Origin of the sequence: Paenibacillus daejeonensis DSM 15491, from assembly GCF_000378385.1 — a bacterium.
GTDB classification, from domain to species: Bacteria; Bacillota; Bacilli; order Paenibacillales; family Paenibacillaceae; genus Paenibacillus_D; species Paenibacillus_D daejeonensis.
Genome location: NZ_KB899669.1, coordinates 108,016 through 165,686, shown reverse-complemented (window position 1 = coordinate 165,686; position 57,671 = coordinate 108,016). Strand labels below are relative to the sequence as shown.

51 protein-coding genes (1 of these 51 running past the window's edge) are annotated in these 57,671 nt (G+C 54.6%); 15 read left to right on the top strand and 36 right to left on the bottom strand.

Annotation, left to right across the window (positions count from 1 at the left end):
• On the top strand, nt 1-86 hold the 3' end of the coding sequence (gene acnA, locus F556_RS0124815; protein WP_020619709.1) for an aconitate hydratase AcnA. It extends 2,626 nt beyond the left edge of the window; only the last 86 of its 2,712 coding nucleotides appear in the window; the start codon falls outside the window, past its left edge; its stop codon occupies nt 84-86.
• Between the two features lie 525 nt (nt 87-611).
• Here the strand turns inward: acnA and F556_RS0124805 are convergent.
• From F556_RS0124805 to proV, 3 genes are read right to left on the bottom strand one after another with little or no spacing between them, the layout of a single operon-like run.
• Nucleotides 612-1,490: a glycine betaine ABC transporter substrate-binding protein gene (locus F556_RS0124805; RefSeq protein WP_020619707.1), complete on the bottom strand. Its 879-nt coding sequence runs from the start codon at nt 1,488-1,490 to the stop codon at nt 612-614.
• 15 nt (nt 1,491-1,505) lie between these two features.
• Nucleotides 1,506-2,342 carry an ABC transporter permease gene (locus tag F556_RS0124800; protein WP_020619706.1) on the bottom strand — a complete coding sequence of 279 codons (837 nt, stop codon included), beginning with the start codon at nt 2,340-2,342 and terminating at the stop codon, nt 1,506-1,508.
• Nucleotides 2,343-2,345: 3 nt separating this feature from the next.
• The gene (gene proV, locus F556_RS0124795) at nt 2,346-3,539 is read right to left on the bottom strand and encodes a glycine betaine/L-proline ABC transporter ATP-binding protein ProV (protein ID WP_020619705.1); all 1,194 of its coding nucleotides are present in this window, start codon (nt 3,537-3,539) and stop codon (nt 2,346-2,348) included.
• Nucleotides 3,540-3,786: 247 nt separating this feature from the next.
• On the opposite strand from proV, the gene F556_RS0124790 reads away from it, so the two are divergent.
• Nucleotides 3,787-4,350, top strand: a complete 564-nt coding sequence (locus F556_RS0124790; protein ID WP_020619704.1) for a GbsR/MarR family transcriptional regulator — start codon at nt 3,787-3,789, stop codon at nt 4,348-4,350.
• A gap of 106 nt (nt 4,351-4,456) precedes the next feature.
• On the opposite strand, the gene F556_RS0124785 is transcribed toward F556_RS0124790, so the two are convergent.
• Nucleotides 4,457-5,206, bottom strand: coding sequence for an IclR family transcriptional regulator (locus F556_RS0124785; RefSeq protein ID WP_020619703.1), 750 nt, complete (start codon nt 5,204-5,206; stop codon nt 4,457-4,459).
• A 211-nt stretch (nt 5,207-5,417) separates the two neighbouring features.
• Here F556_RS0124785 and F556_RS0124780 point away from each other — a divergent pair, with 211 nt between their 5' ends.
• Complete coding sequence (locus F556_RS0124780; RefSeq protein WP_020619702.1) at nt 5,418-6,434, top strand: alpha/beta hydrolase; 1,017 nt, start codon at nt 5,418-5,420, stop codon at nt 6,432-6,434.
• Between the two features lie 24 nt (nt 6,435-6,458).
• On the opposite strand, the gene F556_RS0124775 is transcribed toward F556_RS0124780, so the two are convergent.
• From F556_RS0124775 to F556_RS0124740, 8 genes are all read right to left on the bottom strand, one after another.
• Nucleotides 6,459-7,967: a response regulator transcription factor gene (locus tag F556_RS0124775; protein WP_020619701.1), complete on the bottom strand. Its 1,509-nt coding sequence runs from the start codon at nt 7,965-7,967 to the stop codon at nt 6,459-6,461.
• Nucleotides 7,968-7,979: 12 nt separating this feature from the next.
• Entirely contained in the window at nt 7,980-9,797 is a 1,818-nt protein-coding gene (locus tag F556_RS0124770) for a sensor histidine kinase (RefSeq protein WP_020619700.1), read from the bottom strand.
• Between the two features lie 536 nt (nt 9,798-10,333).
• On the bottom strand, nt 10,334-13,531 hold the full coding sequence (locus tag F556_RS0124765) for an alpha-mannosidase (protein WP_020619699.1): 3,198 nt from the start codon (nt 13,529-13,531) through the stop codon (nt 10,334-10,336).
• Nucleotides 13,524-16,649, bottom strand: coding sequence for an alpha-amylase family protein (locus F556_RS0124760; protein ID WP_020619698.1), 3,126 nt, complete (start codon nt 16,647-16,649; stop codon nt 13,524-13,526). The genes F556_RS0124765 and F556_RS0124760 overlap by 8 nt, the downstream gene beginning before the upstream one ends.
• Complete coding sequence (locus F556_RS0124755; protein ID WP_020619697.1) at nt 16,649-17,968, bottom strand: glycoside hydrolase family 125 protein; 1,320 nt, start codon at nt 17,966-17,968, stop codon at nt 16,649-16,651. The genes F556_RS0124760 and F556_RS0124755 overlap by 1 nt, the downstream gene beginning before the upstream one ends.
• 19 nt (nt 17,969-17,987) lie before the next feature.
• Nucleotides 17,988-18,905 carry a carbohydrate ABC transporter permease gene (locus F556_RS0124750; RefSeq protein ID WP_020619696.1) on the bottom strand — a complete coding sequence of 306 codons (918 nt, stop codon included), beginning with the start codon at nt 18,903-18,905 and terminating at the stop codon, nt 17,988-17,990.
• A 222-nt stretch (nt 18,906-19,127) separates the two neighbouring features.
• Nucleotides 19,128-20,063, bottom strand: a complete 936-nt coding sequence (locus tag F556_RS0124745) for an ABC transporter permease (RefSeq protein WP_020619695.1) — start codon at nt 20,061-20,063, stop codon at nt 19,128-19,130.
• Nucleotides 20,064-20,168: 105 nt separating this feature from the next.
• Nucleotides 20,169-21,668, bottom strand: coding sequence for an ABC transporter substrate-binding protein (locus F556_RS0124740; protein WP_020619694.1), 1,500 nt, complete (start codon nt 21,666-21,668; stop codon nt 20,169-20,171).
• A 247-nt stretch (nt 21,669-21,915) separates the two neighbouring features.
• Here F556_RS0124740 and F556_RS0124735 point away from each other — a divergent pair, with 247 nt between their 5' ends.
• Nucleotides 21,916-23,160, top strand: coding sequence for a superoxide dismutase (locus tag F556_RS0124735; protein ID WP_020619693.1), 1,245 nt, complete (start codon nt 21,916-21,918; stop codon nt 23,158-23,160).
• Nucleotides 23,161-23,227: 67 nt separating this feature from the next.
• Here F556_RS0124735 and F556_RS0124730 read toward each other — a convergent pair whose 3' ends face one another.
• The 4 genes from F556_RS0124730 to F556_RS0124715 all read right to left on the bottom strand — a co-directional run bounded on the left by F556_RS0124730 (nt 23,228) and on the right by F556_RS0124715 (nt 30,732).
• Nucleotides 23,228-25,945, bottom strand: a complete 2,718-nt coding sequence (locus F556_RS0124730) for an S-layer homology domain-containing protein (RefSeq protein ID WP_020619692.1) — start codon at nt 25,943-25,945, stop codon at nt 23,228-23,230.
• A 103-nt stretch (nt 25,946-26,048) separates the two neighbouring features.
• The gene (locus F556_RS0124725) at nt 26,049-29,789 is read right to left on the bottom strand and encodes a helix-turn-helix transcriptional regulator (protein ID WP_020619691.1); all 3,741 of its coding nucleotides are present in this window, start codon (nt 29,787-29,789) and stop codon (nt 26,049-26,051) included.
• Between the two features lie 79 nt (nt 29,790-29,868).
• Complete coding sequence (gene folE, locus F556_RS0124720; RefSeq protein WP_020619690.1) at nt 29,869-30,462, bottom strand: GTP cyclohydrolase I FolE; 594 nt, start codon at nt 30,460-30,462, stop codon at nt 29,869-29,871.
• Nucleotides 30,463-30,501: 39 nt separating this feature from the next.
• The gene (locus F556_RS0124715) at nt 30,502-30,732 is read right to left on the bottom strand and encodes a YneF family protein (RefSeq protein ID WP_020619689.1); all 231 of its coding nucleotides are present in this window, start codon (nt 30,730-30,732) and stop codon (nt 30,502-30,504) included.
• 175 nt (nt 30,733-30,907) lie between these two features.
• On the opposite strand from F556_RS0124715, the gene F556_RS0124710 reads away from it, so the two are divergent.
• The 4 genes from F556_RS0124710 to F556_RS0124695 are packed head-to-tail and all read left to right on the top strand — an operon-like array spanning nt 30,908 to nt 35,021.
• On the top strand, nt 30,908-32,431 hold the full coding sequence (locus F556_RS0124710) for a spore germination protein (RefSeq protein ID WP_020619688.1): 1,524 nt from the start codon (nt 30,908-30,910) through the stop codon (nt 32,429-32,431).
• Between the two features lie 15 nt (nt 32,432-32,446).
• The gene (locus F556_RS0124705) at nt 32,447-33,664 is read left to right on the top strand and encodes a Ger(x)C family spore germination protein (RefSeq protein ID WP_020619687.1); all 1,218 of its coding nucleotides are present in this window, start codon (nt 32,447-32,449) and stop codon (nt 33,662-33,664) included.
• A complete protein-coding gene (locus F556_RS0124700; protein WP_020619686.1) occupies nt 33,661-33,894 on the top strand; it encodes a hypothetical protein in 234 nt (77 codons plus the stop codon). The genes F556_RS0124705 and F556_RS0124700 overlap by 4 nt, the downstream gene beginning before the upstream one ends.
• Nucleotides 33,895-33,914: 20 nt before the next feature.
• Nucleotides 33,915-35,021: a GerAB/ArcD/ProY family transporter gene (locus tag F556_RS0124695; protein WP_020619685.1), complete on the top strand. Its 1,107-nt coding sequence runs from the start codon at nt 33,915-33,917 to the stop codon at nt 35,019-35,021.
• Nucleotides 35,022-35,040: 19 nt separating this feature from the next.
• On the opposite strand, the gene queG is transcribed toward F556_RS0124695, so the two are convergent.
• The 6 genes from queG to F556_RS0124665 all read right to left on the bottom strand — a co-directional run bounded on the left by queG (nt 35,041) and on the right by F556_RS0124665 (nt 40,205).
• Nucleotides 35,041-36,198: a tRNA epoxyqueuosine(34) reductase QueG gene (gene queG / locus F556_RS35115; protein ID WP_020619684.1), complete on the bottom strand. Its 1,158-nt coding sequence runs from the start codon at nt 36,196-36,198 to the stop codon at nt 35,041-35,043.
• 51 nt (nt 36,199-36,249) lie between these two features.
• Complete coding sequence (gene lepB / locus F556_RS0124685; RefSeq protein ID WP_026297480.1) at nt 36,250-36,858, bottom strand: signal peptidase I; 609 nt, start codon at nt 36,856-36,858, stop codon at nt 36,250-36,252.
• Nucleotide 36,859: 1 nt separating this feature from the next.
• Nucleotides 36,860-37,420: a DUF402 domain-containing protein gene (locus tag F556_RS0124680; RefSeq protein ID WP_020619682.1), complete on the bottom strand. Its 561-nt coding sequence runs from the start codon at nt 37,418-37,420 to the stop codon at nt 36,860-36,862.
• 103 nt (nt 37,421-37,523) lie between these two features.
• On the bottom strand, nt 37,524-37,946 hold the full coding sequence (locus tag F556_RS0124675) for a GNAT family N-acetyltransferase (RefSeq protein ID WP_020619681.1): 423 nt from the start codon (nt 37,944-37,946) through the stop codon (nt 37,524-37,526).
• A gap of 160 nt (nt 37,947-38,106) precedes the next feature.
• Complete coding sequence (locus F556_RS0124670) at nt 38,107-38,826, bottom strand: hypothetical protein (RefSeq protein WP_020619680.1); 720 nt, start codon at nt 38,824-38,826, stop codon at nt 38,107-38,109.
• Between the two features lie 29 nt (nt 38,827-38,855).
• On the bottom strand, nt 38,856-40,205 hold the full coding sequence (locus tag F556_RS0124665; protein ID WP_020619679.1) for a TrkH family potassium uptake protein: 1,350 nt from the start codon (nt 40,203-40,205) through the stop codon (nt 38,856-38,858).
• A gap of 348 nt (nt 40,206-40,553) precedes the next feature.
• Here F556_RS0124665 and F556_RS0124660 point away from each other — a divergent pair, with 348 nt between their 5' ends.
• Nucleotides 40,554-41,162 (top strand): superoxide dismutase, encoded by a 609-nt coding sequence (locus F556_RS0124660; RefSeq protein WP_020619678.1) that lies wholly within the window; start codon nt 40,554-40,556, stop codon nt 41,160-41,162.
• 56 nt (nt 41,163-41,218) lie between these two features.
• Here F556_RS0124660 and mutY read toward each other — a convergent pair whose 3' ends face one another.
• Both mutY and F556_RS36620 read right to left on the bottom strand, forming a co-directional pair.
• On the bottom strand, nt 41,219-42,607 hold the full coding sequence (gene mutY / locus F556_RS38895; protein WP_020619677.1) for an A/G-specific adenine glycosylase: 1,389 nt from the start codon (nt 42,605-42,607) through the stop codon (nt 41,219-41,221).
• Nucleotides 42,604-43,413, bottom strand: a complete 810-nt coding sequence (locus F556_RS36620; RefSeq protein ID WP_169447639.1) for a helix-turn-helix domain-containing protein — start codon at nt 43,411-43,413, stop codon at nt 42,604-42,606. The genes mutY and F556_RS36620 overlap by 4 nt, the downstream gene beginning before the upstream one ends.
• A 180-nt stretch (nt 43,414-43,593) precedes the next feature.
• Here F556_RS36620 and F556_RS0124645 point away from each other — a divergent pair, with 180 nt between their 5' ends.
• On the top strand, nt 43,594-43,902 hold the full coding sequence (locus F556_RS0124645; RefSeq protein WP_020619675.1) for a c-type cytochrome: 309 nt from the start codon (nt 43,594-43,596) through the stop codon (nt 43,900-43,902).
• Nucleotides 43,903-43,917: 15 nt separating this feature from the next.
• Here F556_RS0124645 and acpS read toward each other — a convergent pair whose 3' ends face one another.
• From acpS to F556_RS0124600, 9 genes are all read right to left on the bottom strand, one after another.
• A complete protein-coding gene (gene acpS, locus F556_RS0124640) occupies nt 43,918-44,319 on the bottom strand; it encodes a holo-ACP synthase (protein WP_020619674.1) in 402 nt (133 codons plus the stop codon).
• 69 nt (nt 44,320-44,388) lie between these two features.
• A complete protein-coding gene (gene nadE / locus F556_RS0124635) occupies nt 44,389-45,198 on the bottom strand; it encodes an ammonia-dependent NAD(+) synthetase (protein ID WP_020619673.1) in 810 nt (269 codons plus the stop codon).
• Nucleotides 45,199-45,207: 9 nt separating this feature from the next.
• Nucleotides 45,208-45,642 (bottom strand): BrxA/BrxB family bacilliredoxin, encoded by a 435-nt coding sequence (locus tag F556_RS0124630; protein ID WP_020619672.1) that lies wholly within the window; start codon nt 45,640-45,642, stop codon nt 45,208-45,210.
• 143 nt (nt 45,643-45,785) lie between these two features.
• Complete coding sequence (locus F556_RS38040) at nt 45,786-45,944, bottom strand: hypothetical protein (protein ID WP_020619671.1); 159 nt, start codon at nt 45,942-45,944, stop codon at nt 45,786-45,788.
• Nucleotides 45,944-47,659, bottom strand: coding sequence for an ATP-binding protein (locus F556_RS0124620; RefSeq protein ID WP_020619670.1), 1,716 nt, complete (start codon nt 47,657-47,659; stop codon nt 45,944-45,946). The genes F556_RS38040 and F556_RS0124620 overlap by 1 nt, the downstream gene beginning before the upstream one ends.
• A gap of 202 nt (nt 47,660-47,861) precedes the next feature.
• Nucleotides 47,862-48,245: a LytTR family transcriptional regulator DNA-binding domain-containing protein gene (locus F556_RS35105; protein WP_020619669.1), complete on the bottom strand. Its 384-nt coding sequence runs from the start codon at nt 48,243-48,245 to the stop codon at nt 47,862-47,864.
• Between the two features lie 76 nt (nt 48,246-48,321).
• Entirely contained in the window at nt 48,322-48,450 is a 129-nt protein-coding gene (locus F556_RS37315; RefSeq protein WP_020619668.1) for a cyclic lactone autoinducer peptide, read from the bottom strand.
• On the bottom strand, nt 48,450-48,974 hold the full coding sequence (locus F556_RS0124605; RefSeq protein WP_020619667.1) for an accessory gene regulator ArgB-like protein: 525 nt from the start codon (nt 48,972-48,974) through the stop codon (nt 48,450-48,452). Before F556_RS0124605 ends, F556_RS37315 begins: the two co-directional genes overlap by 1 nt.
• Entirely contained in the window at nt 48,971-49,624 is a 654-nt protein-coding gene (locus F556_RS0124600) for a hypothetical protein (RefSeq protein WP_020619666.1), read from the bottom strand. The genes F556_RS0124605 and F556_RS0124600 overlap by 4 nt, the downstream gene beginning before the upstream one ends.
• Before the next feature lie 272 nt (nt 49,625-49,896).
• Here F556_RS0124600 and F556_RS0124595 point away from each other — a divergent pair, with 272 nt between their 5' ends.
• Nucleotides 49,897-50,694, top strand: a complete 798-nt coding sequence (locus tag F556_RS0124595) for an alpha/beta hydrolase (protein WP_020619665.1) — start codon at nt 49,897-49,899, stop codon at nt 50,692-50,694.
• Here the strand turns inward: F556_RS0124595 and F556_RS0124590 are convergent.
• Nucleotides 50,691-51,632 carry an alpha/beta hydrolase gene (locus tag F556_RS0124590; protein ID WP_020619664.1) on the bottom strand — a complete coding sequence of 314 codons (942 nt, stop codon included), beginning with the start codon at nt 51,630-51,632 and terminating at the stop codon, nt 50,691-50,693. The two genes, F556_RS0124595 and F556_RS0124590, sit on opposite strands and share 4 nt — an antisense overlap.
• 166 nt (nt 51,633-51,798) lie before the next feature.
• On the opposite strand from F556_RS0124590, the gene F556_RS0124585 reads away from it, so the two are divergent.
• The gene (locus F556_RS0124585) at nt 51,799-53,076 is read left to right on the top strand and encodes a BaiN/RdsA family NAD(P)/FAD-dependent oxidoreductase (protein WP_020619663.1); all 1,278 of its coding nucleotides are present in this window, start codon (nt 51,799-51,801) and stop codon (nt 53,074-53,076) included.
• A gap of 117 nt (nt 53,077-53,193) precedes the next feature.
• Nucleotides 53,194-53,919 carry a YqaA family protein gene (locus F556_RS0124580; protein ID WP_020619662.1) on the top strand — a complete coding sequence of 242 codons (726 nt, stop codon included), beginning with the start codon at nt 53,194-53,196 and terminating at the stop codon, nt 53,917-53,919.
• Nucleotides 53,920-54,070: 151 nt separating this feature from the next.
• Here F556_RS0124580 and F556_RS0124575 read toward each other — a convergent pair whose 3' ends face one another.
• Both F556_RS0124575 and F556_RS0124570 read right to left on the bottom strand, forming a co-directional pair.
• A complete protein-coding gene (locus F556_RS0124575) occupies nt 54,071-55,285 on the bottom strand; it encodes an ABC transporter permease (protein WP_020619661.1) in 1,215 nt (404 codons plus the stop codon).
• Between the two features lie 14 nt (nt 55,286-55,299).
• Nucleotides 55,300-56,052, bottom strand: a complete 753-nt coding sequence (locus tag F556_RS0124570; protein WP_020619660.1) for an ABC transporter ATP-binding protein — start codon at nt 56,050-56,052, stop codon at nt 55,300-55,302.
• A gap of 205 nt (nt 56,053-56,257) precedes the next feature.
• On the opposite strand from F556_RS0124570, the gene F556_RS0124565 reads away from it, so the two are divergent.
• Together F556_RS0124565 and F556_RS0124560 are read left to right on the top strand one after the other, a co-directional pair.
• The gene (locus F556_RS0124565) at nt 56,258-57,133 is read left to right on the top strand and encodes an SPFH domain-containing protein (RefSeq protein ID WP_020619659.1); all 876 of its coding nucleotides are present in this window, start codon (nt 56,258-56,260) and stop codon (nt 57,131-57,133) included.
• Between the two features lie 9 nt (nt 57,134-57,142).
• Nucleotides 57,143-57,340: a type II toxin-antitoxin system antitoxin gene (locus F556_RS0124560; RefSeq protein ID WP_020619658.1), complete on the top strand. Its 198-nt coding sequence runs from the start codon at nt 57,143-57,145 to the stop codon at nt 57,338-57,340.
• The last annotated feature ends 331 nt before the right edge of the window (nt 57,341-57,671 follow it).

Sequence of the window (57,671 nt, the reverse complement as noted above, 5' to 3'; positions counted from 1 at the left end):
GTCTGGACTCTGCAGTCGACGTCGACTACTATCGCAACAGCGGCATTCTGCAGACGGTTCTCCGTCAAATGATTGCCAATATGTAAATTGTAGGACATTAGCAAAGCAACGAACTAGGACCCCGCACCCCTGCCATTCACATGGCGGGGGTGTTTTGTTTCCTGGGTTCAGCACACTTGGGTAGGCATGCTACGCCTTTATTATAATGAAAGTGATAATCAATATCAATTAAAATATTTACATCTTTCCTTCGGTCGTCTCTTAGACGAAACTTAACCTGTTCCACCACGTACTAACAAGTAACATTTATCCCAGGAATGCACATCCCTAAGGAGGTGAATTATGCGCTATCTAATCCGAATTTCCCTTGCCCTTTTCTTAATCATAATGCCTTCCCTTTATCTGTTCTATAGATACTGGATCTACAACAACCCCCCGACGGGACCTGTAGGCAACGGAATAATGCCTATTTCAGGCAGCAAATTAGTATTTTGTATCGGCCTTATTGTACTTGGTTTGTCTCATCTCATCTTTGCCATCTATCAATACAGACGCAGCGAAGACTAAACAAGCCAACCTCCGAGGAGATTGGCTTGTTCTTTAATGTGCTTCTATTCCAACCAAGCGTTGACTTTATCTTCGTTAGCTGCAACCCAGTCCTTGGCTGCATCTTCTGGCGATTTGCCTTCCATGATCTCGACCATGACCTCAGCCATATCATCTGGCGTCCAGTTGAACTTATCCAGCATGGCATAGGCTTCTGGCTGATCATCCTGGAGACCTTGACGGGCAAATGTATGAATCTGCTCATCACCGCCGTAGATATTCAACGGATCTTCCAGGTACTTCAGCTCCATGCTTGCGAATTTCCAGTGAGGCGTCCAGCCAGTCACGATGATGGGCTCTTCATTCGCATAGGCATTTTGCAGTTCCTGAGCCATAGCTGCAGAGGAGCTAGGCAGCAGGTTCCAGTTGCTCAACTCGTAGTCTTCAAGAGCCTGCTCAGTCGACATCATGATGCCTGCGCCAGGCTCGATGCCTGTAATCGTATAGTTGATTTCTGCACCGAATCCGCCTTCTTTCAGATCCTCAATGCTGTTGACGTCCTCCATATAGGCCGGGACAACGAGACCGATCTTGGTACCCTCGAGGTTAACGCCCAGATCTTCAATACGATCGCCATACGTATCGAGATAGCTCTGATGCGTCGTTGGCAACCAGCCGGCTACCATGGCGTCCGCACTACCGTCCGCTACACCTGCCCACATTGGACCCGCATCGACCTGCAGCATCTCTACGGAGTAGCCCAGCTTCTCTTCCAGTACTTCTTTGACCACATACGTACTGGCAATCTCAGAGTCCCATGCCACGTAGGCCAGTGTCACTTGGCCTCCACCACCATTGCCATTGCCGTTGCCCGAGTTGGAACAAGCCGCCAGCAGTGATGTAGCCATAACCATCGTCAGTCCAAGTTTCCAATGTTTCTTCATAATAATAAAGTCCCCCTATTGTTTTTTCTTTTTCCGTAATGCATTCTGCGTCAGTCGGTCGAGGATAATGGCCAGAACGACGATCGCGATCCCCGCTTCAAATCCTACCCCGGTCTTCGCTTGCGTTACCGCTCGGTAGACGTCTGCGCCTACACCCTGAGCACCAATCATGGAGGCAATAACAACCATAGATAACGAAAGCATGATGGTCTGGTTAATCCCCGCCATGATGGTCGGCAGTGCGATCGGCAGCTGCAGCTTGATCAGCTTCTGTGAAGGTGTAGAGCCGAACGCATCAGCAGCCTCCACCAGTTCAGCTGGTACCTGGCGAATACCCAGATTGGTCAGACGGATCGTTGGCGGAATCGCGAAGATAATCGACGCGATAACCCCGGGTACGACGCCAAGTCGGAAGAACGTGATGGCCGGCAGCAGGTAGACGAAGGCTGGCATCGTCTGCATGAAGTCCAGCACCGGTGTCACGATATTCTGTACCGCACTTTTGCGGGCGCACAGGATACCGATCGGTACCCCGATCACAACGGATAGGATTGCTGCTGTCAGTACCAGCGCCAAGGTCTGCATCGTACCGGACCAGTAGCCCAGATTATAGATCAGATATAAGCCTAACAGAGCAAATATACCCATCCGCCACTTGGCGACATACCAGGTCAGGGCAGCAATCAGTACGATTAGTAGGAGCGGCGGGAACCATTGCAGGACCGATTCCAGTCCATTTACTGTTGAGCCCACGATTAATCGGATAAAATTGAAAAGAGGAGACAAATACTCTTGCAGCAATTTCTCCAGTTTATCAACCCACTGGGCTATCGGAATTTTTGGGATATCCACGCCTTACGCACCTGCTTCCGGGATGGTGTTGCCTGCCAAGGCGGCAAGCACGGCACCTTTGATGATAATGCCCTGCAATCGCTGATCTTCGTCGATGACGGCAACCGGCAGCCGGGTCGTACTGATAATCTCGAACAGCTCGTGAAGCAGCGTTTCCGGTGATACGGATGGCAGCTCACGTTGGATGATGCTCTCGAGTGTCTGATTGTCCTTGATGGCTTGAGAAGCATCCTCGGCGCTGATTACTCCGATCAGCTTCTTCCCTTTGTCCACGACATAGAGATTGGATACCCCGCGGTCCCGCATCAGCTGCAACGCCACACGAGGTCCACGCTCCAGCGTAATCGTCTCCGGCTTGCGCATAATATGGCTCGCCGTCAGCACTTTGGATAAATCCACATCTTCAACGAAACGCTCGACGTACTTGTTGGCTGGCTGCATCAGAATCTCTTCCGGCGAGCCTATCTGTACAATGCTGCCGTCCTTCATCAGGGCGATTTGATCGCCAATCCGCAGCGCCTCATCAAGGTCATGCGTAATAAATACAATCGTCTTCTTCATCTTCGACTGCAGTTCGAGCAGCTCATCCTGCATATCCTTGCGGATCAGCGGGTCGAGCGCGCTGAATGCTTCGTCCATCAGCAGAATGTCCGGATCGTTGGCTAGGCCGCGCGCCAGGCCGACACGCTGCTGCATCCCGCCGCTCAGCTGGTCCGGATAGCTGTCTTCCCAGCCCTTCAGCCCTACGAGCTCCAGCGACGTCATGGCCTTCTGGTGACGCTCTGCCTTCGACATCCCCTGAACTTCCATTCCGTATTCCACGTTCTGGACAACGGTTCGGTGCGGGAATAAGGCAAACTTCTGGAAGACCATGCCGATGTTTTTGCGCCGGAAGCGTCTCAGCTTCTCGGTGCTCATCTTCAGCACATTGTCCCCATTAAACAATACTTCGCCCCCTGTGGGCTCAATCAGCCGGTTCAGCAAACGCACAAGCGTTGACTTACCACTGCCTGATAGACCCATGATCACGAAGATTTGGCCCTCTTCTATAGAGAAGCTGGCTTGGTTGACGCCTACAGTTAACTTCGTTTCTTTTAGAATTTTCTCTTTGGACCAGCCATCATTCAGTAACGGAATGGCTCGTTTCGCGTCAGGTCCGAAGATTTTGGTCAACTTCTTTACCTCGATAATCGGCATGTTATCCCCCTTAAGACTCCTCTAACACTGTCGCTTGACTGGTTACAGTTTAGTTCGAATAGCCTAGTACCGTCAAAAGCGGTATTTCTCCGTAATTTACGTACAGTTTAAACTTTACAAACTTTTTGTACTGTATGCTCTTTATTTCATTGTTTTTCATAAACTTGTCCGACTTTACTTTTCCACAAAACTTTGATTACAATACTTACTATAGTCGAGCAGAGGTCTAAGCCAGCAGGAGGGTATTATGAATAGCATTGATGCGTTACTGGAAGAGGATAAGCAACGTATTCAACATATAAGACAGCGCGTCATCGAATCGATCGGCAAGAACATGGATCTCTATGGCATCACGCTCTCGATCGGCCATCTGTATGGCAACATGTATTTCAACGGCAAGCCCGTCACACTCGACGAGATGAGCGAGACCATGGGCATGAGCAAGACATCTATGAGCACAGGCATGCGGACATTGACCGATCTGAAGATGATCAACAAAGTCTGGGAAAAAGGCTCGCGGAAGGATTTGTATGAGGTCGTCCCGGATTGGCATCAGAACTTTACAGATTATTTCTCGATTAAATGGCGTAAAGCTGTAGAAATGAACATGAATGTGCTGCTTCGTTCGTTGAAGGAAATCAAGCTGATGCGGGAGCAGAAGCCCGACCACGAGGCGTTGCAGGCCCTGCTTCAGGAGGACGCCGAGAAGATCGAGTGCGCAGTCGATTATTACCGTTGGCTGCTTCGTTTGATTGATTCATTGGAGGACGGCAGCATTTACGATTTCATTCCCAAGGAAGAAAACCGTTAGTCGGATAGATCGCAGAGTATAGATTACGCAGCAAAGAGCCGCCGGATGCTAGCATCCTGGCGGCTCTTTGCTGTTATAGCGTATGACGGGCTCTATCTACCCTTATTCAACCGGAACGAAGCATAGTCCCCATTAAGCGAGAAGCCTCCATGACCACAGGTGCGATCTCACGCATCCGCTCCATGGTCAATCGGCTGGCTGGCCCGGATATGGACAGCACAGCTGCCAGTCGGCCACTCCGATCGAAGATTGGCGCTGCAACTGCCGCAGCCCCCGCCTCCCGCTCTTCGATACTCGTCGCATATCCCGCCTGCACAATCTCATCAAGCTGTCTCCGATAAGCCTCTGCGTCTACACCTGCAGGCCATGAAGCGTCTGCGAGTATTAAATTGCGCTCCTCTGCTTCCGCAAATGCTACCAGCACCTTACTCGATGCGCCGACATAGAGTGGCAGCCGAACGCCGACAGGCGCTACCCGCCGAACCGCTTGATTGCTCTGTACCGCCTGAATTCGAATCCGTTCCTGGCCATCCCTAACGTAGAGACTTACGGTCTCGCCCAACTGGTCACGAAGCCGCTCCATTTCAGGAAGCCAGATCACCGCAGGATCATCCGTATCCGACAAATGGGCTGACAGCTCCCATACCCGCATACCTAGCCGGTAGCGATCCGTTGCCCGATCACGCATGACGAAGCCCTTCTCCTCCAGTGTTGCCAGCATGCGATGTACCGTGCTCTTGTGCAGACCCACCCGTTCGGCGATCTCGCTCATCGCCAGATCTGTACCGGAAGTGAAGCACAGGAGGATATCCAGCGCACGCTCGACAGCCCGAATCGTCGACTTTCCTTCTTCCATTGCGGCCGCCCCCTTGTTCCATAGAATGAAACTTATGTTCATCTAGTATAACCTATCGCCAGGGAACCCGTCTAGCATAGGGCATATATTTCAACGGCATTACAAGCGCCTTACAATCCCCCTTCTTTCATTGACACTGCGGTTTAATCATCATACGATTAACTTATAAAGCGCTTTCTTAAACTGACATGCTAAGGGAGGAATCGCTGTCATGCACACCTCTGCCACTGCAACCAAGACCCAGGACAGCCTGCGCTTCATTCCTTCACCATCCATCAAAACTAAGCCACTATCACGAAGACGCCGAATTTGGGTTGCCTTGCTTTCATCGCTGCTCCTCTTCGGGCTCCTTCTCGTCCTGGCCTTTCACGGCTTCATCGCCTGGTTCATTGCTTACCCTTATGTAGCGCCGCTTATCTCCAATCCGATGGAAGCCAAGAACCTGGCCTACAGTGACGTGAGCTTCCCCAGTGCGAGCGGCAGGACCGCAGTCCATGGCTGGTATATTCCTGCGCCCCAGGACTCAGTCCGTACCATCGTTTTCAGTCACGGCTATGGTGCCAACCGCGAAGAAACCTGGGTGCCCATGTACGAATTGACTGAACGAGTCCATACCCTTAATTATAACGTCCTTCTCTTCGACTACGGCTATGCCTCCAAGATCGACCGCGCACCGGTCACAGGCGGACAGGAAGAAGCGCAGCAGTTGCTCGCCGCTATTGACTACGTCCGGGTGCAAGGCTCGGAGGAGATTATTGTGTGGGGCTTCTCCATGGGTGCCGGTACGGCGCTGCAGGCAGCGCTCCACACCGATGCCATAGATGCCTTGATTCTGGACAGTACCTTTTTGGCCGATCCCGATACGCTATTCGATAATGTCCGTGCGTTTGTTCAACTGCCCAGGTTCCCATCGAAACCGCTCATTCAGGCCCTGTTGCCGTTGTGGACGGGGACCAGCTTTAGCCAGCTGCAGGCGGAGGAAGCTCGTCAGACCGCTTTTGACCTGCCGATCTATATGATGCATGGAACAGCGGACGACAAAGCACCAGTACACATTGCAGAGGCGGTGTCTGCTCTTCAGACGCACCCGCTCTCTGGAGGATGGATCGTACCCGGCGGCAAGCACGAGCTCCTCTTCCAGGTGCATCCGGAAGAATATATCCAGCGGACTGCTCATTTTTTAAGTCAGGTCCATGCTGATGATGTTACGGTCGTAACTGCCCAATAGTCAGCCCGGAGACGACCATTCTCGCTAGGTTAACTCCCGGTAGTCCATAGGTGAGACACCCACATACTTCTTGAATTGCTTGTAAAAATAGCCCGTCTCCCAGTACCCTACCTCCTGAGCGATTTCCTGCACCTTGCTGTTGCTGCTGCGCAACAGCATTTTTGCTGTGTCGATCCGGTATTTGTTGAGATACTCGGTAAACGATTCTTTCATTTCCTTATGAAATAACTGCCCCAGATAAACCGGATGAATCTTGTATTCCTTGCCCAACGACTTCAGCGATAGCGGTTCGCGATAATCGGCGGCCACGCGGGCTAGCACCTGATCAATGACCGGGCTGCGAACTGCCTTCACCAGCGCATCTACGGTCTGGGCGGCGACCTCCTGTACCGCCCTAATCAACGTTGCAACCGAGGTGCTGCTTGCCGCTAGCAGCAGTTCTTCCTGATACAGCTCCGGCTCCTCCATGCTGCGTAGCGCCTGCAGCTCGGTTTTGAACCGGACGATGAGCTCAACGGCTACATTGCGCATCGTGGCCGGCGTTATCCCTGGCTGCTCCAGCATACGCGTGAAATCATCCGAAATATGGGAAGCCAACTGCTCCTTATCCCGCAGCGGAATCAGCCGGGCATAGCTGTCCCAGTCCAGTGCTTCCTGATGCTCGCCGGAGGATTCCTTCCGCTTCAGCGCTTCATAATCCAGTACGCCGCCCAGTGGCTTCACCATCGCATAGTCTACTGCTGCAACCGCATGCGTGTAGCTGACATGGACGGCTCTGGCTCCCTCCGCAATTGTGCCCAGCGCGAGATGAGCGGGACTCCCGAGCTCAGTCAACAGCGGCTTCAACTGTGCTAACGCCATCGCCTTCAAGTCCTCTGCTGTTTCCGAGACATAGAGAATAACGATCTCACCTGTCAGATTTGGAAGGACCAGCGCTGCAGAGCCGGAGACCTCCCGCTTCACCTGCTCATAATCCGTCTCTCCGGCCTGCTCCCGGCGGATCATCGCAGCCAAATAGTAAGGTGACGCAATGGGCAAATCAAGCGTAGCCGCTCGCTCCCTCAGCTCGCCCGGAGCAATCGCTCCGGTAAGCCATCGATACACGATCGTATTGCGGAGAATATCCATATCTTCGTCCGACCAGCGCTCCGTTGTTCCGGCACGCAGCTTCTCCACCGTGCCCGCCATCGTCGCCCGGAGCTCCTCCACATTGACAGGCTTCAGCAGATAATTCTCAATGCCGGCACGCATCGCTTGCTTCAGATAATCGAATTCATTGTAGCCGCTCAGTACAACGATCTTCAGCTCGGGATAGAGCTGCCTGGCCTTGTCGATCAGCTCCAGACCGCCCATCACCGGCATGGAGATGTCCGTTACCAGAATATCGGCGCCCCGTTCGCTTAGCAGCTCCAGTGCCGCCTGACCGTTGGGCGCATGACCGACGATTTCCAGACCCAAGGCCGACCAGTCGATAATATAATACAATCCCTCGATAATAAAAGGTTCATCATCCACAATGATAACGCGGTACATTCGCTTCTCCTCCTAACCAGCGGGAAATTGAATCCAGACGGTCGTGCCTTCGCCTGGCGAGCTTTCCATACGGATGCCGTAGGCATTGCCGTACAACAGCCGAATGCGTTCGTGAACGCTCCGCAGCCCGAACGACTGCCCTTTGTCCTCGGACTGTTCGAGCCGGTCCTGGATCTGCTCCAACCGTTCTTTTTCGATGCCTACGCCATTGTCCCAAACCTGGATGGTGAGCAGGCCTTCCCGCTCCGTCGCTTTGATGTTGAGCTTGTTATCGCGCTGACCGATCCGAATGCCATGAACAATATAATTCTCAATGACTGGCTGGATGAGCATGCGAGCGACCGGCAGCTCACCCAAGCGGGGTTCATAATCGATCTCATAGGTGAAATGGTCCTGATAGCGAATGCGGAACAGCTCCAGATACAGACGGCAGTTCTCCAGCTCATCCGTGAGCGTCAATTGGGGATCGGGGCGGACGAAGCTGCGGAACAGCATGGCCAGGGCGTAGATCATCTCGCCAACGTCGTGGACACCCCGCGAAATCGCCCGCATCCGAATGACCTCCAATGTATTGTGCAGGAAATGCGGATTGATGCGCGCCTGCAGCGCTGCCAGCTCGGCATGCTTTTGCCGGATCTCTGCCTTGTATTCCCGTTCAATATGCCGGCTCAGCTCCTCCAGCATCCGGTTGAAGCTATTGGCGATCTGGCCGAGCTCATCCTTGTGCTTATCCTGCAGACGTGCACCCAGATTGCCCTGCTCGACCTTGCGCATGAAGCGGATAATCTTGTACGTCCGCTTGGCGACATTCAGAACGAATACCGACGGCACGAGCACAACGACAAGCATACTCAGCAGGCTAACTATAATAATGGTGCGGCGAATGCCCTCATAGGACTCCGCGACTTCTCTGATCGGGGCGACGCCAGCTACAATGAAGCCTGCCTGATGCTGCGGCTGCCGGGTCACATAGGCGGATTCCTCCAACTCCTCGATCTCGTTGAGCGATTGGATCGCCTGCAGATAAGGATAGCGTCCATCGTAATAACGCTCGGAAGAGTCGTAGATGACGTCCCCTTCCGGCGACAGCACCAGGATGCTGCCCTTGACCCCTTCGGAAGACGTATCGACGACCGAGCCAATTGTCTCTGCATCATAGTAGAACATCAGCTGGCCGATCTGCTTCATCGCCACCGGGTCATTAATTGGCACGCGGAAGGAATACAGATTACCCTCCAGATGCGGCACCGCCCGGCGAATCCAGACATTGGGTACCGAAGCAGCGGCGGCCTCGCTCGCCATGACATCGGGGATAAAGGACCGGGCGGCATTCGTCGGAATAATGACAGGCTCGCGGTCCTGGCTGTATACATGCAGCGTCTGTCGGTCGGCGCTGTAGAGCAAAATATGCCGGAGCTCCGGCATATCCTCCAGCGCCTGCTTCAGCGTAACCGTAATCTGTCTGGGGTTGGTAAGCAGATTCTCATAGGACTGGTCCAATCGAAAGCGGATATAATCTTCGAAGGAATGCTGCAGATAGTAGACCAGATCCTGAGCCAACCGGTTGTCCCGGTAGACCGAGTTCATGAAGGACTGCGTCGTTTCATATCGCTGCTCCAGGTACTGGCTGACACTGGCAATTGCTTTCTTCTGCGTGTCCAGCTCCGTGCCGATGATTGAACGGGACAGATAGAGATATAGCATATAAGAAACAACAGCGATGGTCAGCACCGAGATCAGGGCAAATACGATCATCAGCTTGACGAACATATTATCGCGCAGCGGTGTGTAACCGCTTAATTGCTCTCGCCACCTGTGGATGGTTCGCATCCTGATCCCCCTTTCTCTCGGATGAGCGCTAGATGCATGGGACAGACAGCAAGGAAGGGCTCCGGCAGCTTCGGCAGCCTGAGCGGAGCACCTCCTTGATATCCATCCGTGCAGGTATAGGGAAGAAGCGGCCGCTAAGTCGGCCGCACCCTCGAACTCGAACACTTAAGTCTATCACGCCAGCTTAAGGATTGACTATGGATCAACCTGTATGCTGCTCCATAAGACAGCCAAACCAGGAAAAACAAGGCGAGCAAGGTGAACCGGCTACCCCAAGACGTTTTGCGGCGTAGCGCGTTTCATTCCTTCATCCCTAGCCCCCCTCTAAAGACAAAAATACAGTTCATAACCGATGATCCGAGTGACATGACGGGGGTAAAGTCAAAAGTACAACTAATCCGCTTGTTTATGGAAAATTCAAGGAGATTCCGGCGATATTAACTGCACTTTTGTCCTTACGAGCCGCATTATCCTCTCTAAGGCTAGATCTAATTGTATTTTTGTCGTTAGTATTACAGCAAGCCACTCAGCCAGCGCTAGCAAACGACATGAACCGTCTTAACCTCATACGGCTTCATCGGGAGCTCTACGCTGCCGGCGTCGCACACAAGCGGTGTGAGCGGACGCTCCAGCAGGTTGGTAACCTGGGCCTCACCTGCAGCAGGCAGCTGCAGTCGGATCTGCTCGCGGCCGCCGCCCGATTCGTACATCCGCAGCACATACCCCTTGCCAGATTCCGCAGGCTTCAGCGTATCCAGGATTACCTGCTTGCCCTCCAGCTTGGCGAAGCTGTGGCTCGCCGGCAGCTCTCCTTCGTGAGGCGTAGCCAACAAGCTCTGCACTGGGTGGTTCAGCTCATAGCCACGCTTCACGACTGCTGCCTCTTGCCAGCTGCCGGCATGCGGCAGCAAGGAATACTTGAACTCGTGCTCGCCCCGGTCCGCGCCCGGATCAGGCCAGCCTGGTGCACGCAGCAGCGACAGACGGAGTGTGTGTCCTTTAATATCATAGCCATACTTGCTGTCATTGAGCAGCGCAACGCCATAGCCCTGCTCGGACAGGTCTGCCCAGCGGTGGCCGCATACCTCGTACTGCGCTTCCTCCCAGCTCGTGTTGCGGTGCGTCTTGCGCGGAATGGCACCGAACGGAATTTCATAGGTGGCCTGCTCACTCAGCACCTCTACGGGGAAGGCGACCTTGAGCAGCCTGTGCGACTCCTGCCAGTCGACGCGGGTCACGAAGTCAATTCGGCCGTCATGATGGCGGAAGACGATATCCTGTTCGATTGTTGATTCGGACAGCTGCCATGACATTCGAAGAATATCTGCAGCTTCGCCCTGCTGTACCACGTCAACCGACTGCAGCTGGGCTTCGCCAGCCGGATGCTGTTCGTAAGCTGGATCGATATCCCAGGCATCCCATACGAGCGGCCGGTCATGGAACAGCTGGAACTGATTCGCGGTCTCGCTCGCAGCCAGCACCTCGCGGCCTACCGCCTTGTCGTGGAGCCGGCTCCATTGCCCGCGTTCATTCCACTCAACGATGTAGCGCGCCGTCTCCCAACGTCCATTTGCCGAGACCGGTGCTGCGCCAGACACCGTCTCATCCTGGCTGTTCACCGTCTTCCAGCGCCCGTCTGGCGCAGCTGGTGTAGGAGTGGTGGTAGCAGCCGCCTCATCCTGGTCGCCATTCGCCGGCTCGCGAAGCCAGATGACGAAGGTGCCCAGCGCTGGCATCCGCTCTACCCGGATCGACCATTCGATGCGGCCGTCTTCGAGCAGATGCTTGTCACCCACTAACCGCTGTCCTTCACCGTCGTAAGCCTCCAGCTTCAGCCATTCCTTACCGCCCAGCAGCGTCACGATATCCGTACGCTCCCACGAGAGGCTGTTGAAGAGCACGACCGGCTGGCCTTCACCCTCTGTATCCAACCGGCTCGCCAGCAGCGACAAGGCTGCTTCTTTTGCCTGCTCACCACAAGCGAGAATCTTCTTGTAATCCTGCGTCGAGCGCTCGTACACTTGCGGGATCGACGTCCCCGGAATAATGTCGTGGAACTGGTTGAAGAGCAGCAGCTTCCAGCCCTCCTCCATTGACGGCACGTCCTGGCCAGTCACCAGCTTCGCCAGTGTGCCCCACAGCTCGGCATCCCGGTAGAGCACCTCGGCCTGACGGTTCCACAGCTTGTTGCGGGCATGGGTCGTATACGTCCCCCGGTGCAGCTCCAGATACATGTCACCTTGCCATTCCGGGAGCGCCGCGCCCGAGTCCCGAATGCCGTCGAAGAACGCATGCGCGTTGCTGAACTTCGCCGCCGGCAAGCCTGGCAGAGCCTCCGATCGCTTAGCGTATTCCAGCATCTCGCGGGTCACGCCACCGCCACCGTCGCCGTGGCCATAGAGCAGCATCTGCTCGGGATGTGCGGACTTCTGCTTGAAGCTGTCCCAGTGGGTACGCAGCTCCTGGGGATGCGTGTATTCATTGATGCCATGGCACAGGTAGGAGAGCACCGACGTACCATCGATTCCCGTCCATTGAAAAAGATCATAAGGGAACGGATTCGTATCGTTCCAGTTCATCTTGGTCGTCATGAAGTATTCCATATCCGCCAGACGAAGCAGCTGCGGCAGCGAAGCGCAGTAGCCAAAGGTATCCGGCAGCCATTCAATACGCGGACGCACGCCGAACTCCTCTTCATAGAAGCGCATGCCGTGAATCAGCTGACGCACCAGTGACTCGCCGGACGGAATATTAAGATCCGGCTCAATCCACATGCCGCCCACCACTTCCCAACGGCCGGAAGCGATATGCGCCTTCACCCGCTCATACAGGGCCGGGTAATGCTCCTTCACGTACGCATAGGTTTGCGGCTGGCTCTGCGCATACGTGAACGCAGGATACTCATCCAGCAGGGTGCTCATCGTCGAGAACGTTCGGCTGCACTTGCGGATGGTCTCCTTGGCCGGCCACAACCAGGCCAGGTCGATATGCGACTGGCCCACCATATGCATAATGCCACGGCTGTGGGCACCTGTATGACGGACCGCATCGAGCAAGCGCTGCTCCAGCTCGGCCAAGCCCTCGCCCTGCCGGATAGCAGCCGGGGCGAGACGTCGGAACTCTGTCTCCGTGCCATGAAGCGCACGGATAATGTCCGAGCGGTTCAGATCGCCTTCCGGCAGCAAGGCTGCCGCCTCATAATATACCTTCACCGTATACAGCAGCCGCTGCAGCGGCTCATTGACCAGCACCAGCTCATTTTCCAGCAGCTGCAGCGGCGCCGGGTCATACTCGGCAGGCTCGTTCTGATGATTCAGCGCATCGACCGATTGGGCAATTGGATTGTAGAGCTCGATGGATACCTGCCACGAGGACTTGCCTGGGGGCAGCGAGGCATAGCTGCGGTTGCGGTCGAGCCCGTGATGCGGCACGCCGTCCAGCGTTACCAGTCCTTCGTGCATGGTGAATTGTCCGGGAGCTCCGACTCGCACCAGCAGCCCGGCTGCAGCGCCCTGCCAAGACGCCGGCAGTTCAACCGTCTGCTCCAGGCAAATCGTCATCCCCGTATCAATCAGCCAGTCTCCGGTACCGACAGCGACTTCCTCACTGTCCGTATACCGATAGTCGCCCGGCCCCTCATAAACTGAACGACGGGCTTGCCACGCGCCAAGCGGCAGCCGGTCGGCATATTGCTGTCCCGCCAATTCATCAATAAATCGTTTGATTCTAAGCATGACGACCTTCCTTCCTGTCTTGCGCTACCGTAATCTCGACCTCATCCGGCCGGTACACCGCCAGCAGCTCGCCGCCCGCATCGGTGGCGAACAACACCGACCGCTCGCGCGTCAACTCGAAGCTGTAGGCACAACCAGTGACTTCGTCACGGACTTCAATCGCTGCATCGGCCGCATATTCCGAGATGAACACGTAGAGCGACCCGTGGGCAAAAGTAAGCCTGCGGCCATACACACCCGGCAGCCCGCCGCCCTTGAGCCATGTCATCTCCGGCTGCACGCCAGCCGCCGCCAATGCATGACGATACACGCGGAGAAGCGGCTCGCTGCGGTCGTTCAGCTCCAGCGGGAGCGCACACCAGAGCAGGCGGCCCGCCCCCAGCGGAATCTCCATCAGCTCTGACGTGCCGCCTTTCCCTTCTCCGGAGACCGATTTGACGGTTTCCGCAATCCGCCGTTTGCTATAAGACACCGGCAGCAGCTCGCCGCCAAGCGCCAGCACTTCTTCGCGCACCACATTGGTCGTCCGCTGCGCCCCCGCCTCTTCCGCCAACCGGCTCGTCTCCCGCCAGTAGGCGTCCAGATGAAGCGGACCCGTCCATAGCAGCACAGCTCCGCTGCGGCGGACATAAGCCATCAGACGGTCGAAGGCTTCGGAATCAAAATTATGCGGACTCGGCACGATAATCAGCCGCGGCTGCGCCTCCTCCAGATCGTCCAGGCCGTATTCGCTCACCGCAAGAAACGGTACCTTCAGCTCATAGCCGAGCACCCGCGTCAGCCGTGTCGTCGCCTCAAAGGCCAGAGGCCGGTTGGAGAAGTCGTTGGAGTACGGATACACGACCGCCACCTGCTCCAGCTCCCTGTCCACCAGCAGATCGCGGATCTCCCGCATGAACGAGCCGAACCGATACGAGACATCGGCTTCCGGCTTCTCTGTACCGTCTGCACGCAGAGCGCCGATATGGGACTCATTCGCATTGTCCATATAGTAGTTGGTATTCCAGATCCACTGTACGGCCCCTGCACCACCTGCGGCAAAAGCATAGGCGTACTTGCGCTCCAGCATCGCCCGCAGCTCCGCCTCGGTCCGCTTGGCGCGGCCGTCTGGCGTTTCGACGTACATGATGCCCGTCTCCTGTACCAGATTCGGCCGCTGCAGCGTCTTGGCGAAGATACCGTCCCACAGCAGCTGGTCATTCAGCCACCAGGAATGGACCGTCGTATAGTCGACCTCCTGACCATAGAAGAGCGGTGACGGCCGCTGCGCGCCAAGCGCCTCGTCCTGGCCCACGGTCACCAGTCGGTCAGGACAGATTTCCTTGATCGTCGCCGTCAGCTCGCGTGCCCAGCGGTTGTGCATCGCCATGGAGAACAGCGTGTAGTCGAGAATGCGTGTGCCCCGTTTGCCCTGGTGCATGTCCTGGACGTCCATGTTGATCTCTTGAGGCTCGGGCGGTCTGGCGGCTGAGAAATCCGGCAGCTCCGCTGCGGTCATGTTCCAGCGTTCTTGCAGCAGCCGGATGTCGCCGTGCCGCTCCTGCAGCCAAGCACTATAGGCCGCTTGCTCGAAACGGTCGCCGCAGGTCCGCGGGCCATCCGAGAATATCCGTGCCGGATCGAACATCGACGGTTCGTTGATCAGATCCCAATCAACATGCGTGGAGGCCTGGTGACGGGAAACAATCGCCCGGATGAACCGTTTCTGCGCCTCGACGCTGCGTGGATCGAGATACGGATTCACCCCTTCCCAGGTCTCCGGCGTAAAGGAGAAGAACGTAAAAGTCAGCTGCAGTCCGTGCCGCTTGGCAGTCAGAATGAACGCATCAAGGGCGCGCAGCACCTCCTCGGAGGCGTGACCATCGACTTGCATCATATTGCGGTAGGCCGTCCAGACACCGGTCCGAATCCAATTAATACCTGCCTGGGCCATCTGCGCCATGTCTTTATCCCACACGGCTGCATTGGGCAGGAACAGGAACTTGCGTGCCACATCCGAGGTCATATACGTCATGCCGACGACTGGCATCGGACGCCCGTCCTGGATGAAATAATCGCGGCCGCAGGCAACAGGCTCTCCCGCCTGCAGTAGCTCGCGGTCCATGCCCCAGATGCCCTGCCGCAGCACCCGGCGTTCGCCGCGCTCGCTGCGGAGCTGGCATTCCAGGCGGTAATAGCCAGCCTCTAACTCCACCAGCGGATACAGCCGCTCGCTCCGGTATTCCCGATCCGCTGTCCATTCAGAGGTATGGCGCCAGCAAGGCTCGGCTACCCCGTCCTTGTACATCGCCAGCTCAGCAGTCCAAGCTACCTGCTCAGTACGTGGCCCCAGCTGCTGATATTGCAGCGTCAGCATCGGCCGCTCGCCTGGCTCGTAGCTGGCATAACCTGGCTTGAGCCACACCTCGGTCACGCCCCAGCCGCAATAATCCGCCCACCGCAGGAGCTGGGCGATCCCGCCTTCTTGCCAGAACCGATCGCCTGGCTGCTGATTGACGAACAGCCAGCGGCTGCCCGCGAAGCTGCCGCCCGTGTTCTCCCAGAGCACGACAGGCGCCGCGACCTCACGGCCCTCGGCGGACACGCCCTTAACTAGCGCATGCAGCCGGGCATCCATCGGTCCTGCGGAGCCCATCTGATGTGGCAGGTCACTGCTCTTGGTCACATGGGGCACCATATTCCAGGTCGGCGCATTGTCCAGCAAGGGCACAGCCTCTGCCAGCAACGGGATGTCCTCGGATGCAGCCAAGCTCTTCACTGGGGAGCTGTCGACCGGCAGCATCTCGTGGATACGCAGCGCACGGTGGTAAGCCGTCTGCTCCGCTTCTACCGTCCATTCTGCCCCTACACGGCTAACCGGCCGGCGAAACGGCTCCGCGCCAACGCTGACCAATCCGCCGCCTGCCTCCAGATAGCGGATAATGGCGGACCAGGCGGCCTTGGGGAAATACGGTGCATGCAGATTGATGAAGCTGCCGCCGTCCTGTGCATCTAGGGCTGCAGCGAGATCGTCTGCTGTCGTCACACGACCAAGCGAAGCCAGCGCCTCTCCAAGTCCTTCAGCCTGTGGAGCGCCAGGAAAGTTCGGGTCGTACAGGATGATATGGGAGGATGACATTAGAGCAAGTCCTCCTTCATCGCCTGATAGACGAGCTGGGCGAACAAGCTGTTCGACCAGGCAAACCAGTCGCGCGTGTACGTAGTCGGATCATTGGCATCGAACCCTTCATGCATATAACCCGTGCCGCCGTCGGTCGCTTCCAGCATGTTGATCATGGCCAGCTTCTCCTCTGCCGCCTGGGCAGTCAGTCCCTGCATCGACAACGCCATATGCCAGATATAGCCAGGCGGCGTGTGCGGACTGCCAATTCCCCGGGCAGCTGAGCCCTCGTAGTAGAAAGGATTGCTGTGACTGAGTGCAAAAGCCCGCGTATTGCGGCAACGCTCATCATCCAGTCCGGCATAGCCAATGTAAGGAATGGACATCAAGCCCGGCGTTCCCGCATCATCCATCAGACAGTGGTTGCCATAGCCGTCCGTCTCATAAGCATAGATTTCACCAAACTCGGGATGCCGGTAGATGCCGTACAGTTCAATGCCGCGGCGAACCTCCTGCTCCAGCTGCGCCAGCTCCTGACGGAACGACTCGTCGCGGTACACCCACTGGGCGATCTCCTGCATCTGGCTGAGCGTCACAGCCGCCAGCATATTAGCCGGAATATTGTAGTGAAAATCACACGCATCATCACTCGGACGGAAGCCCGACCAGATCATTCCGGTATAGTTGACGGGCATCCCCAAGCCCCCGCGCTGCAGCGTATCCTCGGGAATCCCGTTGTCACGGACAAAACGGTACGGAGAACGCTCCGTGTGATATTGCTCCGTTCTCCACAGGGCGTAAGCGGCTCGCATCGCTTCCTTGAAGGAAGCATCGAAGATGTCCGCTGCGCCTGTCTCCTGCCAATAGCGGTAGGCCAGCTTCATCGAGAAGCAGATCGAGTCCAGCTCGAACTTGCGCTCCCACACCCAGGGCGACATCTCGGTCTGATCCTGAGTGTTCCAGTGCCAATCACTGGCCGTTTCATTAAAGGCATTCGCATAAGGGTCCATCACGATACAAGCCGCATGACGACGAATCAGACCGCCAAGCAGCTCACGCAGCTCGCGGTCCTCCTTAGCTAGTGGAACATAGTGCATCACCTGCTCCACCGAATCTCTCAGCCACATCGCTGGAATATCGCCGGTAATGATGAAGGTTGTGCCGTCTGCCATCCGTTTAGTTGTCGTCTCCAGCGTATTGGGGAAGCAGTTGCGGAACTGCGCCAGCAGCCGCGGCCGTCCGGCCAGTTTTTCCTCCGCCTCGGCGAGCACCGCCTGCACCGACTCCGGCAGAGTCAGGGCAGGCATCTCGATGGCGGGCAATCTGAATTGTTTCATCTGGGGTGGGCCTCCATTTCTATTCTTTGACCGCGCCGATCGTCAGACCTTGGACAAAATAGCGCTGGAAGAACGGATAAGCCAGCACGATGGGTCCGGTGGCCAGCACGACCATCGCCATCCGCGACGTATCCTGTGGCAGCGACGAGAGCAAGCCGACGTTCACCGACGGATTGTTGGAATTCTGCAAAATGAACTGCATGCTGTTCTCGATCCGCATCAGCATCGCCTGCAGTGGCACCAGATTGGCGCTATCAATGTAGAGCAAGGCATTGAACCAGTCATTCCAATAGCCAAGCGTACTGAACAATCCAATCGTCGCCAGACCCGGCAGGGACAATGGTAGCACGAGACGAGTGAAAATCCCCAACTCACTCGCGCCATCGATCTTGCCCGCTTCAATGATCGATTCCGGTACCGAGATCGAGAAGAACGTCCGCATGATCATGATATAGAACGCGTTGACCGTCAGCGGTAGAATTAGCGCCCAGATACTGTCCTTGAGCCCCAGCAGCTGCGTCACTACGATGTACGTCGGCACCAGGCCGCCGTTGAACAGCATCGTGAAGAAGGCAAAGAATGCGAAGAAATTACGATACTTGAAGCTCCGTCTGGAGATCGCATAGCTGAACAGCGCAATCAGCACCAGCGACAGCACCGTACCGATCAGCGTCACCAGAATCGTAACCCCGTAGGATTGCAGCAGCTGATCGCCGCTCCGGAATACATATTTATAAGCCTCCAGGCTCCATTGCTCAGGCCAGATGCGATACCCGTTTCTGCTAAGCGTCATCTCATCCGTCAACGAAATGATGACCACGAACAAAAAGGGAAACACGCACAAAAAGGCAAACAATCCGGCGGCGAGCACCGCACCTGCGTTGGCCACCGGATTCAGTTGGGAAAAATTACGGCTCTTGCGTTTCAGTCCGGCCATTGCCCTTACCCCTTTCCTTGTTACGTCTGTTTAATCTGTTGTGTTTTACATAGTCCAGTGGGTGTATTGAAAAAGTACCGGAGGGTGCGGTATCAGTTCTGGAGAAGCGAAGCGCTCGCCTTTGTTCCCAGATTTCCCCCTTTAAGGGGGTTACCTCATCCAAGAAATCTGGGAACAACAGCGATCGTAAGAACGATACCGCGACCCGCAGGCCTACTTTGTCTAGAACAACGCGTTGTCCTTGTTAAACTTACGCACCACATAATTCGACGTAATCACCAACACAAAACCAACCACCGACTGATACAAGCCCGCAGCCGTACTCATGCCGATCTCACCCGTCAGCTTCAAGCCGCGGTAGACATACGTATCAATTACATTCGTGACCGAGTAGAGCGTGCCCGAATCGCGCGGCACCTGGTAGAACAGTCCGAAGTCTGCGTAGAAAATCTTGCCGATCGCAAGCAAGGTCAGAATCGTCATCAGCGGTACCAGCATCGGAATCGTAATGCGCCGGATCTGCTGCCACTTGTTGGCGCCATCGATCATCGCCGCTTCATAGAGCGACTTGTCGATCCCCATAATTGCCGCCAGATAGACGACACTGCTATAGCCGACCGTTTTCCACACATTGACCAGCACAAGAATGAGCGGCCAGTAAGTCGGGTCGTTGTACCATTGCCGCAGATCCCAGCCCATATAGCCGAAGAACTGATTGACGACCCCTTTGTCATAGCTCAGGAAGCTGAATACAAAGTAACCGACGATAACCCAGGACAGGAAATGCGGCAGAAACATCCCGGTTTGAAAAAATTTCGCAAGCCGCTTGTTGACGATCTCGGACAGAATAATCGCCATCGCCACCGACATGATCAGGCCCAGAATAATGAACACCGCATTGTACAAGACTGTATTTCTCGTAATGATGTAGGCATCCTGCGTGCTGAACAAAAACTTGAAGTTATCCCAGCCAACCCACGCGCTGTGGATAATACTTGCCAGGAAACCATCCGTATGATAGCGGTACTGCTTGAATGCAATAATGACGCCGGCCATCGGCAGATAAGAAAAGCAGATGAACCAGATGGTGGCGGGCATAACGAAGAGCAGCATCGCCTTATTGCGATAGATATCTCTGAAGAAGCGTCCGATTTTCATATCTTCTCTCCTCACCTTCCTACGCAGCCTGCCGCAGCAGACCGGAATAGAGAGCAGGCGAATACGGAGCTCCCCCGCATTCGCCTACCCTTCCTTTGCAATTGATTACTGATTGGCTGCCCACTCGTCCAGCTGACGCTGAGCTTCCTCCATGACGCGGTCGAGACCAGCGGCTTTGAATTTCTCGATGGCTTTGGCCGTATACTCTTCCGGATCGACCGTGCCTGTCATAATGGCAGACCAGAACTCTTCCTTGACGTTCTGCAGCGATGCGATCTCCGTGGTCACCGAGGACGTGTCGAAGTTGAAGCCAAGAATAGGTGATGGGACGCCTGCTTCGTTGAACGTACGGAACTCATCCCACTTGTTCTCCGGATCTTCAGGGTTCAGGTACGTCAGCAGGACGTTACCCAGCGAGAAGGTCGGCATGTCGTAGTTTTTGGACTCCGGCAGGTTCTCGGCCACATTGTCGCCGACCTTGTTGAAGTGAACGCCTTCGATACCGGAGTCTACCATGTTACGCAGCACCGGATCGGTGTTCAGCAGGTTCAGGAATTCCATCGCTTTCTCTGGATGCTTGGAGTTCGCCGAGATCGCCTGCATCGAGCCCATAACGGACCAGTTGTAGATCGTCGGCTCGCTAGCCGGTGTCGATACAACCGGGTAACCCAGGCTTGCAGACCAGAGGTTGTCGGCAAACGGCTGCGTGGCTGCACGATCTGTGAACCAAGTGCCTGCATTGAGCGCATCCTGCATCGTATCCAATGTTGCTACCTCTGTCGGGATGTAACCGGCTTGGTAGAACTTGCGCATCGTTTGCAGCTCTTTCTTCATTTCTGGCGTCTCCAGAATGTTCACGACCTTGTAATCCTCGGAGTCCAGTTTGACCGCCATCGGCATTTTCTCGATCAGGTAGTCATAGCCAGCCAGTGGCATGAAATCCTTCGCGATCGCCAGCGGCGTGATGTTCGGCTCATTCTCCTTGATCGTTTTCAGCAGCGGCTCCAGGCTCTCCAGGGTGGAAACCTGGCTGATGTCCAGGTCGTACTTGTCAACCAGCTGCTGGTTGAAGCGCCATACCTCTTGCGCTGGCAGCTCTTTGTTGGCCGGTACGCCGTAATTGACGCCGTCTACCTTGGAGCCTTCCAGGAAGGCCGGGTCCAGAACATCCAGGATGCCTTGGCCATGGCTTTCGAGCAGATCGTTGATCGGCATGAATGCCCCTTTGCGCGCGCTTTGGACATAATCGAACGCCCAGGAAGCCGTGAACATAATGTCCATCGCTTCGCCGGAAGCCGTCATCACTTGCAGCTTTTGCGAATATTCGCCCCAATCGAGCATGTTCATTTTGACAGTGGCATTAATTTTCTCAAGCGTGTATTTATTGATCTCTTCATTGACCTTGGCCAGGTCCTTCTGCGGCGTACCGATCGTGTACCAGACCAGCTCTACCGGAGCCTCGCCTCCGTTATCGCCGGTTTGGGCTTGACCGTCTGTTCCCGTCTGATTGCTTGGCGCATTGTTACCTCCCGAGCAAGCAGTCAGCACCAGCGAGCCCGCCAGCAGCATCGACATTGCCATCGACCATTTCTTTTTGTAGACCATTGTGATTCATTACCTCCCTTTTATGAGTCAACGCTTTCCTTCTGCTCCCTAAAGATACCGCATGAAAACATTTGCAAAAAGAAGTGAAACTAAAGATATAGTGTACAAAGTAAAGAAACGTCATGTGAAGCGTGCTAAATGGTCCTAGCCCGTCATGAACTCATGCAAGGGGCAGGCGACATAAGCCAGGCATGGCTGAGAATATACATAGATGAAGCAGCTTATAACCGTGAGGAGGTCTATCCAATTGACCCAAGTACAGGAGCAAAGCGAGTCTCAGCGGAGATTGGAGCAAATTGAACGTTGGAAAAGGCGTGAGGAGGAGCAAACGGCGCAGCTGCTGCAGGTACTCCCTCAGCTGGAGCCGCCGCTGATCAGCGTACTGCAGGAATGGCGGCCGATTCTCCGCCTGACAAGCCGCTACGCGGCAGACTGGCAGCAGACCAGGCCCTTTCAGTCTGCACGGCCAGAACCGCACACTGAGATTCAGGTGGAGTGGTTGACCAGCGAAGCTGTCCGTCAGACCGAGGAATGGTCGCGTCAGTTAGGCGTTCTGCTGCAACACAGCAGAGCCTTGGCAGCCGATCCGGAGGCGTCTGAGCTTGTAAGGCAGTTTATCCGTGAATCCCAGGAAACGATTGGTGTCCAGTTCACGGCCGACCCGGCAGCACCGCCGACGTTTGCTGCTATAGAGCAATATGAGGAAGAGAATCGGACAATTGATGGGGATACTCCTTCCCCCGATAAGCCTGTTAATTCAGCCGAAGCGGACGGCGAGCATAGCCGCGCAGAAGAGGAGCCTCCGAATGCACCAGACATGAACGGTGGTGCAGTCGGCACAGACAACCATATGTCAGACGACAAGCCCGTGCCGATCGGCGGCCACACCCTTCCGCCCCTTCCCTATGCCTACAACGCCCTGGAGCCTCATATTGACGAGAAGACGATGCGCATCCACCATGATATCCATCACAAGAGCTATGTAGACGGTCTGAACAAAGCTGAGAAAGCATTGGAGAAATCCAGAAAGACGGGCGACTTTGACCTCGTCAAGCATTGGGAGCGCGAGCTTGCCTTTAACGGTGCGGGCCATTACCTGCATACGTTGTTCTGGATGACCATGTCGCCCGTTGGCGGCGGGACACCGCCGGAGCCTCTGGCCGGGCAGCTGGCCTGGGATTTCGGCAGCTTCAAAGCCTTCCAAGAGCAATTCAGCCAGGCAGCCGAAAAGGTAGAAGGCGGCGGCTGGACCATTCTCGTCTGGAGCCCCCGTAGCGGGCGGTTGGAGATCCTCCAGGCCGAGAAGCATCAGAACCTGTCGCAGTGGGACGTGATCCCGCTCCTGCCTCTCGACGTGTGGGAGCATGCGTATTACCTGAAGCATCAGAACAAGCGCGCTGACTACATCAAGGACTGGTGGAAGGTTGTCAACTGGCCCTTCGTCAATGAGCGCTTCGAGCAGGCCAGTAAGCTGCGCTGGAAGCCTTATTAAGCGAGCTTAGGTATGTTACAACAAAAAGCGCCCCTTACGTCAGGCGAACTGACGTAAGGGGCGCTTTTTAATCGCTTGGGCTGATGTCCAGAAGCCGGATTAGCGTTACTGTGGACTCGGCCCGGGTGGCAGCAGCCTGAGGCGCGAACAGAAGTCCTTCCCGTCCGGTTATCAGCCCCAGCTGCCGGACAGCCTCGACCGGACCGGCAGCCCAGCCGGGGATATCCTCTACATCGGCAAATGTAACAGGGACGCGAGGTGGGGATTCGAGCGTGTGACCTGCCAGCCGATACAGGATAACCGCCAGCTCGGCCCGGGTAATCGGTGCTCCCGGACGGAAGCTTCCATCCTCATACCCTACGAAAATACCCGAATGTACAGCTTCACTCACAGCGTCTGCCGCCCATCCCGGAATGTCTCGTCCATCGGTGAAGCGTTCCCTCGCTGAATAGGGATCGGGATCGGCAGCAGTGGACCAGTCGGGCCCCTCATTATGCAAGCCTGCTCCAGAGAGCATAACGGCTAGCTCAGCTCGTGTCACCTGACGCTCGGGCCAGAATGTTCCGTCCGGGTACCCCCGGACAATTCCCAGTCCGGCTGCCTGGCGAATTTGCCCTTCTGCCCAATGTCCGGCCAAGTCGACAAATGAAGGCAGTGTCGGCTCCGCTTCCCCTTCCGGGGGCTCTGGAGACGGCTCAGGCTCAGGAGACTCTTGCCCGCCTTCAGGTTCCTCTGCCCCCGGATCTGGCGGGATCACGACGGGTGGCACCCATGGCGGCGGCGTTTGCGGACGAACGATCTCCAGCGTCAGTATGCTTTGAATGCCATGCACCGTCTTGGCAGTCACTGTGATCGGTCCGGCTTCGGCTGGCGCTGTGTAATCCGCCATAATCCTGCCATCCTTGTCGGTTACGGCTGCACGGGGACGGAGCTCACCTGCAGTGGCAGCCCATTCTATACTGGCGCCAGGAACCGGCGAGTCCTCGCCATCTGTCGCCGTTAGCACCAATGTCGTCTGTGTGCCTGTATGAACTGTCGGCTGTTCAGCTGACAGCTTCAGCTCCGCTGGCAGCGGCACGACGCCAAATACGAGACCGGCTGGCGGACTTCCTGGTGCCACATCGACACTGGTCTCGACACGGAATTGCCCAGCTGGATAATAACCCGCTGCTGGTGCGCGAATCACGGGGGCAACCAGTTCCACTTGCTCATTGTCCCCAATCCTCAGCGGTACCGTGACCCTTACGCGGTGGCCGGCAGTGACATCGACAGTGGATACCGGCACACCGTTCACCCGGTAAGCACCGGCCTCTTCAGCGAATCGGCTTCCCTCCGGCAGTGTGAGCGTAATTGTATCTACTGAGCGGCGCAGTGCGCCTGCCGGTCCCGTATGAAAATGAACGACCCACTGGCTGGCTGCTTCAGCATCGGTCGTCTCCGGGAGCATGCGTACGGAGGCCACCGCCGAGACCGGCTCGTTGCGAAATACCGGTCCGCTCTCCGCCATCGCTTGTAGCGGGTCCCGGGTGGTCTGCAGCCGCAGTGCCTCACCGCCGTAGTCTCCAGCGGATGGGTTAGTCACACCTTCAATGCTCAGATTCACCCTAGATCCTGGCTCGGCGGGCGACCCGCCCTCCGCTGAGGCGGGAACGGTCAGAACGACCTGGCGCCCTCCCGCATACACGTTTACTCCCGCTACCGGCCGTCCATCCAGCTCGTACGCAGCCGCATGATCCGGAAATTGCGTCCCGGCTGGAGCTTCCAGCGTGATGCTGTCCCCTGCCGCCAGACCACTAGTAGCGACAAAGTCTGCCTCCCAGCGGCCGGGCATCCGGGCATGCGGCGGTTCGACCTGTAACGCCAGCTCCTCAACCATGGATAACCAGGCGATCGGCACCTCCGGATGAGCAGGCATTACGTCCAGACTGGTCGATACGGCATAAGCTACACTCGGGCTCGCCTCCGCTGGATTTCCCGTCCCGCTGGCAAGCACGACATACTCCCGGCCCCCAAGCGACAGCGCATTCGCCGGTACCCTCAGCGTCACCTGATGGGGCTCAAGAGCTTCCAACCTGTCCACGACAACGCCGTTAACCGTATAGTGCGCGGGATCGTCAGAGAAACGGGTGCCTGATGGTCCGAGAAGCGTAATTGTCTCCAGGCCTGTCGTGAGCAGCCCGTCCGGGCTCGTCCGAAATCGGACGACCCATTGCGACACCGCACCCAGCTGCGGTGGCATAGCCTGGAACGAGACATCTTGAACCATAGACGGCTGGAGCTTGGCAACAACAACCGGACCTTGAGGCGAGACCGGCGCAGGATCGGCCTGGGTGGCTACGGCAAACACACTTCCCGGGTACGTGCCGGGCTGTGGCCTGGTGGACATGAGAACCTCAATCTCCACGTAGGTGGATGGCCCGATCTCCAGATGCGGGCTGGAGAACGACAACGTATTTCCCGAATATCGGACAGATGAAGCTGACACCGTAAGTCGGCTGCCTCCGACGTTTACATAGATGTCTCGGCCTGTCAGCAGTCCCTGAGGTGCCGTAAGATGAACGCTGTCGAACACCCGTACCACTCCCGAAGAACTGGTGACAAAAGAAATCGTCCAGGCACCTCCGGTATCCAGCGCCCGCCAGTCAAAGCTTACGGCTTCGATACGCCCTTCGGCAGCGTGCGCGCTTCCAGACGCCAGCATTCCGGCCCACGGGGCGGCAGGCCACCAGGCCATGACGGCTAGCATCAGGTATAAGGTGACCTTGCGCAATTGATAGTGGCTCATGAGATTCTCCTTTAACCATTAAGAATAGGTCGGACTAAAGAATACCATAGCAGAGCCACTGCCTTTCTTTCGTATATCAAAAGTTATATTCAACAGACCTCTCTTACAAGAGCCCTAGCTGTCTTGCCCGCTCGATCGCCTGGGTGCGGCGTCTGACCCCGAGCTTCTCATAGATCCGATGCAAATGAATCTTCACCGTTCCTTCCGCTAGCTGCAATTGCTCAGCCAGCTCTTTGTTGGACCAGCCTTTGGCTGCCAGACCCAATACCTCCCGTTCGCGGACCGTCAACCCCTCAGTCACCTGGTCCGCTTCATGTCGGTGCGCCCGCTCCGCTGAACGCTCCCGGAGGGCCTTGGCCATCTGTAGGCCCCACTCATCCGGCAGGATGAGCGCAGGCGACAACTGCTTATCCCCATACTCCAGATAGAGGTAGCCGATAGGACGACCCAGATCATGGATGGGCAATACTGCTAATCCCTGTAAGCTGTGCTGTCTGAGATAAGAATCCGTGCCAAAAACACCAAAGGCTGCCTCATCCATCAGCAGAATCGGCTCGCCTGTGCGTTCCACCATTCTAAAGAGGGAGCCTGGCCCGCTTCCCTCTCCAAATGCATTCTCCCAGCAGGCCGTGCACTTGCCCGGAAGCCAGCGGGCGGCTATCCGCAGGGTATCCTCCTGCCGAAGCAGTAGCGCCGCTGCGGAAGCTGCCGCACCTTCAGCAACAGCAGTCAGGAGCTGGCGCCAGGACAAGGATGTCGCTGAAGAAGATACGTCTACAGTTCCTGTGAAGAGGTTGTAGTTGTCCGTCCGGTTCATGATGCTAACGCCTGCTGCTGCGACGCCAGCCCCCTCATCCCCCATGCTCTTCAGCACAGGTGTATCTCTGCTCCACCGGGCCCTTGGGAGCTCGATACCCGATTCCTGCCAGAGGCTTGACCATTCGCGCTCCAACCGGTCAGCAAGCATGAGGGCTCCCGTACGCTGAGCGGATTGCCAAGCCGCTGCAGAGAGCAGTGCCGCCCCCATACACCGGTCGGCCTGGCGATGAAGTGCAGCTGCACGCTCCCCTGCAAGAGCGGATAGCAGACCATTGCGCTGCAAACGACTCGCACGCATTGCCTTTTCATAGAGAATGACCGCAAGCTCCCGGTCCCCCTTCATGCACGCTTCATCACCAAGCAGCAGGTTATATTTGTACCCGTAATTATCCGGAGCCAGCTCCGCCCAGACAGAGAGCTGAGCGAGCGCTTCCTCCAGCCACGCCACGTCAGCTATGGAGGTCGCCGCAAGTCCGGTATACAGCCAATATTCGGGATGATGTGGAAGTACGGTCACTTCAGCGACAGCCTCCCGGCAGGCGGCTGCCCATTGTAGCGCTCGTTCAGGATGTCCCTGCAGCACTAAGAGCTGAACCTGCATGGCTGCGAATTGACCGTACAGCAGCGCATGCTCCGTAAGATTGCAATTCCCGGGCGGCAGTCCTCTCTGACCCGGGGGCGGCCCTTCGAGGGTATAGTATCTACCAGAGGCAGACGCCCCGTACCGGAGCCGCTCCACAAATTCCACATACAGGTCAAGGGCAGCAGTCAGATAGGGATCCTCCCTTCCCCCTTGACGATCTGCTTCCTGGACCTTGCGCCAGCGGAGATAGCGCTCCAGCCTACGCAGATTGCCTGCCAGATAATAAGAGCAGGCCTGCATTCCCGAGAGAACCGTATGGGCATGCAGCAGCCCTGTCGCTGTGGTGGACTGCGCCGCTTGCCGCAGAAAACGCCCCCGCTCACGAGGAGAGAGGAGACGGGCATAGAGCGGGAATACAGCTCCGTACACATTGGCCCGGATGTGCATATCCTCCTGGGCATCTGCCATCTCCACAGCTTGTTTGGCAAACACGATGGCTTGCTTGCCATCCCCGGCAGTCCATAACATCATCCCTGCCAGCCCGGCATAAGCCTCCACCGTTCCGTAATTCCTGCCTCCCCGGCGGATGGCCTCCGACAGCAAGAATCCCAACAAGCGGTAATCCGCAAATCCGGCTGCTGCTGCCGTAGCCATCAGCAGGTCGATAATGGTTTCGTTCGTTACGTCCCCCCGCTCCGGCAAGCCTGGCTCATCCATAAATCCGGCAGCAGTGCGCAATTCGGCCAGCAGCCTATCCGCGCTCGGGGTACGGGGAATCTCGACACCCAGCTGCCCTAACAGCATGATCCCCTTGTCCACCGCCTCTTTACGACGATTGGCGTAAGCGTGCTGCTTAGATTGAACGATGAAAATCCGTGCCCGCTCGCCAGCATCCCGGGCTGCTGACTCCAGCTCGGCTGCATACGTCTCCGCCCGCCCAGGCGCACCAGCAAGGTATTCCAGCCCCAAACGCATCAGCGATATCTTAAAATGAGCTTCACGCTTCCCTTCCGACTGCAGCAGTTGCTCAGCAATGCTGGTATAGAACAGACTGGTCTCGTAGTCACAGCTCGCAATTGCCTCTTGGGCCGCCCGATGGTTGAGCTCGGCCAGTTCCGTGCGATTATGCTCCATCTGGGTGCCGATGCAGCGATTGAAATGTCGCAGGAGCTCGGGGAGATTCTCCCCTCTCCTATGATCGGGTGCATGCCGGAGCAACCAGTTCCCTGCACGGCTATGCATGCAAAGCCGGATCTCCTTGTCCAGTTTGGCTTGAGCGGCAGCTCGTACCGCTTCGTCAGGGATCCGCCATCGCTCTACGCCTGCACCGGGGCACCTCACCAACAAGCCTTGGTCCGCTGCTAGCTGAAGCTCCTGCCTCAAGGTATGTTCCGGCAAGCCGGTCACGGCAGCCGCCAAGGACAGCTCAGGCTCCTCCCCTAGCAGCGACAGCACACCTAATCGTTCCTGCAACGCTTTTGGCAGCCGCTCCAGACGGTCCGTTGGATGAACAAGACGGGGCGCTAATGGCTTGAGCGAGTCCAACATCGTCTCTACGCTTTCCCATAGCGCTCCGGTTTCTGTGTAACGAAGCAAACCCGTCTCCATATGAGAAAACAGCCAGCTGGCGATCGTCCCCGGGTGTCCACCACTCCACCGATAGAGCAGAGAAGCCATGCGCTCTGCTTCGTCCCCAGCCAGTCCCCCAAGCTCTGTAATCCAGCTTCTTACAGCCTCATGCGATAACGCTTCCACACGCAGCTGCATGGCCTTGCCCCTGGCAGGTATCTCGGCACCTCCTCTTACAGGAGACTCACTCTCCTCCTTACCGCTCGTGCAGACCATAATCAGCAACAGGCTGGGTGGGCGTGTGGCTACCTCTAGCCTCTCAATCAGCTGGCGCAGAGCCGGATCTACCAGATGCCAGTCGTCAAAGCACAGAACGACAGGAGCAGGACCGTCGCATAGCACTCGCAGCAGGCGGAGCAGCATGGTCTCTAACTCCCGCCGCGCATCGGCACCCGGCGGCAGAGAGGATCGGGGGACTTGATCATGTCCTCCCAGCGCCTGCCCAAGCTCAGGGAGCAGGACCGCAAGGGGACGGGCGTAGGCTCCGACAGAACGCCTCAGCCGCCTCCGGTACAGACGCAGTACACGCTCCTCCGTAGTGAGTAGCTGACGCAACAGCATACGCAGTGCAGTCAGGAGCGGCGCGTAGGGTCCATTGGCCCCATCTGCGAGACCGCAGCTTACACTGACTAATCTTGCTTGACCTCGCAGCAGCTGACGATACCTGTGTAGGAGAGCCGTTTTTCCAACCCCTGTCTCTCCTGAGACTACGATGCAAGGCGATGCACCTTCTCGGCATTGTTGCCATGCCTCCAGCATCTCCTCCAGCTCGTACTGCCTGCCGGCCAGGACACGGAACGAATCATACACCACTGCCTCGCCCCTCCTTCATAGCCTTAGATTTTCAAAAAAAACCGCCTCTTCCCGAAACATATCGGATGAGGCGGTCCCTTTATTGCTTCAGCAGCGACAAGAACTCGCTGCGCAAAGCGGCGCTGGTCCGAAACTCGCCGCGAACGGCGGAGGTGACGGTTTTGCTGCCGTATTTTTTGACGCCACGGGCGCACATGCACAGATGCTCACCCTCCACGACGACCATCACGCCGTGCGGCTGCAGCACTTCATCCATAATATCTGCAATCTGGGAGGTGATGCGCTCCTGCACCTGCAGGCGCCTGGTAATCGCATCAACCAGCCGGGCCAGCTTGCTGAGACCGGCAATCTTGCCGCTCGGGATGTAACCAATATGGGCTCGTCCGAAGAATGGCGCCATATGATGCTCGCACTGGCTATAGTAGACGATATCCCGGACGATGACCAGCTCTTCATGCTGCTCGTCAAAGGTGACACCCAATACTTCTCTGGGGTCTACTCCGTATCCGGCAAAGATTTCCTCGTACATTCGGGTGACGCGGGCCGGGGTTTCGAGCAAGCCTTCACGTTCCACGTCCTCGCCGACAAGCTTGAGGATTTCCTTGACATGATGCTCGATTTTCTCGCGATTGGTGTCGACCATCTCGTTCACATACTCTTTTTTGCCTGCCAAGTGATCCCCCCGTTCCTCAATTTCAATTTTTGCGATGTATTATCTGCGCCTTCCGCCTGGCCGCTGTTGATTTTTCATCATGGACTGCGCCTTTTGCAGTTGCTGCTTATTCATATTATAGCCCATTTGCTTGGCCATCTTCTGAAGCATCTCCGGATCGCTTTGCATTTTTTCCATTTGTTTGCGGAGATAGAAGACACCGATGAAAAATCCGCCTGCTAATCCAACGATCAGCGTAATGACAGGAATCACAATATCCCAAGCCGACATGATGTGTTCTCACCTTTCCTTGTTGAAAGTTAATCAACGCTTATCATACCATGTTAGGCCGTGCCAGTGCCACCGTAAATCGCCACTTTTCAAACCACGGAATTGTAAGGTCAACATAAATTTTCCTTCGCCGAGTCATACTACAGAATATTGATTCCAGGGGGAACGGGAAACCATGAACAACGCGCCGATTGCTCAGACGCATCACCAAGAGCCGATTCCTGCAAACATGACAGACACACTGCATCTCGTGAAGACCCGGCTCGGTCACAGTACCGACCTGGTTACCAGACAAATGCAGGTCATGCATGCCTGGCCTGCAGCGTTGCTCTACATTGAAGGCATGGTAGACACGCAAATGCTGCATCAATCTATATTGGAATCTCTGATGCAGGAAGTACGGCCGCTGCCAGAATGGGAGGGGGACAAGTCAGCATGCCTCACCTATCTGAGGAACGAAGTGCTCGTAGCCGGAGATATGGAAACCGTCGACAAGCTTTCGGATCTGCTCGACTTCCTGCTAGCTGGCAGCGTTATTCTGCAGTTGGATGGCCTCAGTACAGCGATTGCTATCAGCGCTTGCGGCTGGGAGGATCGTAATGTGACTGAGCCGCAGTCCCAGACGGTTGTCAGGGGACCCATGGAGGGATTCACCGAGAATCTCAGGACCAATACGACGCTAGTTCGGCGCAAAATCCGTAGTCCCGAGCTGTGGCTGGAGACGATGCCGATTGGTCGGGTCACCAAAACCAATGTCGCCCTTATGTTTATTCATGGCGTGGCCGAGGACGGTATTGTGGAAGAAGTGCGCCGGCGGCTTCGCGCCATTGAGATCGATAGCGTGCTGGAGAGCGGTTATCTGGAGGAATTCATTCAAGACACGGCCAAAAGCCCGTTTCCTACGCTTTACAACAGCGAAAGACCGGATACGATTGCCGCAGGACTATTGGAGGGAAGAGTAGCCATTCTGGTGGATGGGACGCCATTTGTTCTTCTGGTACCTGCACTGTTCAATCATTTCTTCCAATCTCCAGAGGATTACTACCAACGGGCGGATATCAGTACACTGATCCGCATGATTCGCTACCTCTGTTTTTTCATTGCCATGCTTGCGCCTTCGTTTTATATCGCGATTACAACCTATCATCAGGAAATGCTACCCACCGGACTCTTAATTAATCTCGCTGCCCAGCGCGAAGGGGTCCCCTTTCCTGCCTTCATCGAGGCTGTATTGATGGAGTTGACCTATGAAATTCTGCGTGAAGCCGGCGTTCGCATACCCAAAACGGTCGGACAGGCTGTATCTATTGTGGGTACTCTTGTCGTCGGGCAAGCGGCTGTTGAAGCCGGGGTCGTCTCGGCGGCGATGGTCATTATCGTGTCCATTACGGCCATCTCTAGTTATGTTATTCCCGAAAACGGCATGTCTATCGCTGTACGGATGCTTCGTTTTGTGTTGATGGGACTGGCTGCTGCCTTCGGATTCTACGGAATCCTAATCGGTATGTTATGCATCTTGCTGCATCTGACCAGCCTCCGGTCCTTCGGTGTCTCTTATATGAGTCCCTATGCGCCCTTTCAGCCTTCAGACATCAAGGATACCCTCTTCCGCCTGCCATGGACACACATGCGCAGACGTCCATTGTCTGCAGGCGGACCAGGCAAGCAGCGTCTCAAAAAACCACCCAAGCGGGTGTAAATGGAGGATGGAGCCATGCGGTTACGGGTGTTACACATTGTTATTGCGGGCCTCATCCTGCTATCCGCTACCGGGTGCTGGGACCGCAAGGAGCTAAATGAACTTGGCATTGTCCTAGCCATGGCTGTCGACAAGGACGGCGACAAGGGCTACAAGGTCTCCTGCCAGGTCGTCGTTCCCTCCGAAGTCGCCTCCAATTCCGGCAAAAGTACGACGACAACCGTCACCCTTGTACAGGCCACCGCTACCACCATCCATGAGGCACTATATAAAATGACACTAAGCAGCCCCCGCCTGAGCTATATGTCCCATGTCCGGCTGCTGGTGTTCAGTGAGGAAGTCGCCCGTGAAGGAATAGCAGATACACTGGAAGCGCTCATCCGCGATCCCAATTTCCGACCCGATTATTATATTACCATCGCCCGGGGCTCTCCGGCTGAGGATATCCTGACGATTCTGACCCCGCTGGAGAGCATTCCAGCCAACAGTCTGTTCTATTCCCTTAAGAATTCCTCGGATAGCTGGGCACCGACGATTGCCGCCTATGCAGATGATACTGTGGAGAAGATGGTTTCCAGTGGGGTCGAGCCGGTACTGACCGGCGTTCGTATTCTCGGAGATCGGGTCGCAGGCGGAAGTAAGGATAATCTTACGCACATCAAGCCGGAGGCTAGACTAATGTTCACCGGGATGGCCGTGCTGATTCGCGACCGGCTGATCGGTTGGATGGATGAGGACGAAAGTAAAGGCTATAACTACATTGCAGGCAATGTAAAGGAAACTACCGGTCATATGAACTGTCCAGAGGGAGAGGGGGTTGTTTCTCTAGTGCTGCTTCGTTCAACAAGCAAAATTATTCCCCGCCTGGTGAATGGCAAACCAGCGTTTGATGTAAAGCTGCAAGTCGTGCAAACGATCTATGGTGACTCCTGCGAAACGTCGCTCAGCTCCGACTATGCCATCAGACAGCTCCAGAAGATTAGCGAGCGGAAGCTGATCAAAATTATGGAGGACTCCGTCAATGCAGCTCAGCATCGCCTACGCTCCGATATATTTGGATTTGGAAGAGAGTTTTACCGAAAATATCCATTGCATTGGAAAACCCTTGCAATGAACTGGAACGAAACGTTCCCCTCAGTCAAGGTCAACATCGAAGTAGAAGCCCAAATCCGCCGTATTGGCACGCTGGATGATTCCATTATCAAACAGATGAAAGAAGAGATGCCGGAATGATCACCCTGGTATTCTGCGTAATTGTTCTCGCCATCGTGATTCCGCATCTCTGGGTACTTGGCCGAAAGAGACTATACCGGGAATTGGTGGTCTTCTGCCTGCTGATGATTCCAGGGATCGCCTTTTCTTATATGGCTGCCACTCTCATTATTATTGAGGAGCCTTTATTTTTTTTGGAATGGATCTACCGGCCGGTGAATGACCTGTTCTCGATGTTTTTTCCATCCTAGCTTGCAGGAGGTGTATACGGATGCTTGAGCCCGGTAAAATTTCGATCCGCCAACTCACTGTTCTGTTCTACCTGGCCATGATTGGTGACATGATCATTATCCTGCCGCCGATTGCAGCAGGATACGCACACCAGAACGGCTGGATTGTTGCACTCGCCAGTATTCCCATGGGCATGGTTCTGGTGTGGCTGATGCTCAAGCTGGCTGCTCATTATCCCGATTCCAGTCTGGTCCAAATCTGTGAACGAATACTTGGTCGATGGCTAGGCGGCCTGGTTAGTGTTACCTACCTGATCTTCTTTGTCATCGCAGGCTCCATCTACGTGCGTGAGGTAGGGGATTTTTTGACGACACAATTGTTTGCCAATACACCGATTAGATATATTCACCTGCTCTTCATTGCGACTCTGCTCTGGGCGATCTGGCATGGACTGGAGTCCATCGCCAGAAGCGCAGAGCTGCTACTCCCTTTGTTTATCCTCATTTACATAGTCTTAATTCTCTGTCTGCTTCCGGAGATCGAAGTGAGCAGACTCAAACCGATTTTGGGAGAGGATCACCTGTGGATGCTGCGGGGAACCATGCTGACGACCTTTTACCCCTTTGGCGAAATGATTGTCTTTCTCATGGTCATTCCCTACGTTCAACACCAGAAGCATCTGAAACGTGATGTACTCTTAGCCTCGTTGTTAGCCGGCTTGACGCTCGCGCTCATCATCTTCATTTCCTTGACCGTGCTCGGTTCTTTCTTCACGCAGCATAATATTTATGCCACCTACACCTTGACGCAAAAAATCAATATCGGCGGGTTTTTGCAGCGGATTGAAGCCCTCATGGCCGCAGCATGGGTACTGACCACCTTCCTCAAATCGTGTCTGTTTTTTTATGCCTTCGCGCTTGGAACCGCACAGTTGTTCAAGCTAAGAAGCACGAAGCCGCTTTATGTGCCCACAACGTTCATAATATTTGGCCTCTCTCTGCTTGTAGCTACCGATGTCAGCTATTACCTCAATACGATCGTACCGTTCTGGATTGATTGGAACCTGACATACTCCCTTCTATTTCCACTCCTATTGCTCGCTATTCATCATATCAGGAACCGCAAAAAGAGCGTTTTGCCTGGATAACATTCAAGGGCAAAACGCTCTATAAAGTTTGTTCTATATGAGCCAGCGCCTCCTCCATCATCCTCTTGGCAGTCTCATCGCTTTCGCGTTCGGCCGCCTGTTGCAGCGGTTCAATGGCAGCTGCTTCCCCGATGCGCGCCAGCGACCAGGCCGCGGTGCCCCGCAGTTCAGGACGTGGATCGTTCTCCAATACACCGATCAGATCCGGTACAGCTGTCTTCTCCTTGAAATTGCCCAGCGCAATGACCGCGTTACGTTGGATCGGCTTGCGTCCCCGCCACGACGAGGCGTTGTCCGCATAGCGTTCACGGAACGCCTTGTTCCCCATAGTAAGCAGTGGCACCAGTAAGGGCTTCACCTGTTCTGTATCCGGCTGCAGCTCCGCATGCTGTGTCCAGTTCTTGCCCCGGTTGACCGGGCACACGATCTGGCAAGTGTCGCAGCCATACAGCCTATTGCCGATCTTGCGCATCATCTCATCTTCAACGAAGCCCTTGGTCTGCGTAACAAAGGATACGCAGCGCTGTGCATCCAATTGCCCCGGCCCCACCAGCGCGCCAGTCGGACAAGCGTCAATGCACTTGGTGCACTCTCCGCATTGATCCGTCAACGGTGTATCCGGAGGCAGCGGCAGATTCGTAATGAGCTCGCCAAGATAAATCCATGAGCCCAGCTCTGGGGAGATGATGGCACAGTTTTTGCCGCTCCAGCCAATCCCTGCCCGTTCTGCCACCGCACGGTCAACCAGTGCTCCCGTGTCCACCATGTTCACAGCACGCAGCTCTGGTACCCGTTCGCGCAGCCACGCCTCCAGACGTTCCAACCGATTGCGCAGCACCTTATGATAATCCAGCCCCCATGCCGAACGTGAGAGTATGCCGCGACGTGCGCCGGGTTCAGATTTGGGCGGGTCGGGCAGTTTGGACGGATAAGCAACGGCAATGGAGAGAATCGACCGGGGCGAAGAGAGAGATAATGCGGGATCTGTGCGTTCGTCCAGATCCGGATGCTCAAACCCCGATTCCCTGCCGAGCTCCCTGTGACGCTGCAGCACCGATCGCAGCTCGGTAAATGGTTCGGCAGAGGCAATACCCAGGCTATCTATGCCGAGCTCGGGCAGGGCCATCTGCAGTTCCTTCTTCAGCAATCCATAATCCAGCTGTGTCAGCTCACTCATGATGTTCACGCCCTTCCCCGTAGACTTGCGTACGCCTGGGCAGCTGTCCCTCTATAACGAGTTGATTCTTGTAATCGGCCACAGAATCAGATCAGCCCGTCCCCGAATCACGTCCTCGGGCACAGTGCCGAAGGAGCGGCTATCCCGGCTTGCACGCGGATGACGATTATCTCCCATGACAAAATAATGTCCTTCCTCTATCACTCGCGGCCCCAAATCGGGACCGTCTATTGCAACATCCGTGTAACGTTCAATAATCAATTCTCCATTGCGGTACAACTGGTGATTGCGGATTTCAATCTCGTCTCCGGGTACGCCGATGACGCGCTTGACCAGATAATCTCTCACCCCGGGGATCGCATCCGGATCCTCCAGAATGACGACATCCTCATGTGACGGCTTGCCGATCAGGTAGACGAATTTGTTGACAAACAACCATTCCTTCTCTACCAGAGTCGGCTCCATGGACTGGCCTTCGACAGTGGAGAGATTGAAGACAAACACATGCAGCAGCAAGACTACAATTAAAGCAATGGCAAGCGTCTTGCCCCAATCCAACAGCTCCCGCACCCATCTGGCGGGCTGCTGGCGGTCCTTGGTATGCCGGCTTCTGCGTTCTTGCGGCTGCGGTCCCTCAGCAGACATCCGTGATCCGTCCATCCTACACCTCGTTCGATTCGTTATGCTGTTGCTTCCATGCGTTGTAATACGCATACACTATTGTATCATTGAACGGAGCTCCGGCGCACGCGATGCGATCCCTGAGCATCCGCAGACCATCCTCCACCTTGCGGGTGACCAGGCGCGAATAACGATACGTAATCTTGTGCTGCTCATACTCGTCCCGGTCGACTTCGAAGACGGAGCCGTCGGCGAGCTTGATGACATCCAAATCATAGTCGATATAAGTGAGCACATCCTTGTGCAGGTACGGAGGCGAAGCCACATTGCAGTAATAGCGGATGCCAGGTTCCTCCAGCAGGGCCACCACATTAAACCACAATCCCGGCATGAAGAAAGAAACGGCTGGCACCCGACTGGTCCAGACCTTGCCGCTCGCTTCCTGGATCGGCGTATGTTCATTGATCAGCACGATTATCGACGCCTCTGCATGCTCCGGAACCAGACGGGATTCGGGCACCAGCAAATTGTCCATCCACATCCGGTGCAGCCGGCCATCGTGCTTGAAGCTCTTTATGGTGCATCGCATATAACTATCCATCGGGTGCTCCCTGTGCTTAAATTTAAGAAAAGCATATTCCGTCGCCCCTAATGCAACTGGCGTCGGAACATGCTTGTTCATCGTGACTATACCATTCGCCGGATTAGCCGGCGACGATGCTTAGCTTCTGAATCGATCTCATGAAATCTTTGGCTGCAAATCCCATCGATTCATACAGGGACAAAATAGGCTCATTGTATTCGTCCGCCGTAATCATGATTTTCGAAACGCCCCGTTGTTCAAAACGCTGGCGAAGACTTTGGATCAGCGATTTGGCAATCCCTTGCCGCTGATAATCCGGGTGAACCGCAATGCGGTAATAATATCCTTTATTATTGTCAATCGTACCAATAATCATGCCTACAATGTCGTTATCCTTGCTGGCGACCAGGACCAGTTCGCTGTCCCACGAGAGCTGACGGGCGAATGCTTCCATAGTCTGTTCGTAACACGCCTCGGTTAGAGACACTTCAAGAAGGCGAGTCAACGGACGGTAATCAGACAATTGAAAAGAACGAACATGCATGTATGAGAGTCTCCCTTTTCATCGCGGCCGAACATCGCAGAGCGGCGGCTTCTGTTTGTATCTTGTTAATAATACGACAAAACTCAACGTATTTCCTCCTTTGTCCTTAAAAAAATCTTAAAAAAAGCTATGAAAATGCAGGAAATTAATAGAAAGCGCTTTATTTCAAAGAATGAGCACAACGGACAAATAGTCCAATAAATATAAATACATGAATCAGTAGCCCCATTATATACAACCAAAAGGTCATTTCTAGATTATAGCCGTAAACGAAGCCATTTAAATAAACTCTGCTGGGCCAGTAAGTAGGCGCTAGGCCAGTAAGCCATTGCCATGGTTCGGGTATTAAATATGCTCCTGTCGCTCCCAAACAAATAAAACCAATGGATCTTAGAACGATGGCCTTCATCTTTATTTGCTTCACGTTGAATGAGAAAAATAACAACACATAGATTGGCGCCTCCGCGATAAGTAAAATTAAAACGGCCAAATTCTCAATCTGTTGCATAGAAATGGCACTGGAAGCCAAGAACAATGGTGCAATAAGAAACGTCAGAACAGCCGACATGATGAGTCCACTGACAATATAGCTAAGTCTACGTTTCTGATTCATGTAAATATACGAGGTACCTATTTTATTCTGTTCTTTGAGCATGAATAGTCCCATCCCTGTGCCGATCAATTGAGGCACAAACAGCATGGATAGAACGAAAACAAAGTCTTTGTAAGGGCTGAAATCAAATCCTATTCCCTTGCTTAGGGAGAGACTAATCTGAATGGTCGTAAAAAGAAGAAGAGGAGGAATCCCAATCATAAAGAACCTAGGATTGTGTGATGCAGTTCTTAAATCGTCAATTAACCATTGCACTAAATTCCTCATCCTCTATGCCCCCCCCCCCCATTTGAACGTTATCCTATTAGAACGTTATCTTCGGGATAACTCAGCTTTGAAGCACGTCTTCTGTGAGCTAGAGCAAAAGCCAAAGTCAAAGGTCCCAATCGTCCTGCAAACATGGTCACAATAACAATACATTTGCCCAAGGGTGATAATTCGCTCGTCAGACCCATGGAAAGTCCGGTTGTGCTGAATGCGGAGGTCGCTTCGAATAACACTTCAAGAAAATGCTCTTCCATCAAGTTTTCCGTTATATTTAACAGAAAAGCTACGACAAGTACAAAACCAAGGGAACTGATAACAACCGCTAGTGCCCGCATGACAGTCTCTTGATTAATTGTGCGCCGGAAAGCATGGATTTCTTTGCCGCCCCGAAACGTATTGATGGTCGCTAAAAGCAGGACAACAAATGTATTAACCTTGATCCCGCCCCCTGTGCCTCCTGACGCCGCACCGACAAACATCAGAAATATGAGAACAAATTGCGAGGCGGTCAACATACTGCCGATATCAATGGAGTTGAAGCCGGCACTTCTGGGGGTCGCGCCCTGGAAAAAAGCCGCCAGAACCCGCTCACCGAACGTTAATTGTCCAAACGTTGAAGCATTCCAGCTTTCTAGAAAAAAGAGAATGACAAATCCAAATCCCAGTAGAATACCTGAACTTAACAAGACCACTTTGGAATGTAATGAGAGCTTCCACCATGACCGCTTTTGGACCAAATCTACAACCACAATATAGCCGAGTCCCCCTATTAAAAATAAAGAGAAAATGGTTATTATGACAATTGGATCTCCAGTATATTGAGAGAGACTATCTGACCATAGCGCAAAGCCTGCATTATTAAATGCAGACACGGCATGGAACAGGCCATTATAAACAGCCGCACCGACACCCATCTCATCCTTCCAGCGAAAGGCAAGAATGACTGTGGCGAATGCCTCCACCACAAAAACAATGGTAGCAATATATAAGGACAACCTGACCATTCCCTGTGACGAGCTGGACTGGGTAGTTTGTTGGATAATGAGCCGCTGTTTTAAACCAATCTGTTTGCCTAAGACAACGGCTACCATCACCCCAAGAGTCATGAAACCCAACCCTCCAATTTGAATGAGCACCATAATAATAATCTGGCCAAAGGTGGAAAAGGTACTGCCGGTGTCCAAAACTACCAATCCGTTTACACAGACAGCAGAAGTCGCAGTAAACCATGCATTGAGCAGCCCGACCGACTCACCATGTGCTGAAGAAACAGGCAAAGCGAGCATGAGTGTCCCAATTCCAATTAAGACTATAAACACGATCATTATTAATTGGGGCGGGTTAATTTTTTGCAATGGATCTAATAGTTTTTTGTTCATACTGTTTCTCCGTTTTTGTCATATTCTTCCCCAAAAAACACAAAAAGAGCCCGTACGTGACAGGCTCCTCCAAGTAAGACCTATTCGGTTATCGTGTTGTTTGACGTCAAGAAATCTACACTGATCAATATACAACTTATATTAAGGCTTGTAAAGCAAGCAAAACCGACTTCGTCATTCTTATGGACGCTCGTATAGAATTCTCTGTTTTGCGCCAAGTTAGTTAGGGTAATAACTTGGAGTCGTGCCTTGACTTTACAAACATTCATGTTGATTTATTCGGATGAATAAGGGATAATGAAGGGGCTTGGACGACTACATATCTATATCTTAGGAGGTAATACGATTATGGCTCATGAATTGCCAGCACTGCCTTATGCGAACAACGCACTGGAACCGCATTTTGACGAAACAACCATGATGATTCACCATGACCGCCATCACAACACATACGTGACGAACCTCAATGCTGCACTGGAGTCCGCTCCTGAGCTGCAAGGCAAATCTGTCGAGGATCTGATTGCTGATCTGAACAGCGTGCCTGAGAGCATCCGTACCGCAGTCCGCAACAACGGCGGCGGCCATGCTAACCATAGCCTGTTCTGGGAGACCATCGGACCAAACGGCGGCGGCGCACCTACAGGCAAGCTTGCCAGCGCGATCGAGAGCGAGCTGGGCGGCCTCGACAAATTCAAAGAAGATTTCGCCAAAGCAGGCGCTACTCGTTTCGGCAGCGGCTGGGCTTGGCTGGCCGTATCCAACGGCAAACTGAAAGTGTACAGCCTGCCTAACCAGGACAGCCCGATCATGGAAGGCGACACGCCAATCCTCGGTCTGGACGTATGGGAGCATGCGTACTACCTCAAATATCAAAACAAACGTCCGGACTACATCGCTGCATTCTGGAACGTTGTCAACTGGGAAGAAGTCGGCAAACGTTACGAAGCTGCGCTGTAATATCCGTCTACATGAACAGAAGCCGCTCGCAGGATGTCCTGCTGAGCGGCTTCTTTTTAGATTGAATTAGGATTGCTGCCACGCTGCTGCCAGTATTCACGCAGAATCCGTACAAACACGTTGGGGAATGCCAGCTCTTCCATCTCGGCCGGCCCGATCCAACGGTATCCCGGGGGGAGCTCTTCCCTCTGGCCGGCCACTTCGTTCGCTTCGTACCCGGCAGCCGACTCGGCGGCAAACAAACTGTCTCCCTCGCTCTGAGCCTGCTCCGTCTTATTCAGTACAAATCCGTAATCGGTCAGATAGACTTGTACCTTCCACACGATATGGCTGAACACATGGTCGGCCTCCATCCACCAATGCCGGGGCCTAACCAGGACGCTCGTCTCTGCAGCCAGTTGCCTGCTCAACAGTTCCATCTGCTCCATCTGCTCTGGCAGAGGCACCTTCAAGATGGATTCCCCATCTACGCCCTCTGGCCCCGCCTCTAACGCATTCGCTTGCTCGGCATCCATTCCCCATGCCCAGCCAGCGCCTGCCTTCCATGCAGCGGCAGCAGCCACAGCTGTAGCTGCGCCCGCAGCCGGACGACCACGCTTGCGGGTCTTGCCCTCCTGCTCGGCACCCTCCGCCAAAATATGCGGCAGCTCCCACATCCGAGCCAACAAACCGCTATCTGGGCGCTGACGCACCAGGATACGCCCGGCCTGCTCGCCACTCCCTTCGATGAGCGCAGCCAGACGCAACTCCGGACGCGGCGGCTTGGCCTTGGACTTGATAGGCAGCTCTTTCTCCCGGCCCGCCAACCTTGCAGCGCAGTGCGCCATCACCGGACAGATCAGGCAGCCCGGCGACTTGGGTGTACAGATGAGTGCGCCCAGCTCCATGAGCCCTTGGTTGAAATCGCCGGCCGCACCTTCAGGGATGAGCGACTTGGCCAGAATCTCCATCCGCACACGGGTGCTGCTCTTGGCGATATCCTCCTCCAGACACATGTACCTGGAGAGGACACGCATTACATTGCCGTCGACTGCAGGCTCCGGCCTGTTGAACGCGATGCTCATAATGGCCCCTCGCGTATACGGTCCAACGCCCTTGAGTGCTGCTACGGCGTGGACATCGTCCGGCACGGAACCGCCATGCAGACGCACCACTTCACGCGCACCGGCCTGCAGATTTCGTGCCCGTGAGTAGTACCCCAGCCCCTCCCAGCATTTAAGAACTTCCTCTTCCGGTGCTTCGGCCAGTGCCTGCAGCGTCGGGAATTTGTCGAGGAAGCGCTTATAATAGGGAATGACGGTGTCTACTCTTGTTTGTTGCAGCATAATTTCCGACACCCAGATGCGATAGGGGTCCCTGCTGTGCCGCCAGGGCAGATCGCGTTTGTGCGCTCTGTACCAGGCCAGCAGCTCTTGGCTGAAATAGGCTTTGGTGTCTACTGTCATGTCCTGTACCCCGCTTTCTCTGGTTTGTATTTTTCAAGCATACTGCAGGACGCCCAATATTTCTTCCGGTATTGGCTGGGCGATAGACCACAGTATTGTTTGAACATCCGCGAGAGGTAGTGGTTCTGCATTCCGATTTGAGATGCGATCTGCGCCACATGGTCCTCGGTCAGCTCGAGTTGTTTTTTGGCATATTCCAGCTTACGACGGTTCACATAATGAATCGGGGACATGCCGACCAAGCTTTTGAAGAACTCCATAAAATAATTGGGGTGCATATACGTCAGGTTCGCCAGATCCTCTACTGCCACCGGTTTGTCCAGATTGGCGTCGATATACTCCAGCACCGGAGCCAGCTTAGCGAAGGGCTCCAATTCGGACAAGGCAGCAGCGTCCAGCTCGCAATGATCCAAGTAGCAGGACAACAGCTCGAGAAAAGCGGCCTTGAGCTTCAATGGACTCGTCAAAGAGTCCTCGTATTCGGCAGCCATTATACGCTGGAACAGCTTCTCCGTTTCGGATGGTGCCTCAAGAGATACAATCAAAGGCAGCGGAATCAGCTCAAATAGCTTCGTCTCCACCGGACTTCCGCCGAATTGACACCAGGCCACCCGAATATCGCCGCTCTGGTGAGAGAATCGCACATACTTGCCAGCCGGGATCAAAGCCAGATCCCCTGCATTTGCCTCGTAGGTCTCCCCTTCCCATTCAATCCGAGCTTGTCCAGAAAGAAGCAGGGAAAACAGATAGCCATCCGGTACTTTCTCATCACTCCAGCCTGCTTTAAACTCCTCATAACCTGACATGGAAACTTCCGCTTGAATATGTTGAAGATAACTCTGTATGATGTGGGTATAAGCTATATTCATTGGAACTCCTGTATCTTATGGGATAATGGCACACTCGCAAGAGCAGGCCAAGCTTCTATTATACTAAGTTCACGGCTAAATTGATATGGGGGGTTAAGAGAAGAGGTGTATGCGCAGATGAAAAAATTTGTCATCCTGGCTGCAGGAATTGCCCTGCTAACCGGCTGCGGCAGCGGTTCATCTCCGCTCAGCGGACCGGCTGAGACCGTTATGATCTACCGCACCAATTGTCTGAATTGCCACGGCTCAGAGCTGCAGGGACGTATGGATGAGCAGAGCAATCTACAGCAGGTCGGCCAGCGTATGAGCCAAGAAGACATTGCAGCCAAAATTACTGCCGGAGGCAACCTGATGCCACCCTTCGCCGAACGGTTAACGCCTGAGGAGATTGATCAGTTAGCCGCGTGGCTGGCTGAGAAAAAATAAATGCTGCGCATTGGCTCACCCGTGTGACCCAATGCGCTCAGCTATAGCATAGGCAGAAGCCAATGACCGCTCATGGGTAATGCTGATGTGGAGTCGCACGTCCTCTGATGAGAAGCCCAGCCTCTGCCAGGCCTGCTCAGATAGCCGGCATTCTGGCTTGCCGGATGCATCTGGCAGCACCTCGATATCCAGGAAGCCTACCTTGCCCCCGATACCGCAGCCAAGTGCTTTGACAATCGCTTCCTTGGCTGCGAATCGGCCGGCTATGTACTCGGTTCGTCGGCCTCCCCTGGCATCTCCCCGTTCCCGCTCAGCCGGGGTCAGAACTCTGGCCACAAACCGCTCTGCCGTCAGGCCGTCCAGAACCCGCTGCATGCGATTCATTTCCACCAGATCGTGTCCAATGCCGATAATCATCCCGATTGCCCTCCTTATGTAATGCTCTGTCCACTAAAAAGCCCCCCGCTTACGCGGAGGGCAGCCCTATTAAATGCCGGGAATGGGCGAGCGCTTATGCTCTGTCTTCAAATATTGCTGCTCCAGCTTCTCTCGTACCGGGGCGGGCACTTCCTTGCCTTCCAGGAAATCGCTGTTGTGCTCGTACGAAATCCCCAATTCATCCTCATCGGTCTGGCCTTCCCACAGACCAGCACTAGGCGCCTTGTGCAGAATGCTGTCGGGCACACTAAGCTCGGCAGCCAATTGGCGAACCTGGCGCTTGTTCAGGGAAGCGAGTGGCGTAATATCTACCGCGCCATCCCCCCACTTGGTATAGAAGCCAGTGACAGCTTCCGAGGCATGATCAGTACCGACCACAATCAGATTCAGGTCAAACGCCAGGGCATACTGGACTACCATCCGTGTACGCGCCTTGACATTGCCTTTGCCGCCGCGGCTGATATGGCGGTGAATATTAAGAGCCTTGAAGCCGTGCTCTACCTCCAGGGCAATCTCATTCACCGTGTCTTCAATATTAGTCTCCACGGTATGCTTCAGCTCAAATGCCTTGGCTACCGCATAACTGTCATGGATGTCCTCTTGCTCGCCATAAGGCTGGAAGACGCCAAGCGTCATGTAGTCCTGACCCGTTTCTGCTGCCAGCTCATCAGTCGCCCGCTTGCACAAGCCGGCGGCTACGGCGCTGTCAATGCCGCCGCTAATGGCAATCAGCAACCCCGAAGAACCAGCCTCTTTCACATAGCTTTTAAGAAAATCAACCCGCTTGCGGATTTCTTCCTGCGCGTCAATATGCGGTTTCACGCCTAACCGCCGGATAATCTCCTGCTGCAGATTCATAGTCATCTATTATTTGCAGAAACGATCGAACGCAGAAGTCAGATCCGCAGCGATCTCTTCAGCCGAACGATTCTCAATTTGGTGACGCTCGATAAAATGAACCAGTTCGCCATCCTTCATCAGCGCGATAGAGGGAGAAGAAGGCGGGTATGGAGCCAGATACTCACGAGCCTTGGCCGTAGCTTCCTTATCTTGACCGGCAAATACGGTGAACAGATGATCTGGTGTCACTTCATGCTGCAGTGCCTCGGCTACGCCTGGACGGCACTGGCCAGCAGCACAACCGCATACCGAGTTCACAACGAGCAGTGCGGTACCTTTGGCAGATGGCAGCTGAGCCTCGACTTCCTCTGCTGTGCGCAGTTCTTGTATACCTATACGTGTCAGATCGTCGCGCATAGGTTGCACCATGTCGACCATGTATCGTTCGAATGACATTGACATCTGGAATCACTCCTTGACTAGCTTGATTTTGCTACTATTATACTCTCCTATGCCTCCTAAAGCAAAGGTGTTATAAAATAAGATGCCCGTCCTTCAGCTTGTTTGCTGTCGGCGGGCATCCCGTTGGTCAGGCTATATCTGTTCTAGACGGACGGACGGTCCGGACCATCCAGCTTTTTGTCATAACCCGATTGCTCCGGCTCCGGTTTAGCCGTTGAATTCACCGCATCAGCCGTCTGGGCTGACTCCTGCTTGAGCTGCTCTGCCGACTCCTGGCTATGTTGTTCATGCGATTCAGTCATTAGGACACGCCTCCTTTGATGCTAGGATGCGCAGACGAGCCGCTCTCTATCCTCTTGTTTGGCTGGCAGCGCAGCACGACACGGAACGTTGTGCCTTCCCCTTCCTTGGACTGCACCTCAATCTTGCCGTGATGCCGTTCCACAATGCTGAGACACAGCGGGAGGCCCAGTCCTGTCCCGCGAGACTTGGTCGTATAGAAGGGCTCGAATAAACGCTCCTGCTTGTCCTTGGAGATGCCACAGCCCGTGTCCTCCACCCGCATCTCAACGACATCGCCCAAGAAGCGGGTATTGATCTTCATCCGACCCTTCTCATCCATCGCTTCCATCCCGTTACGCGCCAGATTCAGAATCAGCTGCTTCATTTCTTTGACGTTTAGATCAAGATCAGGCACGGCTTCGTCCAGCCCCAACTCAATCGTCTGCCCTCGCAGGTTCGCATCTGCCCAGAGGAGCGGCATCAGCTCACCAATAATATGGTTGAGCGAACTGCTTTCTTTCTCCACAATCCGGTTCTGCGCCAGTGATAGAAAGTCATTGATGATGCCGTTAGCCCGATCCAGCTCCTCAATAATGATGCGGAAGTATTCTCTCTGATTCTCCGGACTGCGCTCTTTCATTAACTGGACAAAGCCCCGGATAACGGCCATGGGATTGCGAATCTCGTGCGTGATGCTAGCCGCCATCTGTCCGACCAGACTCAGTCGCTCCATTCGTCCCACTTCGTCCCTTAGCTGGCTAACCTCGGTGATATCGTGCGCGATCAACGCGGCCCCGATAATCTCATGGTTTCGAGCATCTTTGACGCTGAATCCCGTTTTAATATACATTTTATTATCTTGTTGGACGATTTCCGACACACTGTCGTTGCCATTGAGCACACTCATGAGCATGCTGGCATGCAGATCATTATTCATCTCCTCTTGTAGCCCGTCCAGCGAGCGCCCGATCATGTCGGCTGTTCCGTTCTTGGCGGAATCTTCCGGCATCTGGCTCATCGCCATCTCATTAATATGCGTGATATCGCCATCCTTATCGACAATGACGACACCTAGCGGCGTGTTGTCAATAAATTGCTGCAGCTTCTGCACTTCATTCCGGTAGTTGGTGGACATTTGCTGAAGCCTGTATTGGAGCTGCTGTTTGTCTTTAACGCTTTCAATAAGGAAGATAAAAATAATACTGATTCCCACAAGAGCGACGATGGTTGCAAGACTCTCCAAAAAAATCATCGTATGTACGGCCGTGGCGCTCCACAGCAAGTAAATCAAAGCCCCGACCAAATACGCGCCGATACTTCCCAGCCCTAGCAGAACGACAAGACGCTGTTTCTTCCTGCGAGATGCCAGCTTAAACCTGTGCATATAGACAAAGAGAAAAGGAACGATAAATGCGAAACCCATGGCGAAACCTGCCGCTTCCCAAGGGCTGTCTGCCAATGTAAACTTGAGCAGACCGTACACCAAGGTCATAAGAATCGCTATGAGCTTACCCCCGTAGAGCGCACCCAAGATATAAGAAACTAAACTAAAGTCGAACTTTATTGCAAAATCAGTCCCATACGCGAATAGGATGCATAGGATCATGGACAAACAGCTGAAAATGCCTATGAAAACCGGTGTTCCTTTGTAACGGTCCGGGCGATTATACCATAGCTGCAGCGCAAACACGGGGAGTAAAGCGATCATGACCTGTAACAAGGTTTCTTTCCACACGAAAAACCGGTCTCCTCCTAGTCTGGCATGTCATTTCCTGTTAATCCGATTAAAACACATGTAAATTTTTTTTACAATGTTGAATTAGGTCAACAGTCTCATAACGAGGAGGAAACGTGTCCTATGTTCGCGAAAAATGAACTTTTTTCCATGCAAACAACCGCATGCTGCCCGTAGGCTGCTGCGGTTGTAGGTAATGGGGCTACAGAGGCCCCTCATCGTTTTTAATATTGCGAGCGATCCAGGATTCGATTTCTTGCCTCAGTTTTACCTTGTGCATGAAGGCAATGGTCGCTGACTTGACGCGCGGGAGGTCATGTGGGCCAAAATAGACTTTGCCAAGCTCATGGTCGTAGGCTTTAATCTTGCTGGAATTGACGAGATTGATACGATCCAGCTTCCTAAATCCCATCGGCCCCAGATGCCTGAGGTATGCCGACAAAGACGGGACGAGCGGGTAGAAGTGGTCTTTCTCCGAATGGAATACGAGTACGCCCTCTTCTGTCTGGATGTAGAGAATATCGGCCACGTCCAACATGACAACGTCGGTATCATTATGTTTGTCACGCGTAACTGGTATTTTCATAGACTACACTCCAAAACCGTTCCCCCACTTGGGCTGCAAACGGCGGCCGCCCGAAGCCGGCCGCCCTGCACCTAGACTACTTCTCCAGCAGTTCTGCAGGTACTTCTGGACGATGTCCAAACCACCAGCATGCTGTTGATACAAACACGACGGCCGACGCACCCAGCGATGTAGCCAACAAACGAGCAATTTTGCTTCTCATCATTACGAATTCCTCCCTTTGAACGGTAAAATGGTCAAGACTTGAGCCAGAAAAGAAAGAGCAAGCAAATGCGACTCGAAGAAAAGATTCGAGGCGACAATTGCAAGGGCTACCAGCTTCATAACGAGCAATCTCCGCGGGGAGAGTGTCGTTACGCCTTTGAGATCAGCCGGTGCAAATCGTGCAATGAGAAGCATGGTGACTGCTGCACACGGGATGAGAAGCATGTCCAAAAACGGTATATGAGGAATAGCGGCCACAACCGAGCTCGAAATCAGGATGCAGGCCGTCGGAGACTTAAAATGATATCCGCCTGTCAAATTACGAAGTACTGCCATTGACACCAGTACGATGAGCGTATCCACAAAAGCGCCAAGCACGTAACCCGCAGTCAACGAAAGCACGATGGTTAGCAGATTCGTCAACAAGGACTTGATTGCAAACACCAGCACGTCCTGGCTGACCTGCTTGCGGTCATTATGTCGGTAGATATAACCGCCGAACTCCTCGGAGATCCGTCCGATCATACGCTTCGCTCCTTTATCACCATAAGATGAATAATCATCGCGGCAATGAGGCTGATGGAGATTAGCGCCCCCACGAAAGCCCCCATCCCTCTGGAAAGCACCGACACCATGACCGAGATCCAGATGCTGGCTACAATGAGCGTAATCAGCAGCTTGCGATTGGTACCGCGAACGGGGACACTCTCACTAATGCGGTCGGGTACGAAAGAAAAACCAAGGCGTTTCTTGATGAGTACCCGCGAGATGGCAAGCGCGGCAAGGGATGCCAGCAATTGGACAAGCTTCAGGTACTGAAAGGTCTCCTGAATCTCAGTAAGCGGCGAGACCGCCTGCAGAATAAGTACGATCAACATCTGCAGTACGATATAAACCAAGTAGCCGGATACTGCCATTAATAAGGCATAGAATAAATGAATGCGGAAAAGCAACCAAAGCAGGAGTACCATCCATAAGAGCATGAAGAATGGCGTCAACCAGTCTAGCAGGAACACTTCCCGGAGCAGATACGAAGTCTGGGCCATTACAATGGAAGTAAACACAATCTGTGGTGTGTAGCTCCTTATGGGAAACAAGTAAATCGACAGCATTAGTATAAAACCGGCAATGGTCTCGAATACGTTAACCGCAAAATCGATCAGGAAAATGGCCATCGACGTCCCCCTGAACTCGAGTGACTGTGTTCTCAGTTCTCTAATCTATGAGCCTACTATACCACGCAATAAGTGACAAATAAAAGAAAAATTTTTAAATTAACCCCATTTTTCTACATGTTCATCCAAGATGAACAATTTGACATTTTTCGCGCAAATTGGTGCCGAATTTTGTCGTGACTTTTTTGTCGATTTGGAAAGGATAGCGAATTGTGAACAGCTTTGTTAAAGTAGGAGTTGTACTAGGTAATTAGGAAGGGAGAACACGAAGTATGGCTCTAATTGAATGCCGATTTTTCTCGGAGACCTTGAAGCTCAGCACCTCCATGACGGTGATTCTGCCGCAGCGCACCGCTTCTCAGATCGGAATGGATGGCAAGGCGTCGACCGGGCGTCACCAGACACTGTATCTGCTGCACGGGCTCTCCGATGACGATTCCATCTGGCTGCGTCGTACCAGCATCGAGCGTTATGCGTCCGCTTACGGTCTGGCTGTCGTCATGCCGCAAGTGCACCGCAGCTTTTATACAGATATGAAACGGGGCGACCGCTATTGGACCTTCCTGTCAGAGGAACTGCCGACGCTCGCCCGTTCGTTCTTTCCACTGTCGGATGCGCGTGAGGACAACTTCGTTGCGGGCTTGTCCATGGGCGGGTACGGCGCCTTCAAGCTGGCGCTGCGCAAGCCCGAGCACTATGCAGCAGCCGCCTCACTCTCCGGCGCACTGGATGTTGCGAGCCTGAGCACCGATCCGGCACATCAGCACCTGATCGGCGAACTCTTCCCGCTCGTATATGGCGATGAACCGATCGCCGGCACGGACAATGACTTGCTCTGGCTGCTGCAGGAGCAAGGCAAGAAGCCCGGACCGAAGCCGGAGCTCTTCCAGTGCTGCGGAACCGAGGATTTCCTCTACGACTCGAACCTTGCATTCCGCGACGCTTGCCGCCAAACCGACTACGAGCTGGCGTACCACGAAGGTCCCGGCACCCATGAGTGGGGCTACTGGGACGCCAGGATTCAGGACGTTCTGGCCTGGCTGCCACTACGCAAGCCTGCACAGGGTTAATCGGGCGCACCCGCAAGGCCGTCCGGAACTGCGATTCCCGCCCCGCTGGCTGCTGCCTGTGGAATCGTCTGCACCTGGTGCACCGATTCTGCTGGGTTGTCTGACAGACGGTCCTCCATCCAGCGAACGACGCATTGCATGACCTCCCGGCGCTCCCGGTCATTGTGCAGTTCATGCAGGCCGTCCTGCCAGCTGTAGAATGCGCACCGTCCGTCCAGACAGCCTGCCAGCTGCTGGCTTGCCACATACGAAGTGACCCGGTCGGCTGTCCCGTGCAGCAGCAACATCGGGGCATGTAGCCGTTCGCTGGCATGAGCAAGCGCCCACTCCCCTTCCGCCTGCAGGCCGAAATACATAGCGGCGGAGATCCGATTATGTGCCAGCATATCCATGACTACAGGAGCGACCTCCTGATCGGGACGGTACAACTGGCCCGGATCCAGACCTGTCGCCAGTGAGAAGGACGGCCAGACGCGCGCCACTTGGCGACCGATCCATTGCTTGGCGCGCGGCGGATCAAAGGCCAGACGCAACCAGGGGCTCGTCAGGATGAGTCCCTGGATATCCGGTTGCCGCCGCAACGCGCAAGAGAGGGAGACGTTGCCGCCCATACTATGCCCATAGAGGAAAACCGGTGTATCCGGATGGCGCTTCCTGGCCATGCCAATGGCCCGCTCTGCATCCTCCGTCAGCCGTTCAACGGACGGTGTGTGCCCCCGTTTGCCCGGTGAACGACCATGGCCCCGCTGATCATAGGTGAACAGCACATACCCTTCACCCGTCAGCGTTTCTGCTACCGCTTGGTAGCGCGTGCTGTGCTCGCCCATTCCATGTACCAAACAGACAACCGCTTTGGCCGGCTTATCGTCGCTGCGCCACTCCTGGGCAAATAACTCAAGACCATCTGCTGTAGGCATGACCAGTGTTTCATGAACCATCCTCCGATTCCTCCTTGACGATTTCAGATTGTATCCACAAGTTGTCCTTCTTCTTATTTACCACGAAAGAATCGCACTTTAAACGCGAGGTTTGTGACTATTATTCCCCGATCTCTGGTAGAATAAGAATTAAGGATATAGCATAGTAGAAAGAGGCTTATTAGTGATGACTTACGATATTATTATCATCGGCGGCGGATCCGCAGGATTGATGGCTGCCGTTGCCGCAAGCCGCGGCGGCGCCCGTGTGCTCCTGCTGGACAAAGGCAATCGGCTTGGGCGCAAGCTCGGGATCTCTGGAGGCGGCCGCTGCAATGTAACCAACAATAAAGAGCTAGACGAAATTATCCGGCACATTCCGGGCAACGGGCGGTTTCTGCATAGTGCCTTCAGCATCTACAGCAATCGCGAGATTATCGCTTTCTTCGAAGGACTCGGCATTCCACTCAAAGAGGAAGACAACGGCCGCATGTTTCCGGTCAGCGACAAAGCCAAGACAGTGGTGGATGCACTCATCAGCCAGGTCCGCCGTCAAGGCGTGGAGATTCGTACCGACCAGGCGGTGCAAGAGGTGCTCTACGCAGATGGCGCTGTACGCGGCGTTCGCCTCATCTCCGGCGAACGGGTCTATGCCGGGCGCGTGATCATCGCTACCGGCGGCTGTTCGGTGCCGCATACGGGCTCTACGGGGGACGGCTATGCCTGGGCAGAGGCTGCCGGCCACACGATTACCGAGCTATTCCCTACTGAGGTTCCCCTGCGCTCCAGCGATGCCCATATCGCCAGCCGCGAGCTGCAGGGCCTATCGCTGCGGGATGTTACGCTCACCGTCTGGAACGCCAAGGGCAAGCGGGTCATTACCCACCGCGGGGACCTGTTATTCACCCATTTCGGACTCAGCGGCCCGATCGCTCTTCGCTGCAGTCAGTATGTGGTGAAGGAGCTGAAGCGCTCCGATTCGGTCACACTGACCGTAGATCTGTTTCCAGACACCAGTGCAGATGAATTGTACGCAAGCACCTGGAAATTGGCCGAGACGGAGTCCAAGAAAGCCATCAAGACGATATTGAGAAGCCTCGTGCAGGAACGTTTGGTTCCGGTGCTGCTCGCGAAGGCGGAGCTTTTGGAGACGACCACCTTCGATAATTTGCCCAAGGCTAACTTGCTGGAGCTGAGTCGGCTCATGAAGGCATTTCCCGTTCACATTCATGATACGCTCTCCCTTGAAGAGGCGTTCGTCACAGGAGGCGGCGTTACCCTCAAGGAGATTGATCCCAAGACCATGCAATCCAAGCTGATGCGCGGACTTTACTTTTGCGGCGAGATCCTGGACATCCATGGCTATACGGGCGGATACAACATTACGGCGGCCTTTTCCACCGGTCATGCGGCAGGCACCCATGCTGCTGAGGAAGCTCTGGTCCCCGACCTGGGTCCAGGGTGAACTCGGACTCACGGAGTTGGTAATCCCCCACATAAAATGGTACCCTATCTTATAGGATAGAAGTAAGGTTTTTGCATCTGGAGTCGCTGCATAAGGAAGTTATGAGAGGAGTCCGCAATGTTTCAACAGCTTTTGGATTTTCTGAAGGATTTCGGCGCCTGGGGTTTGTTCATCCACGCCTTTATTGATGCCGTTATTTTCCCGATTCCGGCTTTTTTCCTGCAAGTTTCTTTAAGCGCGCTCAACCCGAGCAACGCCCTGTGGCTGGCCACCGTTGGTTTCATCGGCTGTATTCTGGGTACCCCGTTCGGTTACTGGATCGGCAAAGCGCTCGGTCATTCCATACTATACAAATTCCTGAAGAAGGAATGGATCGATAAAGCGACCGCGATGTTCCAGAAAAACGGTGAGACCGCCATTCTCATCGGTTCCTTTACACCTATTCCCTTTAAGGTATTCACGATTCTTTCCGGGTGTCTTAACTTCCCACTGTGGCGCTTGATCGCCTACGCGATGATCGGCCGTGCCATTAAGTTCTACGCAGTCGGCCTGTTGTTCTATCTGTATGGTCGCGCGGCAAGCAGCATGGTCAATGATGTATCGCTCTATATCTTTCTCGGCGCCATTCCGTTTATTATCCTGTACCTGTATCTGCGTAAGCGGATTCGCGACAAGAAAGCCAAGGCCGCTCTGGAAACCTTGGCAGAGGAAGCGGGCCAGCCGGCAGACGAACTGCTCGAGCGTGCCGATGGCTCACGCGAGGCGGCCGAGAGCTCCGCAGCCGCATCAGAATCTGGCGGCGAGCACGAGAAGCTCCGACCCTCCATCAAGCTGGATAAATAGACTCCTTTGGTAAGCCCTGCGGCTATGATGTCGCAGGGCTTTTTGTGTGCGCATGAACCGCAGCATGAAGGGACTGAGCTCCTCGCCGTAGAAGAGACCACCCGGCACCGGGTGGTCTCTCCTCTGATCGTGCCTATTTGGGTTGTTTCAACTAAAATGGAATTCGGCTCGTTGTCCACCAGCTGAGCACGGCTCCCGCCATCGCCAGCGGCCCGCCCCACAATCCCAACCAACTGAAGCCGGCTACCAAACCAAGGATGGCTACGCCCGGCAGCAAGAGCAAGAACTTGGAGCGAACCATCGCATCTGCAGCATCCTCATCCCGCCAGCGAAACTGTACAACGAAGCGTTCACTGAACCATTGCTGCCACTGCAGACGCTGCCACGATCCTGCCAGCAGAGGCAAGATCAGTACCAGTACGATACCCAGCCAGAGCGGCGACAACAGTACTGCTGTGATCGAAACGGAGAAAAAACCGAGATTCAGCCGAACATAGCCAAATTGACGAATCGCAGACTTTACATACATCTCAGCCAGAATAACGGTTGGCTCTGATCCGCGGAATAGACGGCCGGACCGACGCATCACCAAGGGTTTCTTCTGTCTGCCGATTGGTTTCACCGGAGCGGCCTGCGATAGCAGCAGCTTGGTGCTCGCGAGACGGGCGTCCTGCTCACTGGCAATATCCGAATACAGGCTGCTGCGGCTGGCCAGCTTGCGCCCGATCAGCCACGTGATAACCGCAAACGCGGCTCCAACACCGATCAGACCTGCCGTAGCAGACAGGCTCATCCACTGCAGCATCCCGTACACGAAGATGGCCACCAGCAGAATAAACCATAACGTACCGATGACATGCCGCCGCCAGCCTGTCCACTTGGCATCCATCAGATTGGCCGTGATGGAGCAGATCATCTTGAATGCGACCGTCCAGCCGTAACCAATCGCAATTACTTCCCAGGAGAGCTCCAGGCCCCGGACCAGATATGGCAGCAGCGGCACAAATAACAGCGCGGTCGTGATCATTTGTACAATGAAGGTGTATAGGATGCCTCTAAGTACTAGTACCCTCAACCAGCTGCGCTGCTGAACGAGGAACAGCACGTCCGCTTCTTCCATGAATGTCCGCAATCTGCCCAATAGCAGTGAAATAATCAGAATCGCAGGGTATAATCCGGCTGGCAGCTGCAGCAGCCATGATGGCGGAGACTGCCAGATTTCCAGATACGTACCTCCCCCAATGAACAAGCCTGGTACGATCAAGTACAGCCACACTGTCCAGTCTAGCGCGCCTTTCCATACGCGGTATTGATCGGTGCCATATTTTTTGAGCCGGAGAACGAACAATCGATTGGCATTCATCATCTTCAATGTCCTCCTTAAGTCAACGCATGAAAGCAATCAAAGAGCGGCGCGTCGATGGCGCACCCCGCCTGCTCACGAACCTCATCCAGTGTGCCGTGAGCCACCACGGAGCCGCTGTTAATCAAGACGAAGCCATCACAAATCCGTTCAGCGGTATCGAGAACATGTGTGCACATGAGTATGCCCGCACCACGCTGTCGCTCCGCCTCCAGCATATCCAGGAAATCTCGCGTCGCATGAGGATCCAGTCCAACAAACGGCTCATCCACGATATACACGTCCGGCTCCAGCAAAAAACCGATGATGAGCATGACCTTCTGCTGCATGCCCTTGGAGAATTTCACTGGATACTCATGCTTCACCTCCGATAACCGGAACCGTGCCAGCAGGTGATCCGCCCGTGTTCCAAACTCTGTTTCATCCATGGCATAAGCAGCGGCCGCCAGCCGCATATGCTCCCAGAGCGTCATATATTCATATAACACCGGCTGTTCCGGCACATACCCGTAGCGTCCCGCATTGCCCCCAAAAACCACTTCCCCCTTGACGTGCTTCACCAAGCCCAGCAAAGTCTTGATGGTTGTGCTTTTGCCCGCCCCATTGGGTCCAATCAGGCCAATGAGCTCTCCCGGACGCACTTCAAATCGAATATCCCGAATAATTGCCTGCTGCTGCTCATAACCCGCTTCTGTAATATCTGACCGCAGCACGATCTCTCCCTGCGGTTCGACTCGTACATGTATTGCCTGCGATTTCGTCTTCTCCATCTGGCTCACTCCCGCTATAGGTTCGGCCATTCGTTTGGTGCGGTCCGGTCCATTTCTCAACCCCGACCCTTCCTCGCTTGCCGGCCTTCTTATTCGCTTACTACGCAGCTTCCGTTTCAATCGTTTCAGAATAATTGTTTTTTTATGTAAAAAGTGATATCATATCGATATTACAACTATATCATATTATTGAACGAGGTGTCCTATGAACGCATTCAAAGCTTGGCACGTCAACGGATTTCTGGCGCTGCTCCTGTCGTTAGTCTGTATTATCGGCGGTGCTGCCGCTCTCGTATTCGGCTTTCGGGACGTGCCCGTCCACATCCCGCTGGTTTCTCTCGGTTTCCTGTTGCTGGTGATCGCCTCCGTTGGCGTGACCTCGTTGACGATCGTCAAGCCCAATGAGGCACAGGTGATTACGTTTTTTGGCCGCTATATCGGTACCGTCGTGAAGGATGGTCTGTGGATGGTCATTCCCTTCACAATCAAGCACACGGTCTCCCTTAAGGTTCGCAACTTCAACAGTCAGACGCTCAAGGTCAACGATGCCGACGGCAACCCGGTAGAGATCGGCGCGGTCGTTGTGTTCCGTGTTGTGGATACGGCAAAAGCTACCTTCGACGTAGACAATTACGAGCGCTTCGTCGCTATTCAGAGTGAGACGGCTGTCCGGCATATTGCTGCTCAATATCCTTATGACAGCTATTCCTCCGAGCAACTGCTCTCGCTTCGAGGCAATGCGGATGAGGTCGCTGCGGAACTGATGGGCGCGCTCCAGAGCAGACTCCGCGTAGCTGGAGTGGAGGTTATGGAGACCCGGCTCACCCACCTCGCCTATGCACCGGAGATTGCGAGTGCCATGCTGCAGCGTCAGCAGGCGAGCGCCATCGTAGCCGCGCGTTCGCTGATCGTCGAGGGAGCCGTAGGCATGGTGGAGATGGCGCTGCGGGAGCTGGAGGACAAGGGCATTGAGCTCGACGGCGAACGGCGTGCAGCCATGGTCAACAATTTGATGGTCTCCATCGTATCTGACCGTGCCGCTACTCCAGTCATCAATACCGGGACGCTGTACAGCGGATAGATTGCCTCGATGAGCAAGGGCAAAAAATCCTTTCCGCTCCGCCTCGACCCCGAGCTGCACCGGGCTCTCGAGAGGTGGGCCGCCGACGATTTCCGCAGCGTGAACGCCCATATCGAGTTCCTGCTGCGCGATGCGCTCCGCCGCTCAGGACGGCTTAAGGGCATGCCCGAGCAGGAGCATCGCGACCGTGAGCACCAGGAGGAGTAAGAACTGAACACTCCCCTCGGAATCGCACAGTTTCCCCAAGGAGTCGTATCGGCAATGGCGAGTCTAATGAGCAGTGGCTGTGCGACTAGATTCAGCTCTGCTATTGGCTACACACTCCGTGCATGCCCTCCCCCTGCCTACTGCCAGTTTCAACACCAAAAGGCCGTTCCCAGTCAGTTGACTGACGAACGGCCTTTTGGTTCCACTTGCCTAAGTTAAGTCCATCTCTCACTGCCGATCCGATCATCCAAATGCCTTTCGGCAGCTTTCGGCGCTCCGTGCAATTTAAGTAACATTGTGCACCTATTGGGGCAAATTCCCCGGCAGCGGC

Excerpts from the sequence above, each read along its gene's own strand:
- F556_RS0124805 (WP_020619707.1), bottom strand. The coding sequence starts at position 1,490 with ATGAAGAAACATTGGAAACTTGGACTGACGATGGTTATGGCTACATCA.
- proV (WP_020619705.1), bottom strand. The coding sequence starts at position 3,539 with ATGCCGATTATCGAGGTAAAGAAGTTGACCAAAATCTTCGGACCTGAC.
- F556_RS0124790 (WP_020619704.1), top strand. The coding sequence starts at position 3,787 with ATGAATAGCATTGATGCGTTACTGGAAGAGGATAAGCAACGTATTCAA.
- F556_RS0124785 (WP_020619703.1), bottom strand. The coding sequence starts at position 5,206 with ATGGAAGAAGGAAAGTCGACGATTCGGGCTGTCGAGCGTGCGCTGGAT.
- F556_RS0124780 (WP_020619702.1), top strand. The coding sequence starts at position 5,418 with ATGCACACCTCTGCCACTGCAACCAAGACCCAGGACAGCCTGCGCTTC.
- F556_RS0124775 (WP_020619701.1), bottom strand. The coding sequence starts at position 7,967 with ATGTACCGCGTTATCATTGTGGATGATGAACCTTTTATTATCGAGGGA.
- F556_RS0124770 (WP_020619700.1), bottom strand. The coding sequence starts at position 9,797 with ATGCGAACCATCCACAGGTGGCGAGAGCAATTAAGCGGTTACACACCG.
- F556_RS0124765 (WP_020619699.1), bottom strand. The coding sequence starts at position 13,531 with ATGCTTAGAATCAAACGATTTATTGATGAATTGGCGGGACAGCAATAT.
- F556_RS0124760 (WP_020619698.1), bottom strand. The coding sequence starts at position 16,649 with ATGTCATCCTCCCATATCATCCTGTACGACCCGAACTTTCCTGGCGCT.
- F556_RS0124755 (WP_020619697.1), bottom strand. The coding sequence starts at position 17,968 with ATGAAACAATTCAGATTGCCCGCCATCGAGATGCCTGCCCTGACTCTG.
- F556_RS0124750 (WP_020619696.1), bottom strand. The coding sequence starts at position 18,905 with ATGGCCGGACTGAAACGCAAGAGCCGTAATTTTTCCCAACTGAATCCG.
- F556_RS0124745 (WP_020619695.1), bottom strand. The coding sequence starts at position 20,063 with ATGAAAATCGGACGCTTCTTCAGAGATATCTATCGCAATAAGGCGATG.
- F556_RS0124740 (WP_020619694.1), bottom strand. The coding sequence starts at position 21,668 with ATGGTCTACAAAAAGAAATGGTCGATGGCAATGTCGATGCTGCTGGCG.
- F556_RS0124730 (WP_020619692.1), bottom strand. The coding sequence starts at position 25,945 with ATGAGCCACTATCAATTGCGCAAGGTCACCTTATACCTGATGCTAGCC.
- F556_RS0124715 (WP_020619689.1), bottom strand. The coding sequence starts at position 30,732 with ATGTCGGCTTGGGATATTGTGATTCCTGTCATTACGCTGATCGTTGGA.
- F556_RS0124710 (WP_020619688.1), top strand. The coding sequence starts at position 30,908 with ATGAACAACGCGCCGATTGCTCAGACGCATCACCAAGAGCCGATTCCT.
- F556_RS0124705 (WP_020619687.1), top strand. The coding sequence starts at position 32,447 with ATGCGGTTACGGGTGTTACACATTGTTATTGCGGGCCTCATCCTGCTA.
- F556_RS0124700 (WP_020619686.1), top strand. The coding sequence starts at position 33,661 with ATGATCACCCTGGTATTCTGCGTAATTGTTCTCGCCATCGTGATTCCG.
- F556_RS0124695 (WP_020619685.1), top strand. The coding sequence starts at position 33,915 with ATGCTTGAGCCCGGTAAAATTTCGATCCGCCAACTCACTGTTCTGTTC.
- queG (WP_020619684.1), bottom strand. The coding sequence starts at position 36,198 with ATGAGTGAGCTGACACAGCTGGATTATGGATTGCTGAAGAAGGAACTG.
- lepB (WP_026297480.1), bottom strand. The coding sequence starts at position 36,858 with ATGGACGGATCACGGATGTCTGCTGAGGGACCGCAGCCGCAAGAACGC.
- F556_RS0124680 (WP_020619682.1), bottom strand. The coding sequence starts at position 37,420 with ATGGATAGTTATATGCGATGCACCATAAAGAGCTTCAAGCACGATGGC.
- F556_RS0124675 (WP_020619681.1), bottom strand. The coding sequence starts at position 37,946 with ATGCATGTTCGTTCTTTTCAATTGTCTGATTACCGTCCGTTGACTCGC.
- F556_RS0124670 (WP_020619680.1), bottom strand. The coding sequence starts at position 38,826 with ATGAGGAATTTAGTGCAATGGTTAATTGACGATTTAAGAACTGCATCA.
- F556_RS0124665 (WP_020619679.1), bottom strand. The coding sequence starts at position 40,205 with ATGAACAAAAAACTATTAGATCCATTGCAAAAAATTAACCCGCCCCAA.
- F556_RS0124660 (WP_020619678.1), top strand. The coding sequence starts at position 40,554 with ATGGCTCATGAATTGCCAGCACTGCCTTATGCGAACAACGCACTGGAA.
- mutY (WP_020619677.1), bottom strand. The coding sequence starts at position 42,607 with ATGACAGTAGACACCAAAGCCTATTTCAGCCAAGAGCTGCTGGCCTGG.
- F556_RS36620 (WP_169447639.1), bottom strand. The coding sequence starts at position 43,413 with ATGTCAGGTTATGAGGAGTTTAAAGCAGGCTGGAGTGATGAGAAAGTA.
- F556_RS0124645 (WP_020619675.1), top strand. The coding sequence starts at position 43,594 with ATGAAAAAATTTGTCATCCTGGCTGCAGGAATTGCCCTGCTAACCGGC.
- acpS (WP_020619674.1), bottom strand. The coding sequence starts at position 44,319 with ATGATTATCGGCATTGGACACGATCTGGTGGAAATGAATCGCATGCAG.
- nadE (WP_020619673.1), bottom strand. The coding sequence starts at position 45,198 with ATGAATCTGCAGCAGGAGATTATCCGGCGGTTAGGCGTGAAACCGCAT.
- F556_RS0124630 (WP_020619672.1), bottom strand. The coding sequence starts at position 45,642 with ATGTCAATGTCATTCGAACGATACATGGTCGACATGGTGCAACCTATG.
- F556_RS38040 (WP_020619671.1), bottom strand. The coding sequence starts at position 45,944 with ATGACTGAATCGCATGAACAACATAGCCAGGAGTCGGCAGAGCAGCTC.
- F556_RS35105 (WP_020619669.1), bottom strand. The coding sequence starts at position 48,245 with ATGAAAATACCAGTTACGCGTGACAAACATAATGATACCGACGTTGTC.
- F556_RS37315 (WP_020619668.1), bottom strand. The coding sequence starts at position 48,450 with ATGATGAGAAGCAAAATTGCTCGTTTGTTGGCTACATCGCTGGGTGCG.
- F556_RS0124605 (WP_020619667.1), bottom strand. The coding sequence starts at position 48,974 with ATGATCGGACGGATCTCCGAGGAGTTCGGCGGTTATATCTACCGACAT.
- F556_RS0124600 (WP_020619666.1), bottom strand. The coding sequence starts at position 49,624 with ATGGCCATTTTCCTGATCGATTTTGCGGTTAACGTATTCGAGACCATT.
- F556_RS0124595 (WP_020619665.1), top strand. The coding sequence starts at position 49,897 with ATGGCTCTAATTGAATGCCGATTTTTCTCGGAGACCTTGAAGCTCAGC.
- F556_RS0124590 (WP_020619664.1), bottom strand. The coding sequence starts at position 51,632 with ATGGTTCATGAAACACTGGTCATGCCTACAGCAGATGGTCTTGAGTTA.
- F556_RS0124585 (WP_020619663.1), top strand. The coding sequence starts at position 51,799 with ATGACTTACGATATTATTATCATCGGCGGCGGATCCGCAGGATTGATG.
- F556_RS0124580 (WP_020619662.1), top strand. The coding sequence starts at position 53,194 with ATGTTTCAACAGCTTTTGGATTTTCTGAAGGATTTCGGCGCCTGGGGT.
- F556_RS0124575 (WP_020619661.1), bottom strand. The coding sequence starts at position 55,285 with ATGATGAATGCCAATCGATTGTTCGTTCTCCGGCTCAAAAAATATGGC.
- F556_RS0124570 (WP_020619660.1), bottom strand. The coding sequence starts at position 56,052 with ATGGAGAAGACGAAATCGCAGGCAATACATGTACGAGTCGAACCGCAG.
- F556_RS0124565 (WP_020619659.1), top strand. The coding sequence starts at position 56,258 with ATGAACGCATTCAAAGCTTGGCACGTCAACGGATTTCTGGCGCTGCTC.
- F556_RS0124560 (WP_020619658.1), top strand. The coding sequence starts at position 57,143 with ATGAGCAAGGGCAAAAAATCCTTTCCGCTCCGCCTCGACCCCGAGCTG.